Below are 56,066 nucleotides of genomic sequence, written 5' to 3'. Positions count from 1 at the left end.
ATTGACAGCTATTTTAAAAGAAATATTTACCTTGACTTATAAATCACTAAAAATGAACCCTTCTAAACTCAAATCCATGCAGGTAATCCATACTGCATTTTGTACTGCGATAGCTGGCTTTGCTATTGTAGCCCTGATCATGCGCAAAGACCGTATACATTTTACCGTCTCTATAGATGCTAGTGATCCTTATTTTCCTTTGTTTCCCATCCTGGCTTTAATATCTTTAGCGGTAGGATTCTATATGTTCAACAAAAGCATCAGCTCCATAGATCATGTGAGCAGCGGCGGCGAGAAAATTACCGCTTATCAATCCGCGTTCATAGTCCGTTGTGCATTTATAGAAGCTCCCGCCTTATTAAATATAATTGCTTTTTTAATGTCAGGAAATGCGGTATATCTTGTCATAGCAACCATTATATTAATCGTATTTATCATGACCAGGCCAACTAAACAAAAGGTTATTGATGCGTTAAATCTCCAATTCCCCGATACTGAAAAATTATAATCGGATGATATTTTTCTGTGTACCTTTGCCGCTGAATGGAATATAATGTTCACACCTTGCCAAACGGCATTCGCTTACTTCATGTGCCTTCGGCATCCGCAATATCTCATGCATGTATCATCATCAACAGCGGGTCCAGAGATGAAAAAGAAGAAAAGCCAGGAATGGCCCACTTTATTGAGCACCTGATCTTTAAGCGCACGGAAAAAAGAAATACGAATCAGATTCTGAACAGGCTGGAAAGCGTTGGAGCAGATCTTAATGCTTATACTACAAAAGAATATACCTGTATTCATGCTTCTTTTCTGAATCCTTATCTCGACAGGACATTAGAGCTTTTTAATGACATTGTTTTTCATTCTACTTTTCCAGTGGATGAAATGGAAAAAGAAAAGAGTGTAATACTGGATGAAATTGCGTCTTATCTGGATCAACCAGAGGAAGCTATTTATGATGATTTTGAAGATTTAGTATGGGCCGGCCATTCATTGGGGCAGAATATCCTGGGGACAACAGAAAGTGTTTCTAAAATCACTCAAAAAGATATCTATCAGTTTATCAGCGAAAACTACCATACTGACAGAATTGTAGTGGCTGTATTAGGTAATTATTCTTTAAATAAATTCCTGAAAATTAGCACCAGATACTATGCCGAAATAAAGGAAAATTTACACACCTCCTCCCGAAAAGCACCGGAGAAATCACCTGTAGTCTCAAAAATACTCAATAAGCCTATCCAACAAGCTCATGCTGTACTGGGCACCCAGGCATATTCACTTCATCATCCTTACAAAACAGGATTACTGCTGCTCAACAACCATTTTGGAGGAACAGGAATGAGCTCTGTTCTCAATCTCCAAATCAGGGAGAAACATGGAATTGCCTATACCATTGAAACATCCTTTAGTCCGCTCACAGACACCGGCATTTTTACTTTATATTTTGGTACTGATAAAGAAAAAGTGGACAGGGCGCTTCAGCTTATTTTTAAAGAATTTAAAAAACTGAGAGAAAACCCCCTGACGGAAGTACAGCTTCAAAAGGCCAAAAACAAATTTATCGGACAAATTGCACTTGGCGAAGAAAACCGCATTGGGTTGGTAATTTCCATGGCAAAAAACCTGATGGACTATGACAGGATAGACAGTTTAGAAACCATTTTTAATAAAATACAAGCCGTTACTAAAGCCGAAATAGCAGATATTTCCAACGAAATATTAAACGAAGGCAATCTTAGTTCGCTTACTTTTTATCCTTTAGGGTAATATTTGTATTTTTGTACCATAACAATCATTAATAGATTTAGATGAAATTACCCATCGTTGCATACGGAGATCCGGTTTTGAAAAAAGTGTGCGCTCCAATTGAAGAGACATACCCGAACTTACACCTGTTGATCAGCAATATGTTTGAGACCATGTACAATGCCAGTGGTGTTGGACTTGCTGCTCCCCAGATTGGATTGCCCATCAGGCTTTTCATTGTTGATACAGGTGGTGATGATGAGAAAGACCGTTTTAAAAAGGTGTTTATCAATGCGGAGATCCTGGAAGAAACAGGAGAACCCTGGGCATTTAATGAGGGCTGCCTTAGTATTCCTGATATTCGCGAAGATGTGATGCGTAAACCAAATGTCCGAATTAAATACTATGATGAAAACTGGGAACTGCATGAAGAGGAGGTGACAGGAATGCCTGCCAGAGTGATACAGCATGAATACGACCACATACAAGGAACGCTATTTACTGATAAACTGGGCTTGTTGCGCAAAAGAATGCTTAAAAGTAAACTCGACGCAATTTCCAAAGGATATATCAAGGCTGACTATAAGATGCGTTTCCCGAATCAGAGCAGGCGACGCTAATTATCGCTGCTCCTACTCTTATCTCCTTTAAAGATAGACTGCATAAGCTTACCCCATGCAAAAGGGTTCAGTAACGGATTGGTCTGTACCATATTTTTATTTAAGGCCCTGTCATGGTTTAACCTATAATTGGTACTCTGAATTTCGCCCCCATCTCTTGGAAGTGTGAGTATCATCCCGCTAATGCTTTCTCTTGAAAGATTTTTTAAGGCGATTGCGTAATCGTCATCGGCAACCTTCATAGACATAAAATCCCTGGTAAAATCTTCTACTGTGGCCCATGGGTATACCCGCACCATCGGAAGGTTAATAATCTCCGACTTGAGTTTGATCATGGCGGTAAACTTTGTATCACTGATCTCTGCTGGTATAATATACAGTTGCTCTCTGTATCCTACTGCCGAATAGGAGACCGTATCACCAGTATAAGCCGTAAATGAAAAAAAACCTTTATAATTGGCGGCGTATCGCTGCCCTTTGTTCGTCAGGTTGGTAACAGTTACATAGGGCACAACAGTATTGCTGTCCACATCGGTAATGATTCCCGAAAATTGGATCAATTTCTTTTCCGGGTTAATTTGTTGTCCAAATGCCAGGGAAGTAAAAAGAAGCAATAATATACTGAGCGAATACTTCATATTACAAAAATAGCGCTATCTAAGGTAACGGCTTGTTAAATTGTGTTAAATCATTTATACCGGTTCTGCTAAATTAACGGCAACTACAGCAGTAATCTCGGGTACAGCCTTCATTATTGCCTGCTCAATTCCTGCTTTCATCGTCATAAAGCTCATTTTGCAGGAACCACAATTACCCAACAATTTTAATTTAACTACATTCTCCGGCGTAATCTCTTCTACGGCAACATCTCCACCATCGGCTATTAAATATGGTCTGATGGATTCTAATGCTTGCTCAACTTGTTCTGTTAAATTCATCGGTTAATATTTTTTAAAGTATAAAAATAGTAAAAATTTACTAAATAGCAGTTTGTGCGTTATTAATAGCAATTTGCTGGGCTACTTTTCTCGCTAGCGTAGCAAAGGAAACCGAAAGCAGGCTCTCCTTATTCAGCGCAATCGGTGTCCCATTATCACCTGCCTCTGTGATGCTCTGTACAATGGGTATCTCTCCTAAAAAAGGTACCTCAAATGATTCGGCGAGCAATTTACCTCCGTCTTTACCAAAAATATAGTATTTGTTCTCCGGTAGTTCGTCCGGTGTAAAATAAGCCATATTCTCAATCACGCCCAGCACCGGAATATTGATACCGGGCATCCGGAACATGGCCAGTCCTTTGCGCGTATCTGCCAGGGCCACTTGCTGTGGTGTGGTGACGATTACAGCCCCTGCTATAGGAAAACTTTGTGTTATGGTAATGTGGATATCTCCCGTACCCGGAGGAAGATCTACGATAAGGTAGTCCAGTTCACCCCAGTCCGCATCGTTAAATAATTGTTTAACAGCATTTGAAGCCATTGGGCCCCTCCAGGGCACAGGCTGGTCAGGATCTGCAAAAAAACCAAGTGAAAGCAGCTTTATCCCATATTTCTCTATTGGAAGGATCAGCGTTTTCCCTTCTTCTGTTTCTCTTGCGCCGGGCTTTGCACCAACTAGGTCAAACATGGTTGGAACAGATGGACCATAAATATCGGCATCTATTAAGCCTACTTTTGCTCCATCGGCCGATAAAGCGATGGCCAGGTTACTGGCTACCGTAGACTTACCTACCCCCCCTTTACCGGAAGAAACAAGCACAATGTTTCTGATCGCCTTCAACTGGGTAGTATCCATTGGTCTGGTTACCCTTGAGGTTACATTGATTGTCACTTCTGCCTGCTGGTCAACAAAGTGCTTAACGGCATTGTTGCACGCATTTTTAAGCATATCTTTCATTGGACAGGCGGGCGTGGTCAGCTCCAGGGTAAAGCTGACATTATTTCCATCTATTTTAAGATCCTTGATCATATTTAAAGTCACCAGGTCTTTTTTAAGATCCGGATCCTCTACATTCCTCAAAGCAGCAAGAACTTGTTCTGGATAAATTGTCATCGTTACAAATTTAGATAAAACTAACGCACATTAATTGAGATTAAGCTTTTTAAGTGTAATTTTAACACGAAATAAACATTTGAATTAAACGTTAGCTAAATTAGCTGTTATACGGTATGCATCTTCCAAAAATTAACATTCCTAAAAAATATCTAAAGATTGGCGCATGGGTTATAGGAACAATACTGTTACTTTTTACCATCCTTGCCACTATCGCATACAACAAGAGAGAGAGCTTACTAAAGAAAATGATCGCAAAGGTCATAGACAAGGCTGATAAAAGCTACGGACTGGAATTAAAGATTGGAGAGGCCGGGTTCAGCGGATTAAGCACGGTCAACATGAAAAATATTTCTGTTGTACCCAAAGACAGAGACACACTTTCTACCATTAATGACATCACCGTCGGGGTAAAATTGTTTCCCCTGATTTTTGGTGATGTTAAACTTTCCCAGGTAATTCTGAATACCGGAAGAATAAACATTGTTTTTAAAGACTCATTAAGCAATCTGGATTTTATACTCAAGCGTAAAAAGAAAGACAGCACTACCACCAAATCAAAGGTAGATCTGGGAGAACTCGCCCACAACCTCCTTAACCAGTTTCTATACAAGATTCCTGATAATATGGAGATCAAGGAGCTGATGCTGAAGATAAATGACAATGATACCGCCAAACTTAGCTTCCTGACAACTACCGCCACGATTGATGGAGGTGATTTAAATTCTACCATCCTGGTTAATGAAACAGCCGCTGTATGGCATTTAAACGGGCATGTAAACCCAGGAAAAAAGCAACTGGATGTAAAACTATTTGCTGAGGGTAAACAAGTTGAGCTTCCTTATCTGAACAATAAACTTCGTGCAAAATTTAGCTTTGATACAGTACGTACAGAAATGAAGAGTGCGGAGTACCAGGGTGACGACTTCATGATTGCCGGCTCATGGTCGGTTAGCAACCTGCTCATCAACCACCCCAAGATTGCATCAAATGACATCGTGGTACCGGAGGCTATGATAGACGCGAATATGCTGATCGGCTCCAATTACATTGCACTGGACAGCTCCTCAACTGTCTTGCTGAAAAATGCCTTTATACACCCCTATTTAAAATACACCCTTTCTCCCAATAAAATATATGAAGTAAAGCTGCATGCCCCCGAACAAAATGCACAGGATATGCTCAGCTCTTTTCCACAAGGATTATTTGAGTCACTTGAGGGCTTAAAGGTGAGCGGAAAGGTGACATATGACCTGTCCTTTCACCTGGATACATCTATTCCGGACAGTGTCAAATTCAACTCTGCCCTTACTCCAAATAACTTCAAGATTCTGAAATGGGGCAAAACCAACCTTCAGAAAATAAATAAGGATTTTATATACACACCTTATGAGCGCGGAAAACCTATGCGGGATATTGTCATTGGCCCTTCAAATCCCAATTTCACACCGCTGTCAGAAGTTTCCAGCAATTTCAAAAATGCCATATTAACCTCCGAAGACCCCTCCTTTTTTACACATAAGGGCTTTGTACAGGAGTCAATCCGAAAATCATTTGCGGTGAACTTCAAAGAAAGCAAGTTTGTAAGAGGCGGCAGTACCATCTCCATGCAGTTGGTGAAAAATGTTTTTTTAAGCCGGCAAAAGACCCTTGCCCGTAAAGCAGAAGAAATCCTGATTGTCTGGTTAATAGAAAACAACAACCTGATTACCAAAAACAGGATGCTGGAAGTTTATTTTAATATCATTGAAATGGGGCAGAACGTGTATGGTATTGGCGAAGCAACCAGGCACTACTTTGGGAAAAGCCCGGCAGAACTCAACATCGGTGAAGGGATATTTTTGGCGAATATCGTTCCCCGTCCTAAAATAGCACTCTATAAATTCAGAGGGGATGGTGGATTAAAGGATTACCTGTATCCATATTTTAAGTATATTGGAAATATCATGGCAAAAAGAGGCCTTACTTCACCCGATACCAGTGGATACGGCTTTTATAATGTGCATTTACGTGAAGGATTAAGACAGTACCTTTTACCTGATTCTACCACAATAGATACCAATGCATTTGACAATGACGACCCGCTGCCTGTAATAGAAACACAGGATGAATCGAAAACACTATTTGACCGCTTATTTGGAGGCCAGAAAAAAGACACCCTCGTCAAGCCTCAGCTGAAGATGGATACCCTGCCAAAAACCAGAAAAGAAATCAGGCAGCAACAGCGGGAAGAACGCAGAAAACAAAAGGAACAGGAAAAGAACCAGGAAAAGCAATAATCAAAGAAGAAAGAAACCAATTTATTTTGCAGACTTTCTTATAAACGAGCAATCATGAATAAAATTCAGATCGAAGACAGAGAATTTGAAATCCTGATCGAAAACGACAATATCTGCAAGCGGACCCGTTTAATCGGCATCCAGATCAATCTTGATTATGAGAACCGTTGTCCTCTTTTTATTGGTGTTTTAAACGGAAGTTTCATGTTTATGGGAGACCTTCTTAAAGAAATCACTGTCTCCTGCGAAGTTGCTTTCATACAGGTCTCTTCTTATTCAGGGGCTAAAAGCAGCGGCAAGGTTAAGGAAATTTTAGGCCTGCCGGATGACATTCACAACCGGGACATCATTATTGTTGAAGATATTGTTGATACAGGACTTACGCTAAGCCATATCCTAAAAGAGCTCTACAAACAGAAACCCGCTTCAGTCAAAGTTTGTTCATTACTCCTGAAACCCGCAGCACTAAAAGAGCCTCTTGAAGAATTGGAATATGTGGGGTTTGAGCTGGCCAATGACTTTGTAGTTGGGTACGGACTGGACTATAATGGCCTTGGAAGAAACCTGAATGATATCTACAGGACCAAAACAGTTGTTCCATCTGCCTCTTAATCCGATTATTTTTACCAATTTTGCAAAAAAATTAAGCAATGACCATACATAAAGAAGGATACACCACTATCGCACTATCAATACTCTTCATTTTTATCTTAAATGCAATCATAGATTATAATTTTGAAAATTTAGCGTGGTTAAGGTGGCTCACCTATATTGTTTCCCTGGCCCTTTTCCTTATAGTACTTCAGTTTTTCAGAAATCCCAAACGTTCATTTACCGCAGGAGAGCAGCTGATAATTTGCCCGGCTGACGGTAAAGTTGTGGTAATTGAGGAAACTGAAGAGGGAGAATACTTTAAAGACAGAAGACTCCAGGTATCTATTTTTATGTCGCCTGTAAATGTACATATCAACAGAAACCCCATATCAGGTATGGTTAAGTTTTTTAAATATCATCCCGGCAAATACCTTGCTGCATGGAACCCCAAGTCATCCACAGAAAATGAACGCACTACAGTGGTCGTAGAACACAAAAACGGCACACCTGTCCTGTTCAGGCAAATTGCCGGCGCGCTTGCCAGACGTATCGTTTGGTATGTTAAGGAAGGCGATTTAGTGGAGCAGGGCAAAGAGTTTGGATTTATAAAGTTTGGTTCAAGGGTCGACATCTTTTTACCCCTGGGCACAAAAGTGAATCTTCAACTGAACCAGGTAGTAAAAGGCGGAATTACAGTGCTGGCGGAACTTGCTTAATTGCAAAATCCGCTCCATTTTGATGAACAATTTCCATTATTTTAAAATTGACTTCTTCTTTTATCTCTGCAACGGGAACATCGCTTTCATTCGGAACAAGGTAGACCACCTGTATCCTTAATGAGGTTTCACCAAAGGCTTCCAGCCTTGCTGAACCATCCTGTATCTGCGTGTCGTCCTGAAGAAGCTTTGTAATTTCATTGATAATTTCTCTGGCTTTCGCTGAATCAGTCGCGTAACTCAGCCCAAACATGAAAATGATCCTTTGATAATTGCGCCTGGTTATATTTTCCAGTACCCCGTCTATCATCGACCTGTTTGGTATAATTATCGTTGTTTTATCAGGGCTTACAATGCGTGTACTCCTAAAGCCTACCTTTTCAATAGTACCCTCTATTCCATCGACTTTTACTACATCACCAACAGTAAATGGTTTATCTAAAAAAATTGTGAATGACCCTATCAGATTTTCAAGACTTTCCTTGGCTGCGAGCGCTACAGCAATACCTCCAATGCCCAGTCCCGTGATCAGGGTAAGCACGTTTATTTCAAAAACATAGCCAAGCAGGACAAAAAAACCTATAAAACAAATAATGGTCTTGGTTAATTCTTTAAGAAAAGGAACTAATTGGTCATCTGCCCTGTTTTCTGTTATGGATGCCTTATGCTTTAATACATGTGCGATAAAATCAATAATGCGAAGGATGATCCAGAATACCGACAGAATAATTAAAAAGAGAAATATTTTGTCAACAATGTGCCCCAGATTGACATCTATTGACACTTTTGTTTTGTCAACCAATCTGTTGTAGCTGAAAACACTGACATCAAGCGGATGTTTCAATTGGTTGACAGCCAAGTAATACGACCAGAGCGCAATAAAAAATGCAATTGGCTGCAACAACAGGGAGACAAATTTATCATCATTGATCTCTGCTGCAAATTTTCTGAACAGCCGGAACAACAATAAACTTAATAACCTTGATATAACCCGTTTAAAAATAATTCCAAGCAATATGATACCCAGGAAGAGCGCATATTCCTTAAATGTATTCCCCCAGAATACCTGTTCAAAAAAATTAATTTTCATGCTAAAAATGTTTTATGTCGCTTCAGCAAACTTAGATAAACTGATCAAACATCTATGTCAGTAATTGACAAAATCGGAAACAAAAAAACCTCCCCGATATAATCGGGAAGGTCAATATTCTTTCAAAAATTAATTAGACCCTTTTAGATTTTATACGGGCAGCTTTACCGGTCAATTCACGTAGATAGAATAATTTCGATCTGCGAACCTTACCGTGGCTGTTCACTTCAATTTTAGCGATGTTTGGCGAGTTGATTGGAAATATACGTTCTACACCAACACCATTAGACATTTTACGAACGGTAAACGTTTCATTCGCACCAACACTATTACGCTGTAATACTACACCCTGGTAAATTTGAATACGTTCTTTATTACCTTCGCGAATTTTATAGTGAACACTCACTGTATCTCCTGATTTGAATGCAGGAAACTCATTTTTTGCGATTACCTGCTCTTCAACAAATTTTACTAAATCCATGATTTTAAGCTATTAAACCGATTTTTTGTTGTTTAAAATCGGACTGCAATATTAGGAATTTTATTTTATAAAAAAAAGTGATTTTTATTTTTTTCCACATTCTTTATTATTTCCACAAAATCCGGTTGCCGTGCAGGAAATCTTAAACCCGGATTTGGACCTTGAAAACGCGTTACATATCCCCCTTGTATTCTTCCTGGTCATTTTGTCCCTTAATTTCTGCCAGCACCATTTCTTTCAAACTTTTACAATCTATTGTATAGTTAGCCAGCTCGCCTTCTTTCAATCCAAAGAAAACTTCCAGCTTCCTAACCATTCCATATGGAATATCCGCCTTGGCGTCTATTGCCATTTTTCTGTAGTTGTGAAACGTATTAAAGGCTATATCCAAAAGCTCAGGAATATACTTCAGCGCCCTTTTATACATCGTAAGGTTTAACTTACTCATTTCTTCTTCTATCTTATATTTCTTTTGTTTCTTCATCGGTTTTAATTGAATCTTCTTTACGCGGCTTATTTATCTTTCGGTCATACAGCTCCAGCTTTAATAATTCATTCAGAGGTCGCATCCTGATCTGCTTATTGAGCAGGTCACCATACTCCAAACCAAATAGCTGTTCCAACATGACCACAATCTCATGAGGAATATCCTGAGAGTCATTTAGCAGGATATTCCTGTAGTTGTGAAAAGTATTGAGTGATATTCCCAGCAATTTAGGGATGATTCTGACAGCGAGTCTGTGTTCGCCAATGGGTCTTTTTAATAAACATTCATTGATCTTGTACTTTCTCAATTCGTTGTCTTTAATTCTTCGTTTCTTCATACTCTTATAATTGATTAGTTTCAAATTTTATGTATTTTTATCAAATTAGTGTATAAAAACACATAAAATTTTAGTGCAATAATACTAATTTTTTTAAGTATCAACAACTTTACAACTAAATTTTTTATGCTCTTAAAAAGCGTAGTGGATGAGCTTCTTAAAGAAAAGAACAGGCCGATGAGTTGGCTTGCTGAGGAGATGGGCAAAACTTTTGATGGGCTAAAACTAAGTCTAACGCGCGAATCCATTAAATATAATGATATAATTGCGATGGCAAAAATACTGGAGGTATCCGTAAATGTGTTATTTCCGGAAGAACCCCACAAATATTCCGACAAAAAAAACCCTAATTTTTTAGGGGAACCAAAAGCAGAATATTCCTCAGCTAAAAATGAACTAAAGAATTGCAGAGAAATGCTTGCAGCACTTAAAGACCAGATAAAGGACAAAGATAAAATTATATCCCTGCTTAGTAAGGGGGACTAATCCTCTAGCAGGTCCGGACGACGTGCCTGTGTCCTCGCCAGGGCCTGTTCATGCCTCCAGTCATTGATCTTTGCCTCATGACCGCTAAGGAGTACATCAGGCACCTTATGGCCGTTCCAGTCTGCAGGCCGTGTATATATCGGAGCATCCAGTAATTCTCCCTGAAAACTGTCTGACAATGCGGAGGTTTCATCATTCAATACTCCTGGTATTAACCTCACTATTGCGTCAACCAGCACTGCGGCCGGAAGTTCCCCTCCTGAAAGCACATAGTCACCTATAGATAGTTCCCGTGTCACAAAAAGATCTCTTATCCGCTGGTCTATCCCTTTGTAATGACCGCATAAGATCATGATATTTCCCAATCCAGACAATTCATTTGCGATACTCTGATTGAGGGTCTGTCCATCCGGACTCATAAATATGACCTCATCATATTCCCGTTCATTCTTCAAGGCGGTTATACACCTGGCAAAGGGCTCAATGGACATTACCATGCCGCTGCCCCCGCCATATGGGTAGTCATCCACACTCTTTTGCTTATTTGTTGCATAATCTCTTAGACTATGCACTACAATCTCAGCTATTCCTTTATTCTGGGCCCGTTGTAAAATGGAATGTGCAAAAGGACTTTCTAAAAGACCGGGCAACACAGTGATGATATCGAAACGCATGGTCTTTTAATTAAGAATTTAGGTAAATATCCAGCAGCCCCTCAGGCAGGTCCACCAGGATTGTAGCTTCCTCCTCATCGATCTCTAAGATCATATCCTCATTTAAAGGGAACAGGATCTCGATATCTTTATAGGAAACAGTGGCAACAAATTGCTGCGGATATTCATTCACCTCCAGGATTTCACCCAGCTCTCCATGAGTTTCATCAAAAACCAAAAACCCTTTCAGGTCATTGTAATGAAAATCTTCTTCCGAACGGTCTGGCATTTTGCTTAATGGCTGATAAACCTTCTTTTTAACCAGTACCTGTGCCTTGTCAATATGGTCTATGTCGTCAAAATAAAAATACCCGGTGCCATTGCTTTGCAGTTTATAAGACGACACAAAAAAAGGCACCATCTTCCCATTAATGTCAGCAAAAACAATGTCTAACTCCAGTAGTTCCGGATTATCGTATTCAAAGAAAAGCTGCACTTCTCCCTTTAAACCTTTTGTTTTTGTAATATACCCTATGTAAAATGCTTCTTCTAATTTCACGGTTGAAACGTTTAGTTATTTTAAATTAAGCACGCCAATAAACAAAAATAGCGAAGAATATTCATTTGAATGATTTCTTCGCTATTTTAATTAAGAATGATAGAATAAACTATGCTTCTTCTTTACCTTTTTCTGGTGCCTCTTCAGCAGCAGGAGCAACCTCAGCAGCCGGAGCTTCTTCTGTCACCGCTTCTGCTTCAGGAGCTGCTTCAGCAACAACTTCTGCTTCAACTTCCGCCTCAGGAGCAGCCTCAGCTACAACTTCTGCTTCAACTACAGCTTCTTCCTCAACTACAGCTTCTTCTTCAACAACCTCTTCTACTGGTGCATTTTTAATTGCAAGGGCAGCAGCACGGTCAGCATTTTTCTTAGCTTCAGCAGTTAAAGCTGCTTTTCTAACTTCATCTTTAGATTTAGTCAGGCTATCTTTTTTGCCTTCAATTTTGCCATCCTTAGCACTTAACCACTCAGCAAATTTAGTTGCTGCCTGATCTTCAGTTAATGCTCCTTTTTTAACACCACCTTCTAAGTGTTTTTTGTACAAAACACCTTTATAAGAAAGAATTGCGCGACAAGTATCCGTAGGTTCAGCACCTTTGTTTACCCAGTCTAAAGTTTTATCGAAATTAAGGTCGATGGTAGCAGGATTGGTATTTGGGTTATAAGAACCTAAACGCTCAATAAATTTACCATCTCTTGGTGAACGGGAATCCGCTACCACTACGTGGAAAAAAGGCTTACCTTTTTTACCGAATCTTTGCAATCTGATTTTAGTTGCCATTTCTTTTAATTTATGTATTCAACATAGTTCCCGGAGCTCCATGCTTGCGGGGTTGCAAAAGTAAGTAAAATACTAATCATTAACAAGATGCAATAATTTTAAATTCAGTTAACACAACTCTATCGCTATTTCCGGATATTTGTGCTAAAATAAGCGAACATGAGAATAGCGATAGACATGGATGAAGTATTAGCCGATCCTTTACACAAATTCATACAACTTTATAATAGGGACTACGGGGTTCCGCTCGACCTGATCCTTGACCCTGGTAATGAGATTTACCACCATGTTCCTGAACACATCAACAATAAATGGTTTGAATACATCAATGAAAAAGGCTTTTTCAGGGATCTTCCCTTAATTGAGGGCAGCGTTGAGGCAGTAAAAAAATTACAGGAAAACCATGAGGTTTATATCGTCTCTGCCGCTACCGAATTCAGAAACTCACTGGAAGACAAATGGGACTGGCTGGCAGAGCACTTCCCCTTTATTAGCTGGAGAAACATCATGTTTTGCGGAGATAAGATTGTAAATACAGACGTGATGATCGACGACAGGGCCAAGAACTTCGTTGGCTTTAACGGACGTAAACTACTCTTCACCTCACCCCACAATCTTTTACTCACTGACTACGAAAGGGTAGACAACTGGCAGCAGGTATTGGATAAGTTATTATAACACCATAATAAAAAAGAGCCCTACCGGGCTCTTCTAAATTAAATCCTTATAAAGATAGTATCTCCACCAGCCTAAGCCATACTGAGCTTATTTCTTTAGCATCTATGTGCTTTATCGCATGATCAAACGGTGTAAACACAAATTCCTGATTTTTCAAGCCAACCATTTCCCCTGATTGTCCGTTCAGCAGGCCTTCTACTGCAGCTACACCCAGCCTGCTTGCCAGTACCCTATCCATACAACTTGGTTTACCACCCCGCTGAATGTGTCCAAGCACAGAAACCCTGATGTCATACGCAGGAAACTTCTCCTTCAAAACTTCTCCCACATTAAAAGCGCCGCCTACTTCATCTCCTTCCGCTACAATGATTATTTTAGATGCCTTGTCCTTACGGCCGTTTTCCAGTCGTGTCACCAGGCCATCCACACCCATATTCGCTTCAGGGATCATGATGGCTTCCGCGCCTACGCCAATTCCGCTTCTTAAAGCAATAAGCCCTGAATCGCGGCCCATCACCTCCACAATGAACAGCCTGTCGTGAGATTCCGCAGTATCCCTGATTTTATCTACTGCATTGATCACGGTATTTATAGCGGTGTCGTATCCGATGGTAAAATCCGTCCCTTCCAGGTCATTATCAATCGTGCCGGGCAATCCTACTACAGGAAAATCAAATTCCTGTGTAAACAAGTTTGCTCCAGTAAAAGTACCATCTCCACCAATTACAATCAACGCATCAACATTACGTGCTTTTAATTGCTCGTATGCTTTTTGTCTGCCTTCTTTAGTACGGAATTCATCACTTCTGGCGGTCTTCAAAATCGTTCCGCCACGCTGGATAATATTGGCCACAGACTTCCTGTCCATTTCAATAAAATCCCCGCTAATTAAGCCTTCGTAACCTCTTAAAATACCCGTAACTTGTAAATCGTAATAAATTGATGCCCTGACAACCGCCCTGATGGCAGCATTCATGCCGGGAGCATCACCTCCAGATGTTAATACACCTATGTTCTTAATTTTGCTCATTTGGTTTGTTCAGCTGTTTTAAATTTATCTAAACCACTTTGTAAATAGGCCGCATATTCTTTTACATTAAAAATAGCCCCTTGTGGTTTAACGAGTGGGTTCAGGTCATATCCTGCCAATACATATAATGGCTGGGCATTTGATCCATATTTTGTAGCCTGAAAATCAAGGTTCCAATACCCCAGATCGTCTGTATTTCTTTTCAATATTTTAGAATGATGTATTTTCTCTGCAGGCATTTTTATATTGCGGTCATCCGCATATAGCTGGATCAGCACGTATTCCTCTTTGATCAGTCTACCTACTTCCTTATCTACCCACACCAGGTCCTCCATTCTTCTGCAGTTTACACAGGTATGGCCGGTAAAATCAAGCAGGACTGGCTTACCCACTTTCTTCGCATATTCCAGCCCCTCTTCTAAATCAAAGAATGCCTGAAAACCTACCGGCGGTTTCAAAGATTCACTATGCTTCACTTTAGCAGGGAAGCCTGCCGGCACATTAGTTGAGGCCGGGCCATTACTATTCAGAATAAAATCCTGGGTATTCATTGGCGGAGCAAGTCCGCTTAATACACTTACCGGTGCCCCAAACAAGCCAGGGACCATATAAAGCGCAAATGAAAACGACAGGATCGCAAAGAATAGCCTTGGAACTGAGACATAGGGTACATCGCTGTCATGCGAGAATTTCATCTTGCCCAGCAGGTATATCCCCATCAGCACAAAGATCACGATCCACAATACCAGAAAGATCTCACGGTCAAACCATTGCCAGTGCCATGCCAGATCAGCAGACGAAAGAAACTTCAATGCTAGCGCAAGCTCCAGGAAACCTAAACATACTTTCACACTGTTCAGCCATCCCCCGGATTTTGGCATACTGCTTAAAAAACCAGGAAATATAGCCGACAAAGTAAAAGGTAAAGCCAGCGCCAGTGCAAAACCAAACATTCCGATGGCAGGGGCCAACAGTTCCCCTTTCGAACTTGCCTGTACCAGTAGTGTGCCTATAATAGGTCCTGTACATGAAAAGGAAACCAAAGCCAGTGAGGCTGCCATAAAGAATATCCCCCCAAGGCCCTTACTGTTATCTGCTTTACTATCAATTTTATTTACAAAAGAGCTGGGCAATGTAATTTCAAAAGCCCCGAAAAATGAGATGGCAAAAATCACCAGCAACAGGAAAAACAGGAAGTTGAACAATCCGCTTGCACTCAATGCATTCAATCCGGCAGAGCCGAAAAGCACCGTAATCAGCAATCCGAAAGCCACATATATTACGATTATCGAAAGTCCGTAGATTAACGCTTGTCCTATCCCTTTTTCACGGCTGCCGGCACGCTTTGTAAAATAACTGATCGTGAGGGGTACCATTGGAAAAATGCAAGGCATAATAAAAGCCAGAAATCCCCCTACCAATCCCGCAATAAAAGTCTCCCACAGTGATTTATTTTCTTCCGCAGTGCTATTATAAGTCTCCTTGCCCGCTCCGCTTACCGCAGCGCTTTTTACCGTATCAGCAGGCAGGGCATTCTTTATACTGTCACCTAACGCTCCGCTTTTAACACTGTCTGTTTGCTCAGTATCTTCGCCAGCCGGCTCTATTTCAGTAAATATTAAATCATCTGTCGCTATTGTATCCTGGATTGTGGTCATTGCAAAGCCTGTATTTGACCAGGCCAAAAAGCCGAGCAACAATAACATCAAAAATCGCTTCTTCATCATTTTTACAATAAGGCCGTGAAATTACTTATAATTTTTTTATTACGGCCTGCATTTAGCCCTTTGGCCATTAATTTTACCATCAGATAGTAAATCATTGACTACCCCTCCAAATGCAGATCACTTAAAAACTCGACCTCTTTAAAATTGTATGCTCTGTTAACTCCGTTTACATCGATTACCATCAGTCCCTGTGCTGTGACATCCACGATCTTGCCTTCAAAAGTTTCGCCATTCTGTCTGTAAAGTGCCGGTCGGCCGAACTTATACAGGCTGGTAATGTAATCCTCATGTAAACTAACATCATTATTTGACTTCAGTTTCAGATACTGGGCCTCAATATGTCCGCAGATTTCACTCAATAATGATAACAGATTAACATCCTCCTGTAAAATTTCTGACAAGGAGACCGCGGTCTTTACCTGAAAAGGATCGAATCTTTTCTGGTTAACATTCAGTCCAATACCGACAATGCTTGACTTAATAACACTACCGGAAATACTATTTTCTATTAAAACCCCTCCAATTTTCCGATCGTAATGGTAGAGATCATTGGGCCATTTTACTGTTATTCCAGTCTCCACCAGTGCCTTTAGTGCCTTACCTATTCCGTTGCTAACGGCTATATTTAGCATAAATTGCCTGTTTATGGACAAGAATGAGGGCTTTAGTAAAATACTTATGGTGAGGTTCAGTCCGGGCTCGGCATGCCAGGTGTTTTCTTGCTGCCCCCTGCCTGCGTATTGGTTATCTGCCATAATAACAGTTCCTTCCGGTAATGGCTCGGATTTTGACAACATCATCTTTAAAAAGTTATTGGTAGAATCGACCGCTGATAATTTGATAAGATTTTGACCAACAAATAATGTTGAAAAAGTGTTATTTTGCAAGTGTTGATTGTATATTTGTTTATCAAAATTAAAACATTTTAATGGTAAAAAAGAAAATTGTAAACCTTTCTACATACCTCTCAGAAATAGCCGTACATGGCATACAGGAAAAAAAAGGAAATGACATTGTCCGCCTTGACCTGCGGGAGCTCAACAGTTCCGTCTCTGATTATTTTATTATATGCAGTGCGAATTCAACTACACAGGTTAAGGCAATTGCCGATAGCGTAGAGGAAGAAATCTATAAAAACACCAAAACCAATCCTTGGCGCAAAGAAGGACAAGACTCTGCAGAGTGGATAATTCTAGATTATTTTGACATTGTTGTCCATATTTTTAAAACTGAAAAGCGAGACTTTTATGGAATTGAAGACCTTTGGGGCGATGCCCAGGCTACATCCTATAAAAGCGCATAACATTCACATCCACATTTTTTGATTTAACGATGAAAGAGAATCCAAATACAAAACCCAAACTAATAAAACGAATTCCCAACATTCCTAAAAAGCCGCAAAAAGGATCAAAATTCAATATTTTCTGGGTTTATGCAGCAATCATATTAGGTATCATAGTATTACAGTTCCTGTTCAACACAGACAGCAGTAAACTTATTTCTTACAGGACTTTTGAAACAACAATGCTTCAGTCGGGAGATGTCCAAAAACTGGTAGCCTATAAACATGAAGACCTGGTAAATGTGGAGGTCTACATCAAGCCAGACAGGCTAAAAGACGCCAAGTATAAAGAATATCAGAACAAAAGCAACTTCAGCCAGGGGAAGGGCCCTGTCGCCTATTTTACCGCAGGTTCAATGGACGCAGTTGATACGCAGTTAAAGGAGTCTCAAAAAAATATCCCGGCAGAACAACAAATCCTGGCCGAAAAAGAAACCAGACAAAGCTCTTTCAATTCCTGGTTCTTTACTGTAATTATACCCGTACTCCTTTTCATAGGTTTCTGGATCTTTATCATGCGCCGTATGGGCGGTGGTGCAGGCGGTGGCGGTGGTCAGATCTTCAATATCGGAAAATCAAAGGCTACGCTTTTTGACAAAGAAAGTCAGGTTAACGTGACTTTCAATGATGTTGCAGGTCTTGAAGAAGCCAAACAGGAAGTAATGGAGATCGTTGATTTCCTTAAAAATCCAAAAAAATATACCAACCTGGGTGGTAAAATACCTAAAGGAGCTTTGTTAGTCGGCTCTCCGGGTACAGGTAAAACCCTATTGGCCAAAGCTGTTGCCGGTGAAGCGCAGGTACCTTTCTTCTCCCTTTCCGGATCAGATTTCGTAGAGATGTTTGTAGGTGTGGGTGCATCACGTGTCCGGGATCTATTCAAACAAGCCAAAGACAAAGCGCCTTGTATCATCTTTATTGACGAGGTAGACGCCATTGGCCGTGCCCGTGGTAAAAACAGCATGATGGGAGGAAACGATGAGCGTGAAAACACCCTCAACCAGTTACTGGTAGAAATGGATGGATTTGGAACTGATTCAGGCATCATCATTCTTGCTGCTACCAACCGTCCGGATGTACTGGATACTGCTTTGCTAAGACCAGGAAGGTTCGACAGGCAGATCTCCATAGATAAACCCGATTTGGTTGGCCGTGAGCAGATCTTCAAAGTTCACCTTAAGCCAATCAAAACGTCTTCAGAAGTTGACGCAAAAAAACTGTCTGCACAGACCCCGGGTTTTGCCGGTGCTGAAATCGCCAACGTGTGTAATGAGGCCGCTTTGATCGCTGCCCGCCGCAACAAGGAATCCGTAGACATGCAGGACTTTCAGGATGCAATTGACCGCGTGATCGGTGGATTAGAAAAGAAAAACAAAATCATCTCTCCTGAAGAGAAAAGAATAGTAGCTTATCATGAAGCAGGTCATGCCATTGCAGGATGGTACCTTGAGCATGCAGACCCACTTGTAAAGGTCTCTATCGTGCCTCGTGGGGTAGCTGCTTTAGGCTATGCACAATACCTTCCTAAGGAGCAGTTCCTGTATACCACCGAGCAGCTTACCGATGGTATGTGTATGACTATGGGTGGAAGGGTAGCTGAGGACATCGTCTTTGGCAAAATTTCTACCGGTGCCCAGAATGACCTGGAACGCATTACCAAGTTGTCTTATGCAATGGTTACCATATATGGTATGAACAGTACCATTGGAAATATTTCCTTCCATGATCCGCAAAATGAATACAACTTCAATAAGCCCTATTCAGAGAAAACTTCTGAAATGATCGATGTTGAAGTTCGTAAGCTGATCTCAGAAGTGTATGACAGAACAAAAAACCTGCTTACTGAAAAGAGGGACGGCCTTGAAAAACTGGCTCAAAAACTAATAGAGAAAGAAATCCTGTTCCAGGCAGATCTGGAGGAAATCCTGGGCAAACGTCCGTTTGATAACCGTACTACTTATGACGAATTCGTAAATGGTACCGGCGATCAGAAACCTGCTGCCGAAGGACTACTGCATGACGGCGTAGGCGAGACTTCAGATCCCGCAACAGCAATCACGCCTGCCAAAACAGACGCTTAATTATCACATTTATGGGGCTGTCATTCCTCTTCAGGAATGACAGCAAATCCATTCATTATGCAAGAAAACATTTCCTCAAAAGAGCTCATACTAAAGAAGATCAGGAAAGCCCTTCTTGAAAAAAGAGACAACCCTTATCCTAATTTAGAAGACACCCCTCTTTATCGCAAAGACGAGGAATTTCCAGAAGTAATGTTTGCAGAGCAGCTTACTGCCGTTTCGGGTAATTTTATCTATTGTGAAAATGGCATCGAGTTCATTGAAAACATCCTCCAGCTTGCAGAAAAATTCAACTGGAGAAAGATCTACTGCTGGGAACAGGAGCTCCAAAACATCCTTTCAGAATATGAATTCCCCTTTTATAAAACAGATAAAGACTTTGAACTGGCTGAAGTAGGCATAACCCTATGTGAAGCATTGATTGCGCGCAATGGTTCTGTAATGGTCTCCAATCAGAATGCAGCCGGCCGCAGACTGAGCATCTTCCCGCATCACCATATTGTAGTGGCCAGAACAGGTCAGATGGTAATGGATCTTAAGGATGCATTCAAGCTGATCAAAGACAAATACGGCAACCAGATCCCTTCCATGATCAGTACCATTACCGGTCCAAGCCGAACCGCCGATATTGAAAAAACTTTGGTACTCGGCGCACACGGGCCTAAAGAATTATTCGTATTTTTAATTGAAGATTTCTCTTAAAATTTTTATTTCTAATAAAATAACCCTAGGTTTATACTGTAGACTAAAACAGTCTGCGGTTCAGAATGGGCTATAAAACAAACATACACTCGGTTATTACTGGTACAGGGAGTTGCATTCCTGAAAATATCATTTCCCGTAACGCTTTCTTAAACTCCAAATTTTATGAAAATGGCGTACTGATAGAGAAGGATATTTCAGAGATCATAGATAAGTTTACAGAGATCACAGAAATCAATGAACGTCGTTATGTTGACGATGAAATCGTGAACAGCCAGATTGCAGCCATTGCCGCTCAGCGTGCCATAGACTCAGCTGGAATTGACAAAGAAAGTCTTGACCATATCATCTTTTGTCACAATTTCGGCGATGTCAGACTTGGCAGCAACAGAATGGACATTCTTCCTGCCCTTGGTGCCAAGATCAAACAAATATTGAATATTGAAAATCCTGATTGCGTAGCGTACGACCTTATATTCGGATGCCCGGGATGGGTACAGGGTGCCATACAGGCTAATTATCTCATCCAGAGCGGAGATGCAAAGCGCGTCATGGTGATCGGTGCTGAAACCTTGTCGCGGATAACTGATCCGCACGACCGTGACAGCATGATCTTTTCTGATGGTGCAGGGGCAACAATTTTTGAGGCCAGGGAATCTGATGAACCGATCGGCATCATTGCGCACAAAACGCAAACTTATGCCGTAAACTATGCTTCCTTGCTGGTGATGGGAAAAAGCAACAATCCTGAGCACCCTGCAGAAAATGCCTACCTTAAAATGAACGGGCGTAAACTCTACGAATTTGCTGTAACCACGGTACCACAAGTAGTAAAAAAAGCCATAGATAAAGCCGGGATTAGTATTGAAGATATCAAAACTGTGTTTATACACCAGGCAAACGGCAAGATGGACCATGCCATTTTAAAACGGCTGTTTAAATTGTACCAGATCGATACTGTACCACATGGCCTTGTACCGATGACGATTGGCTGGCTGGGCAACAGCTCGGTGGCTACCATCCCAACATTGCTTGACCTGGTACGCAACAACCTGGTAGAAGGCTATAAAATTACTCCTGGTGAATATGCTGTATTTACTTCAGTGGGTGCAGGTATGCACATCAATGCTTTTGTATACCGGTTCTAATTTGTCCCGCCTTCCAGTCTTTTGATGCCGGCTTTTGCCTGTGTTTCAATGCTGCTTTCGTAGTCATGGTTCTTCATCTGTACTGCTATATTAAAAAATGCAGTGGCCTTTGAAGGGTTTTTCCGCGCTTCAAAGATCTTTCCAATCTGTAAAGCCGAATTGGCCGCATAATAATAGCGAAGATTTTTCCCAAGGCTTATGGCATTCTGATAAGCCGAAAGGGCGTCATCCTCCTTGCCCAGTCCAGCATTTATCCGGCCAAGGCGATAATAATATTCTGTCTTGTCCCTACCGGCATCAAAGTCTGCTCCCTTATGGTCGGCCAACACCCCAAGCGCCTTTTGGTAATAACCGCCGTCAAACAACAACCTTGCTTTCAGCAGCGCTTTATCAGGCGCAGGTGCGGCGGCCTCATTCTGTGCCTGCTTATCTTTTTCCTGGTAAATATAACCTTGCGACTTAACCTTTGTTATTTGGGCAGAATAAGCAGCTGTGCCGTCTTTTAGCAGAGCGATCCAGGCAAGGTGCAGGTGTGCGTCTTTGATGTAATTTACTCCCTTGTTTTCCTGCAGGAACCTATTGAAATCGGCCGAAGAGGAATAATCCAGTTTGTTCAGCTTTGTCAGGCCCGACAAAAAACTCAGATACGGAAAAGCCTGGTATGCGGGCCCTTCTGGTCTGTTTGCCAGAATAGCAATGGCTTCCTCGTTGTGCGCATTCTTTGAGCAGACCAGCGCCTGCAAATAGGTCTTCAGCAAACTGCTATCTGAAATCCGCTCGGTATATTTCATCGTCTTGGCATAGGCTTGCGGACTATGTGCAATATCGTTCAGCACAAATACATAGTAGAAGACTACCTCATCATAAAAAGCGGCGTATTTTGACTGCGGCAGGTTGGCCGACAGCTTGTCCAGCATCGCTACCCCTGCCTGCAAATTTCCCTTAATACCAAAAGTGGCAAGCGTACTTTTCAAGATCCCGTCCGGGAGGTTCCCTAAAAATGCATTGATCAGTCCAAGTCCTTTAGCATTGAGATGAAAGCCCGGAAATTTCTCGGTGTTTTCCTGCAACTGTACTTTCGCTTTTCGGATCTCCCGGGCTGCAGTCATATATTCCCCATACCTGCCCCTTATTAAGGCCCATTGCAAATTGATCTCTGCCTGCGCATACAAGAAATAGGGCGAGCTTTTGTCACCGGCAGCAATCAGGTCCAGTCTTCTGGATTTATTTTGCTGCAGCCGGTCAAATTCAGACTTGCTGTCGGAAGTCAGTAAATAAAAATAATCGATATAGTTTTCCAGCATCAACACAATGCCATTGTCCGGATTTATCTTCTTTTCCGCCTGGAGCAGCTGCCGCGCATTGCTGAGCTTCAGCTCAAAGATCTGCTGATATGCTTTTAAGCAGTTCGCATTAAAGTCAAAATTGGCATATAGCGCCTGCGGAAACAGAAAAAACACGGCCAAAGCAACAATCCTGAGCATCCTGTTCCGATATTTCCTAACGATTAACCTCTTTACTGACATCTCAGATTTCTTTACAAAAAAAGGCCAGAAGCTATTCTGACCTTTCTATGCTATTTTAAAATATGCGTTTTTATACTGTTGCTATTTCCAGCGTCAGGGCCTCATCCACAAGGATTCTTCCGCAATGCTCGCAAACAATGATTTTTTTACGCTGACGGATATCCAATTGGCGCTGTGGCGGAATCTGGTTGAAACAACCTGAACATGAATCACGGTCGATCGTAACTACAGCAAGACCATTATTGGCATTTCCCCTCAATCTCTTGTAAGCGATCAACAGCCTGTCTTCAATTTGCGTTTCAGCCTTCTCAGATTTTTTAGTCAATGACTGCTCTTCTTTTTCAGTTTCAGCAGTAATGGTTTGCAACTCGCCATTCTTTATATCAAGATCTTTTCTTCTTGATTCCAGATCAGCCAGTGCTTTTTCGTAAACTTCAGTTTTAGCTGAAATATCAAAACCAAACTCTCTTATTTTTTTCTCAGAAACCTGAATATCTAAGGTTTGGATCTCAACTTCTTTAGTTAAAGCATCATATTCACGATTATTTTTAACATCTTTTAGCTGAGTCTCGTATTTTTTGATCAGGTTTTGAGCATCCTTGATCATATTCTTACGTGTTACAATGGCATCTTCAGTATCATCCAATTCGCCTTTGAATTTTTGTATACGTGTCTCCAGCCCCGCTACCTCATCTTCCAGATCGGCAACTTCCATTGGCAGTTCACCGCGTATCTGACGTATTTTATCGATCTTAGTATGCAGGGTTTGTAATTCGTATAAAGCTTTAAGCTTTTGCTCTACAGTTTGTTCCATTAAATGAAATAATTTATTGGGTTTGTGTTATGCTCCGTTAAACGGATTGCAAAGTTAGGAAATTTTTCTTGAATAATATCTATCAACAAATCAGATGTAAATTGTTCACTTTCAAAATGTCCGATATCTGCAATCATTATTTTCCCATCTGCGTCAAAAAACTCGTGGTATTTAAAATCGGCAGTCACTAACGCGTCTGCTCCGGCTGCAATTGCTTCTTGCAATAGAAAGCTGCCCGAGCCTCCGCAAACGGCTACTTTCCTGATCCGTTTAGGCAGTATATCAGTATGTCTGATCACCACCGCATCCATCCGCTCTTTCACAAAAGACAGAAAAGCACGGCCTTCCATTTCTTCCGGCAGCCAGCCGATCATACCCGCTCCCGCCGTATCCAGTTTATTTTCCAGCGGATAAATATCATATGCCACCTCTTCATAAGGGTGGTGCTCAAACAAGGCAATCAATATTTTACGCTCATTCTGCGCCAGAAACACCGTTTCTATCCGCTCCTCCGGCTCCTCATGCTGCAGTCCTATTTCTCCCACATAAGGATCAGTTCCCAGCCCTGCCTTAAACGTCCCGGTCCCTGTTGCATTAAAACTGCATTCACTATAATCTCCTATATGCCCTGCACCGGCCGCGAACAGTGCTGCCCGTACTTCGGGCGCAGCGTCAACCGGACAAAATGTCACCAGTTTTTTTAACAGCGACCTCTTCGGGCTCAGGATCTTTGCGTTCTTCAAGCCAAGCCGCTCCGCGATCACCCCGCTTACCCCATGCTTTACATGGTCCAGGTTGGTATGAATGGCATACAGCGCAATGTTGTGCCTGATGGCCTTCAGCACTACCCTTTCCACATAGTTCTTGCCCGTGATCTTCTTAAGGCCCTTAAAAACGATGGGGTGATGGGTAATGATCAGGTTGCAGCCAAGCGCGATGGCCTCATCCACTACTTTTTCAATGCAGTCCAACGCCACAAGCGCGGCATGCACCTCCTGCTCAGGGTCACCAATCAAGAGCCCTGAATTATCATAATCTTCCTGGTAATTCAGTGGCGCGAACGCTTCCAGATGCTTTATTAAAACAGACAGCTTCATTCCGTAAATTTACACAATTTACGTTTACTGAACGCCTCCCATTTTTACCATTTGCAGACTTTCAAAAACCATACGCTGGTTGTACTCAAAAGCCAGGGTCTTGTGGTTCACCAAATCGATGATCGTCCCGATAAAACACAGTCCGATGGTGAAGAAATACAACACACCCATTCCAATCTGGTTCACCAAAAACCTTGGCAATCCCGGAACGAAAAACCCTAATATACAGTACAATACCATATCATCCGGATTTCTTCTCTTGCTGCCATAAATCATCAAAAAACCCCTCAGCTGCTGCTCACTAAATCCGGTAGTTGCGCTCTGCAAGTACGAATATTCCTGGGGTGTGATACCCGGCAATGTCATAAACGGTGAATCAAACATATCTCTTTCTCTTTAATTTAAATATTTTATTGTCTATCCTCAATCTTATCAACTCAACAATCCTCCACACAATGATCCCCAATGCAGGTATCCCAAACCAGTGATGCCCTACACTTGCGCCCACATTCCCATGAAACAACTGTGTGATCGACCGCCCTATCCCGCATCCTGGGCACCAGTCAACCCCCATATTGGCCAGCGGACACAAGGTAAAATGATGCACATGGCCAGGCTCAACAGGTGTTGCCGTTGCCAGCATTACCAAAGCCAGCACCCAAAAACAAAGTTCTAAAGGTATGTGGCTTAGCGTTTTCATGTTGTTTTTATATTTTTTAGATGTATTAATAGATATTTTGTTACACCTAAAGCTAATCATAAATCTTACATTTGCTGTGTGAATATCCGCGACCTGATTAACAGATACAAAACAGATGAGCGAATTGTAGCGTTGGCAAAGGCCCTCAATGCGGGCAAAGGTAACAAACTTCAACTAAAAGGTTTAGTTGGCTCTGCCGATGCAACAATCGCCGTGGCTTCCTATTTTTTACTGCACAAGCCGATACTTTTTGTCCTGCCCGACCGGGAAGAGGCAGCTTATTTTCTGGCCGATCTGGAAAGTATCCTCGACAAAGAGGTGCTGCTCTTTCCTTCTTCCTTTCGCAAAGCATTTGAATTCACGCAGGTAGACACCGCCAATGTACTGGCCAGGGCGGAGGTGCTCAATGAGCTCAACCACCAGTCGGAATACGGCCAGATAGTGGTTTCCTATCCCGAAGCCCTCGCCGAGAAAGTGATCAACCGCAGCATGCTCGAGAAGAATACGCTCGAGATCAGCATAGGCGCAAAACTGGGCATAGAGTTCATCAACGAATTCCTGATCGACTATGACTTCACACGGACAGATTTCGTATACGAACCGGGGCAGTTTTCCATTCGCGGCGGCATCGTAGACATATTTTCGTTCTCCCACGACCTGCCTTACCGCATCGAGTTTTTTGGCGACGATGTAGAGCGCATCCGCACCTTCGAAATAGAAAGCCAGCTTTCTGTAGAGGATGTAAAAGCGCTTACCGTCATCCCCAATGTACAGTCCAAATACCTTACAGAAAACAACATCAGTCTCCTCGATTACATCGAAAAGGACACCCAGCTCTGGTTTAAAGACGTTGAATTTACCCTCGACATTGTAAAGACCGGCTATAGAAAAGCTTCAGAACTCTGGAAAGCCCTGCCGGCAAAGGAAAAACAGGAAAACCAGGACTGGATAGATCCAAAATTTGCCTTTACCGACGAGAAGATGATGGCCGATATGCTGCAGGACTTTGTGATCGTAGAATTTGGCAAACAGTTCTTTTACAAGACTGAACAGGTATTTCAGTTTGACACCAAACCGCAGCCTTCTTTCAATAAAGACTTCAACCTGCTGATCCACAACCTCAAGGAAAACGAAAAAGCAGGCATACATAATTTTATTTTCAGCTCCTCTACCAAGCAAACGGAGCGTCTGTACGCCATTCTCGACGACATAGACAAAACCGCCAGGTTTACCCCGGTAAACATTCCTTTGAGGGAGGGTTTTCTGGATCCAACGTTGCAAATGGCGTTTTACACCGATCACCAGATTTTCGACCGGTTCTATAAATACAAACTCAAAAGAGGCTACCAGCGCAGTCAGGCCATTACCTTAAAGGAGCTGAGAGACCTCAAACCAGGCGATTTTGTGACCCATATAGACCACGGAATAGGCAAATATGCCGGACTGGAAAAGGTAGAAGTAAACGGTAAAACACAGGAAATGATCAGGCTGGTCTATGCCGATAATGACCTGCTCTATGTGAACATCAACTCCCTTAACCGCATTGCCAAATACAGCGGCAAGGATGGCACAGCCCCCAGGATGAACAAACTGGGTACTGAGGCATGGGATAAGCTCAAGAAAACTACAAAAAAAAAAGTTAAAGACATCGCCCGCGACCTCATCAAGCTTTACGCACTGAGAAAATCGCAGGTAGGCACCGCCTTTGACCCCGACGGGTACCTGGAGACGGAACTGGAAGCCTCTTTCATCTATGAGGATACCCCCGACCAGGAAAAAGCCACCAACGACGTTAAAAGAGACATGGAAGCGCCACATCCCATGGACAGGCTCGTATGCGGCGATGTAGGCTTCGGCAAAACAGAAATTGCCATCAGGGCAGCCTTCAAAGCGGTGGCGAACGGCAAACAGGCGGCCATTCTGGTGCCAACCACTATTCTGGCATTACAGCATTTTAAAACGTTCTCAGGCCGACTGAAAGAATTCCCTTGTACGGTGGACTACATCAACCGCTTCAAGACCAATAAGCAGATCAAAGACACACTGGCTGCCGTAGCTGATGGAAAAGTCGACATCATCATCGGCACGCACAGGCTGCTCAGCAAAGACGTAAAGTTCAAAGACCTGGGCATCATGATCATAGATGAGGAGCAGAAATTTGGGGTGACATCCAAAGAAAAGCTCCGTGCATTGAGGGTAAACGTAGATACGCTCACCCTTACCGCTACACCGATCCCGCGTACCCTGCATTTCTCACTAATGGGCGCCAGGGATTTGTCCATCATGAGTACCCCGCCGCCAAACAGGCAGGCAGTAAATACCGAACTCCACGTTTTTAATGATAAACTGATCCAGGAATCTATACAGTTTGAGCTGGATCGTGGTGGTCAGGTATTCTTTATCCACAACCGTGTGAATGACCTTCCGCAATTGGGCGGACTGATCCAGACACTGGTGCCAAAGGCGCGCATAGGCATCGCCCACGGCCAACTGGACGGCGATCAGCTGGAAGATGTCATGCTTGACTTCATCAACGGAGAAAAAGATGTCCTGGTAGCCACTACCATCATTGAGGCAGGACTGGACATCCCCAATGCCAATACCATCATCATCAACCATGCCCATATGTTTGGCCTGAGCGACCTGCACCAGATGCGCGGCAGGGTAGGCCGATCTAATAAAAAAGCTTTTTGTTACCTGCTGAGCCCGCCATTATCCACCCTTACCTCCGAAGCACGCAAACGCCTTAGTGCCATAGAAGAGTTTTCAGACCTGGGAAGTGGCTTTAACATAGCCATGAGGGATTTGGACATCCGCGGCAGCGGAAACCTCTTAGGCGCAGAGCAAAGTGGCTTTATCGCTGAAATAGGTTTTGAGATGTATCACAAAATACTGGATGAAGCCATACAGGAATTGAAATCAGATGAGTTTAAAGACCTGTTTAAAGACGAACCCCTGCGTCCTTTCGTCTCCTTCACGCAGATAGACACAGATCTGGAATTGTACATCCCGGATGATTACGTAACCAACATTACAGAGCGGTATAACCTCTATACCGAACTTTCAAAGATAGAGAACGAGACCCAGTTGCAGGTTTTTGAGCATGCTTTAACAGACCGCTTTGGCCCTGTTCCAAAACCTGTAAAGACCATGCTCAATGTGCTGCGCCTGCAATGGGTGGCCAAAAAGCTGGCTTTTGAAAAAATCACCTTCAAAAAAGGCACACTAAGGGGTTATTTTATCACAGACAAGCAATCAGCTTTCTTTGATTCGGTGATGTTCAATAAAATATTGCACTTTGCACAAATACACCCCCGCTTATGCAACCTTAAGGAGGTTAAAGATAGCCTCAGAATTGCCTTTGACAACCTCAACACAGTTGACGAGGCGGTAGAGATGCTGGAAATGGTAGTGAACTAACAAACAAAGATGAACCCGCAAATACTTAAAGACCTGGTGACGATGCAAATGCCATTCGGCAAATATAAAGGCCGCATTCTTTGCGATTTACCAGAATCTTATTTAGTTTGGTTTCATCAGGAAGGCTTCCCTCCGGGTAAACTTGGCGAGATGATTGCCACACTGTACGAAATAAAGCTAAACGGGCTGGAGTATTTGTTGAAGCCTTTAAGAAAATAACCCCTTTTCATTTAGTCGTATATATTTTCGAATTACATTCGTCCTGTCAAAATTGTGAATCCAACTTGAGTCCAAGTTTAGTCCAAGTCTAGTCCAACTATTTCCATATAAAAGTTGGACTCACTATGGGATAAACATTGGGACAAAATGGACTTAGTGCGAACCCATACAAAAGGCATATCTTACCCCTGCAAAGCGGATGTTAATCAGTAATAAATTTAAATGAAAGAAACTAGTTGATGATCAGGTACAAATAAGTATACACCACAGGCGCGGCGATCAGTAAGCCGTCAAACCGGTCTAAAATACCTCCATGGCCGGGCAAGAATGAACCTGAATCTTTTACATCCAGGCTTCGCTTCAACATAGACTCTACCAAGTCACCCAATGTGCCAAAAATCACTATCAGCGCCGCCATTCCTGCCCATACAGAAAAACTGATCTCTATGAAATAAATGGAGATCAGATAGGCCGCCAGTACACTGGTAAACATTCCTCCAAAAAAACCTTCCCATGATTTTTTTGGCGAATGACGTTCAAACAGCCGCGTCTTGCCAAATTTAACACCAAAAAGATAAGCCCCTGTATCGCTGGCCCACAACATTAGCAGGAAGGCGAGGGGCAGGTGAAAACTGTATTCGTAAGTATCGGCCAGAAAGCCTAAAGAATAGAAAAAGCAAAAGGGTACCGTCACGTAAACAAAGCCCACGAAGGTATAGGAGATGTTAGCAAAAGGAATCTTGTTCTTTTTGTACAACTCGCTGATGAATACAGAAAAAAGCAGCGGCACAATGAGCAACATATATTTGGTCTCAAACTGCAGGTAATGATAACCTGCAGTCATCAAAAAGATCAGTGTAGCTACCACTACCGCAATATTTCTATGCGGACGGATCCCTGAGATCTTTACCAATTTGAAAAACTCAAAGAGTGCGATGATACTTAAAATCAGGTAAAAACCAGTAAATGTATAGCCCCCTAAAAATATGGAGCCCAGCATCACTATGGTAAAAAAGAATGCAGTTATCGCCCTGGTTTTCATTTAATGTCATTGTCTGAAAGGTATTGTACGGCCCTTTCAGCATCTGCATCAGGCACCAATACGGTAATTACCCCAAACATTTTATGCGGGGAATCCTGTTTATTCATTGTCACTGCTATAATATCGCTTTCAATAAGCCCTTGTTTCAGTATCTCTGCTTCAATCGCATCTTCCGTTGTAAAAATTTTAGTCCATCCTTCGTTCATGAGGCTGCTGTGTTATGTTTTTAAAATAAATAAATACCGCTATGGTCAATATAAAACTGATCACATACCCGTACCAGGCAATATTAATGGTGCTGTCTGTTGACGACAAAGGTATGTTGTTTTTTTGCATATACCATGCTGCGCATACGGCATAGGCATTATTGAGGAAATGCCCAAGCACCGCATACCAGAGGTTGCCGCTGAAATAGTAAATATAGCCAAATCCTGCACCCAGGAGCAGCCTTGGCACGAAACCATAAAACTGCAAATGAATGGCGCTGAAGATAAAGGCAGCTGTCCAGATGGCTACATGCGGATTATTAAAGATCCGGTTGAAGGTTCGCTGCACACCGCCCCTGAACATCAGTTCCTCTGCTACCGCAGGCAGCAGGGCGATCATAAAGAGGTTTAAAAGCAGCTCTTTTATGCTGTTCATTTTAAGCAGCAACAAGGTGGTCTGCATGGCCTCATCTTCTTTTGCTTTCATCCACTGCTCCAATGGCTTTAGTGCTTCAGGAAGCGTCATTTTCTGATTCAGGGCAGCCGTCCATTCCATGATGGGCATGGAGACCAGCATAATTAGGAAAACAATGCCTAAGAGCTTTATATCAGGTTGTTTAAGACCATAGAAAACTGATGGCTTTTTTTGTTCGGTAATGGCTAAAAGTATGGGAGGGGCAAGAAAAAATCCCAGGGAACTCGCTATTAAAATCACCTGAAGGGCTCCGCGGTTGGCCGTTCCGCCGCTGCTCATCGTCATCATGCTGCTCAGGGCATCGGCACCAAAAAGCGCGTATATAACCACAAGGGCAAGGATCGTAAACACGATCACACCCAATAGAGCATAGGCTAAGAGCATGAGCAACTGCAGGTAAGGGCTGTTCTCTGCTTTTACATAAATACTGTTTTCCAGCTGATCTTTTTCTATGAGATTCATTATTCGTACCTTTGTACTTTAAAATTTGGCTTGAAGATAGGAAAATGTCTGTAAAGATTGGAAATATAGATTTGGGAGCGTTCCCTTTATTGCTCGCGCCGATGGAGGATGTGAGTGATCCGCCCTTCCGTTTTGTGTGCAAGCAAGCCGGGGTGGACATGATGTATACGGAGTTTATTTCCTCTGAGGGACTGATCAGGGATGCCGCCAAAAGCAGGGCAAAACTGGATATTTTTGAATACGAACGGCCGATAGGCATCCAGATCTTTGGCAGTGAAATAGACCACATGCGGGAAGCGACAGAAATCGCCACGCTGGCAGGTCCTGACCTGATGGACATCAATTATGGCTGTCCGGTTAAACAGGTGGCCTGCAGGGGAGCTGGGTCTGCCTTGCTGCAGGATATTGACAAAATGGTAAAGATGACTGAGGCGGTGGTGAAGGCTACGCATTTGCCCGTTACCGTCAAAACACGCCTGGGATGGGATGATACTACTAAAAACATAGAAGAAGTGGCTGAAAGGCTGCAGGATATAGGCATACAAGCACTGACCATACATGGAAGGACCAGGGCGCAACTGTATAAAGGGGCGGCCGACTGGACCCTGATCAGGGAAATTAAAAGAAATCCGAGGATTAAAATTCCCATTTTTGGCAATGGAGATGTAGACAGCATAAAGAAAGCGGCCGACTGGAGGCTGGAATATGAAGTAGACGGCATCATGATTGGCAGGGCGGCGATCGGATATCCATGGATATTCAGGGAGATCAGGCACTTTTTTAATACCGGTGAGTACCTGGCAGGGCCTTCGGTAGAAGAGCGTGTATCGGTCTGCAGAACGCACCTGGAGAAGTCAATAGCCTGGAAAGGACCGAAAGTAGGGGTATTTGAAATGAGGAGGCACTATGCCAATTATTTTAAAGGATTGCCTGATTTTAAACCATATAGGATGCTGCTTGTCAAAGAAGATGACATAGATACGATACACAGTATACTTGACGAGGTGGCAGACAAGTATCACAACATTCAGCCTATAGGTGAAATGGCGTGATTTTTGAAAAGATTTACTCAAAATAATAAACAATGGTTACGGCTATAACACAAGGAGTTAAAATATCAGTTGAAACGGACTATCAGGATGAGTATTCCAATCCTGCTAATGAGCACTTTATGTTCTCCTATCAGATAAATATTGAGAACCTGTCTGATTATGCGGTACAGCTTAAAAGGCGTCAATGGTTTATTTTTGATTCAAACGGGTCGCAGAGAGAGGTAGAAGGAGAGGGTGTAGTTGGCCTGCAGCCCATCATAGAGCCTGGTAAAAGCCATTCTTACATATCGGGTTGTCATCTGTCGACTGATATGGGCAGCATGAGTGGAAATTACCTGATGCAACGCCTGGCCGATGACACGGAATTTATTGTGGATATTCCTGAATTTAACCTGATTGTTCCTTACAGGCTAAACTAAACATCATGTCATTAGCCCGTTGAGCAAATTAATCTTTAGTTCTTCCGAATAATATAGAAATATAATAGATCAGATTGGTCATTGCGCCCAATGCTGCTACCACATAGGTCATTGCTGCCCACCATAGGGCATCTCTGACCTGTACATGTTCCTCGGGACTATAAAGCACTTCCTTATTGTTTTTAAGCCACATGAGTGCCCTTTTGCTGGCATCAAATTCTACCGGGAGCGTAATCATGGTAAAAATAGTAATGAGGGTAAGTCCGAATACCCCAATAGCCAGTACAATAGGGTTAAAGGTAAATGCAATGAGCAAAACACCTATGATCAGCACCCATTGCAACAAATTGGAGGTGATGCTTACTACAGGTACCATATTGGTCCTTAATTCGAGCCAGCCGTATGATTTAGCCTGCTGTATAGCGTGCCCGCATTCATGCGCAGCAACCGCGGCAGCAGCTATACTTCGGCCGTAATAAACGTCGGTACTTAAATTAATTGTTTTTTCTGATGGATTGTAATGATCAGATAATTGCACATCTGTACTCATCACTTTAACATCATAGATCCCATTGTCGCGCAGCATTTTCTCTGCCACTTCCTTGCCCGAAAATCCCGAATTCAACTGCATCTCCGCGTATTGTGAAAATTTACTTCTAAATCGCCATTGCACAAACATGCTTAATATTAAAACCGGGATTATTAAAAAAAAATAAAGTCCCATTTTCGTAGTGTATGTTTTTCAAGTACTTCAAATCAAAAAGTGTTCCCTTTTTACCTGAAAATGAAAAATTAACATAAATTTATAAGATGACAGCGGCCATCTCTTACTGGGAAAAACTACATTTTTTTAATTTTGATGTGCTCATTATTGGTAGCGGGATTGTAGGTTTAAGTGCGGCCATCGCACTTAAAGAAAAAGAACCTTCATTGAATGTAGCGGTATTGGAACGCGGTTTAATCCCCTCAGGGGCCAGTACCAAAAATGCCGGATTTGCCTGTTTCGGAAGTATATCTGAATTGATAGAACAGGAAAAGAGCTGTGGTACGGATGGTCTGCACCGACTGATTGAAAGCCGCTGGAAAGGTTTGTTAAAGCTCAGAAAATTACTTGGAGATGAAGCAATTACTTATCGCAACTACGGAGGCTATGAATTATTCAGGCCTGCTGAAAAAACCATTTCATCTCTGTGTGTATCCAAAATCAGCCACTTTAATGAGCTGATAAAAGATATTGTAAATCAATCTGATACATTCAAACCAGCCGATGATAAAATTGCTGATTTTGGATTTAATGAGGTGGAGACACTGATTGTGAATGAACTGGAAGCCCAGATAGACAGTGGTAAAATGATGCGGGCAATGCTGAAAAAAGCAGGGGCTGCTGGGGTACTGATCTTTAATAATTGTAAAGTAAATTCGTTTGAACAAAGTGGATCAGGATATATAGTGCGTACCGCAGATGGTAATTTTAGCTGTGGAAAACTGCTGGTATGCACCAATGCTTTTGTAAAAGACTTAATCCCTGACCTTGATATTATACCTGGAAGGGGACAGGTCATTATTACCAGTCCAATCCCTGATTTAAAAATAAAAGGTACTTTTCATTATGACAAAGGCTACTATTATTTTAGAAATATTGGCAACAGGGTATTGCTGGGAGGTGGAAGGAACCTTGATTTTCTGACCGAGCAGACTACGGAATTTGGAAGCACGGAACTCGTGCAGCATGCTTTACATAAATTATTAACTGAAGTAATTTTACCGGGTATTGATTTTGAAATTGAACAAAGCTGGAGTGGCATCATGGCCTTTGGATCTGCCATCACACCAATAGTGAAAGAATTGGAAAATGGTGTATTCTGTGCGGTGCGATGTAACGGAATGGGGATTGCCATTGGCAACCAGACAGGCTGTGATGTTGCTGAACTGATCTTAACTAAGCTGTAATTTTACTATTTATTTTTGCTTTTATGCTTTAAATTATCCATTTTTGATAATATTATTAGCATGGAAATTATAGGAATAGCACTTTTTATATTTAGCTTACTCGTGGCGTTTATGATCTATAAATCATGGGCAATGCTGAAGGAGGAAAAAGTAAAATTGCAGGATGAGCTGAACGACCTGCGCATCAGTTATATGAACGAACGCGATAAGGTAGTAAAAGCAGAAGAAAATCTCATCGCACAGCGGGAAAAACAAATAGCGCAGGAACAATACATTGCTGAATTGCAGCAGCGCTTTAAACTGGAATTTGAAAATATAGCCAGCAAGCTGTTGGAAGAAAAATCTGCTAAATTCACTGAACAGAACAGGGCAAGCATGGACATCATCCTCAACCCGTTTAAAGAACACATCAAATCATTTGAAGAAAAAGTAGAGAAGGTATATAAATCTGAATCTGATGAACGAAATGTACTAAAAGGGGTTATCTCCCAATTGATGGACCAGACAAAGCAGATACAGGAAGATGCCAATAACCTGACAAGGGCATTGAAGGGCGACAGTAAAAAACAGGGAAACTGGGGCGAGGTAATACTGGAACGTGTATTGGAACGCTCAGGCCTGGTGAAAGACAGGGAATACCGCATACAAACCAGTTTAAATACTGAACAAGGCAGTAGGGTACAACCTGATGTGATCATAGATCTGCCCGATGATAAGCACATTGTAATTGATGCTAAAGTATCTTTAATTGCCTATGAAAGATTGGTCACTGCAGAAAATGAAGTGGACAGGGATTTATATATAAAACAGCACCTTATTTCTGTTAAGACACATATACAGGGATTGTCCGGTAAAAATTATCATGGGCTGAACCAGTTAAACTCTCCTGATTTTGTATTGCTGTTTATGCCAATAGAATCCTCTTTTGGCATTGCGGTACAGCAGGATGCGGAACTGTTTAACTATGCATGGGACCGGAAGGTAGTGATCGTTAGCCCTTCTACTTTACTGGCAACATTACGTACCATAGCCAGTATCTGGAAACAGGAGCGCCAGAATAGAAATGTACTGGAAATAGCCCGTTTAAGCGGTACGATGTATGATAAATTTGTAGGTTTTCTGACTGATATGGAAAGCATAGGGCGCAACATTAAGCAAAGCCAGGATGCTTATGATAAGGCGTTAAATAAACTATCTTCGGGGGCAGGAAATCTTTCCAATACTTCAGAAAAGATTAAGAAATTAGGTGCCAAAGCTACCAGGCAGATTGACACCAAGTTTCTAGACCAGCAAGGGATATAATACGTTAACTGTATTTCGTCATTTGTAAATACACCTCGTCTGCTCTCTGCATTAGAGCGGACGAGGTGTATCATGACACGACGGTGTCTACTGATAACGATTGTCTTACCTGTCAATCGACCCCATTACTTTTTGTCCGAATGCATTTAATGCATCTTTCTCCAAAACGCCCGATTGAACACTTGCATGCACTTCAAGCGCACCGCAAATATTGGTGATCAGTTCGCCTGCTACGTCAACCTCTGCTTCGCTTACGCCCCTGAATTCACAGAAAGCTTCAAGAACCTCCAGGGTAGTTTCCAGCTGCTCCGGGGTATTGTTTTGGAAGAACTGTCTGATTACTGGTATCTTCATTATTTTATTTTTTCAAATAATTCATTCAACACTTCTGCTTTGTTGGTCTGCACCTGATCTACCAAAGCGCCGCCTTCAAAAGCGGCAAAAGTTGGTAAATTATCAACATTTGCAAGTTTACGTGAACCTGGAAGCTTTTCAGCATCCACAATTAAGAATGCCACGTCCTCGTTCTCAGCCGCCAGTTTCTTGAACTTTGGCTTCATGATCCTGCAGTTTCCACACCAGGATGCTGCGTACTGAACCATTACTTTGTTGTTTTCAGCAACATATTGTTGAAGATTATCTTCTGTTAATTCTAAAAACATACTTTGGATGATTAGTTGGCGCTTAGATATTCTGCAACGCCGGTCCTGTTAGCATTCATTGCTTCTTTTCCTTCTTCCCAGTTTGCCGGACAAACTTCGCCATGCTTTTGAACATGCGCATAAGCATCAATTAAGCGAAGGTATTCTTTCACATTTCTGCCTACCGGCATATCGTTCACACTTTCATGAAAAACTTTACCAGTTTCATCAATCAGGTAAGTAGCCCTGAAGGTTACATTCGAACCTGAGAATACTTCTTCACCTGCTTCGTTATATTCCACGTCCTGCTCTACAATACCTAAAATATTAGACAGGTGTCTGTGCGTATCTGCCAAAATCGGATAGGTCACGCCTTCAATACCGCCATTGTCTTTTGGTGTATTTAACCAGGCAAAATGAACTTCATTGGTATCGCATGATGCGCCGATTACGATGGTATTTCTTTTTTCAAAATCCGGCAATGCTGCCTGAAATGCATGTAATTCAGTAGGGCAAACAAAAGTAAAATCTTTTGGATACCAGAATAACAATACTTTGCTTTGTTTGCTTACTGCCTCTTCAAATACATTGATCTTCAAATCGTCACCCATTTCTGACATTGCATCAATGCTTACACTTGGGAATTTTTTACCTACTATTGCCATAATTATACGTCGTGCTTATTTTTTATTCTGCCGCAAAGGTACGGCGATCAGCACTCAAAAGCAACGGATTTCCAATAATAGCAAATACTTAATATTGATAGCCATATAGACAAATACTATAGGAAGGTGCCAGGTCAGTAGTTTTTATCTATTTTACCTCATCACCCTTCCGGTCTTATCAATGGTGACATTAAAGGGTTGTAAATAATCACTTACAAGCACAGCAAATTCCCTGCGGCTGATCGACTTAGCAGGATCAAAATCATCTTTAAACCCATACACCTTTTTCCATTTCTTCTTAACTTCCTCTGTAGTATTTTCAAGCGACTTTCCCTTTACATAGCAGATAAGTGCCAGGGTAGATCCCGTTGTCATGTCTGGCTGCTTATAATCGTCAAACCAGATCTGTGCTTTATAATAATATTCTTTGATGGGTTCCTTTACTTCATCGGTTGTCACTGTTTTTTCTGGATTAAAATTCAATGATCCGTTGGAGAGTGCACCTTTTAAAACACCCGACAAACCAATAAACTGGATCGACTTCCAGTTGCTGTCCAGCTCGCTGATATCGGCAAATGGCACCAGCGAAAGCTTGTACTTGATCAGCTCGCCCTGCAGCTCCTTAAGGTTTGTCTCTGAAGTTTTCTTTTTAAAGAACGCTGCATAGCCCGCAGTTGCGCCTGCCGCCTGTCCGGCCAACAGACTTTCTTGCTGAGGATTTAGCATGACCAGGTTCTCCTGTTCAGGTACAAGCAAGGCGTCTGTATAAATGACATTGGCGGTAACGTTATTCAAAGGCAATCCGGCGCCTATACTTGTTCTGTAAGCAGTTTGCTCATACCCAAAAGGAACCCATTGGTTTTTTTTGGCTTCCAGCATCAGCACGGTGCTGACTCTCCCTGTACGGTCGGCATTGACCAGTACCCTGGCTTTGATCTTTCTTCCATCGTTCAACTCCAGACTCCAGCCACTGCCGGAACGCTTTAGCTTTGACCAGTAAGCGCTTCTGATTACGGTGAGCTTGTCTGTACTGTCCGTCCAGTTCTTTAACAAAAGCTCCTGCCCTGCCTGCTTGCCTGCCGTTTTCTTAAGGTATTCTGCCTCCAGTCCGGAGTGCAGGCTTGCGCCTGGTTGAGCCAGTTCAAAGCCTGCCTCCTGCATCAGTATAGTGGTTTTCACCCCAGATACCGCAGCCTGCATTCCCGCGCCCAACGCGTTGCTGCCATTGCCGATCACCAGTATATCTGTTTTAATTGTCTGGCCATTTACCGCCAGTGCAAACAATGCAGAAACCAAAAGAATAAAAAATCCTCTTTTCATTTTGTATATATTTATAGATGCAATATCCTCTAATTACTGCTATTTACGATATAAAAGCAGTTAAGGATAAGCAATTTAACTTATTTTAACAAAACAAGATTCTCGATCACAGCATATGCAACACATTGATTCCGTTTTTGAAGCTCAGCAAGCATATAAATATACGCTTAGAACGAGTAATGCAGCCCAAAGAATTAATAAATTAAAAGCTTTGAAAGCCTGCATCGAGGAAAATGAAAGCATGATCTATCAGGCATTGCAGCAAGATCTGCGAAAAAGTGTGTTTGAAGCTGCTGCAACTGAAGTAATCTTCATCTATGCAGAAATCGGCTTTGCCATAAAAAACCTTTCTGCCTGGATGAAACCTGTGAGTGTGAGGAGCTCAATGAGCAATCTAATGGCCAAAAACAGGATATATCTGGAGCCTAAAGGTGTTTGCCTCATCATAGCACCCTGGAATTATCCCTTTCAGCTGCTGATGAGCCCACTGGTATCTGCCATTGCAGCTGGAAATTGTGCTATGCTAAAGCCATCGGAACTCAGCCCTTCGGTAAGTGCCGTCATCACTAAGCTGATCTCCTCCTGTTTTGAAGAAAAGGAGATCTGCTGTATTGAAGGAGATGCCACCCTTGCTAAGGAATTGCTGAAGCTACCTTTTGACCATATCTTTTTTACGGGCAGCACCGCAATTGGGAAAATAGTAATGGAGGCTGCGGCCAAAAACCTGAGTTCGGTAACACTGGAACTGGGCGGAAAATCACCGGTGGTAATAGACACTACGGCCGACCTGAAGAAAGCCGCCAAAAAGATCGCCTGGGGCAAACTGATCAATGCAGGGCAGACGTGTATAGCGCCAGACTATATCTTACTTCCTAAAGCGTCTGAAGCCGCTTTTATCGATTATTATAAAGCAGAAGTGGAGCTGCTGTTTTTTAAAGACAAAGCCCCCGACCCCGCTGTATATGTTAAAATAATCAACGCGCATCATTTCAACCGCATCGGCAACTTAATGGACGATGCCATACGGAAAGGTGCCGTCCTGTCATTTGGCGGAGAAACTGACCCGCAGACAATGACCGTCAATCCTGCTGTCCTTGCCAATGTACCGGACGATGCCGCGGTGATGCAGGAGGAGATCTTTGGCCCGGTCCTGCCAATCATCACCTACCTTGATATAACGGATGCCATCCAAAAAATCAATCAAAAAGAAAAGCCTCTGGCACTGTATATTTTCAGCAATGACAATGGCAATATCCATCAGATCATTAAAAACACCAGTTCAGGAGGAGCCTGCGTCAATGATGTGCTGATCCATATTGCCAATCCAAGACTACCCTTTGGAGGAACGAATGCAAGCGGAATGGGCAGTTGCCACGGACAATTCGGCTTTAAAGCCTTCTCTCATGAACGCACCGTGCTTTTCCAGTCAAAGCTGGACTTTACCAGCCTGATCTATCCACCATACAAAGAAAAGAGCTGGATGCTGAAATGGCTAAAAAAATTATTGTAACATTAACCGACCTTCACAGAGGTCATGGTGAGTGAGCCGCCTAGCGCCTTGTCATTAAACAATGATACAGGCTCATTGTCATTCTTCAGTCCCAGCGTATACATCAGCGGCAGGTAATGCTCTGGTGTAGGGATCGCCAGCATGGCTTCTTTGCCTAGGCTTTGAAAATCTATCAGTGGCCGGTGTTCATTATTGAGGATCAGGCTCTTGAACTGATCATTCATTTGCAGGGCCCAGTCATAGCCACCGCCATCCATCATTCTCCAGTCCACCATCCTTAAATTGTGCACCATATTTCCACTGCCCAAGATGAGTACGCCTTTACGGCGCAATAGCGAGAGTTCGCCAGCGAGGTCATAATGATAACGGGCATCTTTGGTGTAATCTATGCTAAGCTGCAAAACGGGGATGCTGGCATCGGGATACATATGCCTCACTACTGTCCAGGCACCATGGTCCAGGCCCCAGTCGTGATCCAGTCCCACATTGGCGCTGGTGAGCAGTCCTGCTGTTTCTGCGGCAAGGTCAGCGCTGCCCGGAGCAGGATATACTACTTCAAAAAGCTCCTGAGGAAAGCCGCCAAAGTCATGAATAGTTTGAGGAAAATCCATCGCAGTAATGTGCGTACCTTTAGTAAACCAGTGCGCAGATACCACCAATACCGCTGCGGGCTGCGGAATGTCTTTCGCGATGGCCGTCCAGGTAGCGCTAAACTCATTGTCTTCAATTCCGTTCATGGGCGAACCATGTCCGACAAACAGCACGGGCATCGTATAGTCGCGCAATGGTAACGCGCTGCTAAATGATTTGAAAGAAGATAAACCAGTCATGAGAATAGGATTGAATAGGGGTTTTCCTCACACGACACACACCTGATTCACACTTTATTCACAAAAAGGTACCCAAATGTGGGTTTGGTGTGAACAAGGTGTGAACTAGGTGTGATTCAGCATTAAGGGCAATTGCACTTTTACCTTACTTATTTAGCTTGAGTAAACTCCAGGTTTAGTGTGATTTTCACATCTTTACCAATACCGGCACCGGTTGGATCATACTTGATGTTGTAATCTAACCTGTTGATGGTTGTTGTAGCAGAAAATCCAGCCTTGGTAGCTCCTTGTGCAGTTGCAGTTCCTCCATATACTACATTAAATTTTACATCTTTTGTGACATCACGGATGGTCAGTTTTCCGCTAAGCTCATAATTGTTCTGATCCAGTTTTTTGAAGCCTGTACTCGCAAAAGTCATTGCCGGATAAGTTTCAGCATTGAAAAAGTCGTCCGATTTAAGGTGCTTGTCTCTTTGCGCTACAGTAGTGCTGATGCTGTTTACATCTACTGTAAAGTTGATTTTTGCATCTGTCAGGTCAGCTTTGGCTGCGGTAACTGTACCGTCAAACTTCTGGAAGATCCCGTCTACAAAGGAAATCCCCATGTGTCTGACAGAGAAGTTTACGAATGAATGTGCCGGATCTACCGTCCACTTTGTTTGTGCAAATGATGCAGCGCTGATGGAAACAGCTACCAGAAATAAGAATACTCTTTTCATAATTATTAATTTTTAGTGTAAGTGCATATTTATTAAAATACAAAGTTACAGTGACATCCGCAGATGTACATTGATGTATGATAAGAAAGGTACGCTATTTCAATACATTAAAAAAATTAAACTCTACCCTGGCCAGGTACATGTTTTTAAAGTATCTGTTTTCCATGTTGCCGCTTAGTTCAAACCTGTAGCCCAGATCAAGCCTTGTTCTGCTGTTCAGCACTACCTGTACGGCAGGGGCAAGGTCTATGTAATTGTGTCCGCTGGCAGGATTTGTTTTGCCCAGCACCTCTACATAGAAATTAAGGTTGGGCTGGTTATAGTCTTTGTACTTAAATGGCAGCAGCAGGTAGCCTGAAGAAAGGCTATAGCCCAGCATCTGGTCTGACTGAAACCCATGATTTCCATCTCTTTCAGGCAGCACTTTAGCATAGCTAAATGTGGCGGAAAGCGCCAGTTTATGAATCAGTTGCGTGAAGATCAATCCGCCCTGTAGGCCGCTATTGTCGCCCTCCAGGTTTACATCTTCAGTATGTGCCGCCCTGTTGCTCTTGCTATACCTGGCAAAAGCCGCAGCACGGAAATGGCTTTTGACATCATCTATCGATAAAAACCGGTATTTGGCATAGACACTGCCCCCCTCAAACTGGTACCGCCCGTCCATATCTGAGAAGAAGCCCTGCACATGTGCCATCAGGTTTTTATTGATGCCAAACATGACTTCAGGCATTGTCCTGCTGTTAAAATCAGGGCTAAACTGTCCTTCGTTGGTCAACCTCAGGCCGATAGACTTGGCCGGCATATTACTGGCCGGTTCTGTAAAGACGTAAAGCTCCTGGGAGTTGACCGTACCAGCAAACAATACCAGTACAGTCAATATGTTAAAGAAGTTCATTCTGGGCTAGATAGACACGTGATATACCCTGGTCCTTTTGCCATTGATAAGCTCATAGCCGGAGGTATAGCTGTCTGCAGCTACCTGAGCAGCTTTTTTCTTAAATGCCGGGCCGGAAATAAAGTTCTTGTCTACCACACTTACCTTAACATTGCCATTCAGCACCTTGCTTTTTGCGTTGAGGAACTTATAAGCATTCGGGCCGGCTACAGCAAGGCCATCTTCATTTACGTTGGTGTTATTAAAGTTAATCACGGCTACTAAGTTGCCAATTGAAAAACCTGCGTCCTGAACTTTCTTTTTGATCAGGTCCATATTGACCGGCTTTTGGTCTTTAAATTCGATCATAAAAGTATTCTTATTGAGATCAGGTTTAATGGACTCAATAAAGTCGAGTGTTTTGAGGGATTTCTCGGTAGCCTGAGAACACATAGAGCAGGTCAGGCCTGTCACCTGTAGTTCTGCGGATGAAATTTGCTGCGCCGAAACAGTGCCGGCAATAAAAAGAAGGGTGGCTATACTAAAGATTTTAATCGTTTTCATGTGAATTTTTTTACTAATAAATTTTAAACCAATACAGTCCATCAAAATGGCCTGTTGAGTGCTAATTAATCTATTAACGGTCTAATTCCTGAAAACGCAGTGGAGAATATGAAGGGAGATAATGGATGATAGCGGTGGTGCCTTGTTGACATTACCTCCAGTGGTATTTGGTAAAATGACCTTGAAAAGTTCAGAAACCACAGGGCCGAAAAACAGCTCAATGCTAAAATCCTGGGGCAGGCTAACTTTGGTTTCGCCTTTATGGTTGTCCTTAATTTTGGCTTTTACAGCGGTGTCCTGGCAGCATTTTTTGCTTTTAGCATATTTGCTTTCGCTGTTGCACGCACCGCAGCCCGCGGTTTTTTTGAAACTTACTTCGGCAAGTTTGCCGCTGCAAAAATGCATGTTCATAGCCACCCCGATCACGCTGATCAGGTAAAAGGCACATAGGGCCATTGCTATTTTCTGCTGCAGTTTCATTTTATATTACCTTAACGCCGGAAGCTCCATTATAGGGTGCCTCCCAATTAATTATACAAAAGTATAAAATAAAAGCCGCAATGCAGCTTCCGCCTGTATGGGTAAAGTAAAAAAATTGCTCCGGGCTTCATTCTTATAATCCGGATTGCATTAACTTAGCACAAGATTTATTTGAAATGAAGAAAATACTTGCCTTTATACTTTGTCTGTGGGCTTTCACTGCGACTGCAGCCAAACCTAGGCATCAATATGTAAAGCTGGAGACAGGCATGGGTACCTGCATCATCAAACTGTATAATGAAACCCCGCTGCACAGGGACAACTTCATCAAGCTTGTGAAAAAACATGTCTTTGATGGCACGTTGTTTCACCGGGTAATCAGCAATTTTATGATCCAGGGAGGAGATCCTGATTCTAAAAATGCCATGCCGGGCGCAATGCTTGGCGAAGGGGACCTGGGATATACGGTACCCGCCGAGTTCAGGGACAGCCTGTTTCATAAAAAAGGTGTGCTGGCTGCGGCCCGCGACGACAATCCTGAAAAAGCATCCAGCGCAAGCCAGTTTTACCTGGTACAGGGTAAAAAGTTTACCGACGAGCAGCTAAACTCGGTTGAGACCAACCGCCTGAAAGCTAAGATCCCTGACTGGCAACGAGCGATCTATAAGTCCATCGGCGGAACGCCACACCTGGACAGAACTTATACCGTATATGGAGAAGTGGTAAAGGGCCTGGAGATGGTAGACAGCATAGCCGTCACACCTATTGGCGCAAATGACCGGCCTGTTACGGATATAAAAATGACCGTTACCGTATTGAAACGGAGGGAAGCAAGGCGACTGGAAAAAGAACTGAAAAAATTAAGCTTAATCACAAAATTATAACCCGATGAAAATCATCTCATACAATGTAAACGGTATCCGCTCTGCGTCTACAAAGAACTTTTTTGGCTGGCTGCAGGCTACAGATGCAGATATGGTATGCCTGCAGGAGGTAAAAGCATTGCCCTCACAGATTCCGGAGATCATTGCTTTAATTGAACAGCTCGGGTATCACCATTATTGGTTTCCTGCTGAAAAAAAAGGGTATAGCGGAGTGGCTATCCTGACCAGGGTAAAGCCAAACCATGTGGAATATGGATGCGGGGAAGAATGGATAGATCAAGAAGGAAGGATTCTGAGGGCAGACTTTGACACCTTTTCTTTGATGAGCCTGTATATGCCTTCCGGATCAAGCGGCGATGAAAGACAGGTTAAAAAGTATGAATTCATGCGTTTCTTTGACGGCTATATTGGCGGCCTTCGCAAGGAAATCCCCAACCTGATCATTTCAGGCGATTACAACATCTGCCATACGGCCATAGACATACACAATCCTAAGTCCAATGCCAATTCATCAGGCTTTCTGCCGGAAGAAAGGGAATGGATGGAATTGTTTTTAAGCAATGGTTTTATTGATACCTTCAGACATTTCAATAAAGATCCGCACCATTATACCTGGTGGAGCTTCAGGGCCAATTCGAGGGCCAAGAACCTGGGCTGGCGCATCGACTACCACCTGGCTACAGCGCCTATGCTGGACAGGCTGAAAAAAGTGACGATCTTGCCGGATGCGATCCATTCAGATCATTGCCCGGTGCTGTTAGAATTAAACGTGTAATGATGTCTGAACTGCTGATCACTCACATAGGCACTTTAACTGGCCTGCATCCTACAGGCACTACTGTGCTCAGGGGCTTGTCGATGGCCAGTTTACCACAGATGGAAAATGCCTGGTTGCTATGCAGGGATGGAGTGATTTCAGCGTATGGTAGCATGGAGGATTTGCCCGGGGGCCATGCTGCTTTCCCGGTTTTATCTGCCAAAGGGGGCTTTGTTTTCCCTTGCTGGTGTGATTCTCACACGCACCTTGTTTTTGCGGCCTCAAGGGAAGAGGAATTTGTGATGAAGATTCAGGGCAAAAGCTACGAAGACATTGCCGCAGCGGGAGGAGGTATTCTGAATTCTGCTGCAAAACTTCAGGATACTTCAGAAGAAGCGCTTTATGAAAGTGCTTCGGCCCGGCTTCAGGACATGATCAGACAGGGAACAGGGGCTGTGGAAATAAAAAGCGGCTACGGTCTGACCCCTGACAGTGAATTAAAGATGCTGCGGGTGATCCGGAGGATTAAAGAAACATTTCCCATCCCTGTCAAGGCTACACTGCTTGCCGCGCATGCTTATCCGCTTGCATTCCGGAATAACCATGAAGGCTATATCAGGCAGATCATTGATGAAATACTGCCTGCGGTGGCGGGCGAGGGGCTGGCAGATTACATAGATGCATTTTGTGAACAGGGCTTCTTTTCTGTCGGGGAAACTGACAGGATTTTGTCGGCTGGAGCAAAACATGGGCTAAGGCCAAAAATACATGTCAATCAGCTTTCTATTTCAGGAGGGGTTCAGGCAGGTGTAAAACACAAGGCGTTATCTGTGGACCACCTGGAGCTGACCGACCTGGAGGCCATCAACTCATTAAGCAATAGCAGTACCATTGCCACATTGCTCCCTTCCTGCTCGTTATACCTGGATATACCCTACGCCAATGCCAGGGGACTGATGCAGGCTGATGTACCGGTGGCGATCGCTACAGATTACAATCCTGGCTCCACACCGTCGGGCAATATGAACCTGGTGGTATCACTGGCTTGTATAAAACTTAAAATGCTGCCTGAAGAAGCCATCAATGCCGCGACATTAAACGGTGCCGCCGCGATGGGTTTAAGTGAGGAACTGGGCAGCATTGGCGTCGGTAAACGGGCCAATTTATTGATCACCAGGCCCATGCCTTCTCTGGCCTATCTACCTTATAGCTTCGGGCAGTCTCAGGTCAGCACAGTCATCATCAACGGAAAAGTATTTTGATGGAAGGCTTAAAGATTTATAGTGAAGCCGGTATTTTAGCCTTAACCAAAGTCAGGGAGGGAGAAATTAAACTCGGGCAAAAGGTGCGGTTTGTTGAAAGCCTGGAGGACCTGCTTGCTTCAACGGCAAAATTTGTGCTGCTGGGGATTCCAGAGGATATTGGCGTAAGGGCAAACCAAGGCATGGGAGGGGCGGCAACCACCTGGGAGCCTGCACTTAAAGCCTTGCTCAACATTCAAAGCACTCCTTTTTTAGACGGCGAAGAACTGCTTGTCCTGGGGCATTTTGAATTTGCCGATCTGGCTGATTGTCATGATCCCAGGGCAGAGACAGGGAGCGTACAACTTCAACAGAAGGTTTCTGAAATCGATGACATGGTCTTTCCTGTTATCCAAAAGATCGTCGGGGCCGGCAAGGTCCCCATCCTTATAGGCGGTGGCCATAACAACGCTTATCCAATTATAAAGGGCTGTTCAATCGGGTTAAATACCGCTATTGATGTGATTAATATCGACGCCCATGCTGATCTGCGGCCCAGCAATGGTAGGCATAGTGGCAATGGCTTTAGCTATGCCATACAAGATGGCTTCTTAAATCATTATGGTATCTTCGGCCTGCAGCAAAATTATAACAACGAAGCAATTCTGCATACTATTCATTCAAGCGAATACATACACGCCGTGTTCTTTGACGATCTGCTGAAATCCGGTCAGCCGGTGCTTTCAGCATGGACGGGCCTGCTGCAAAAGTTCGATGGCGTAACTGGCCTGGAGCTTGATCTTGATAGCATCGCCAATGTACTGTCAAGCGCCTCCGGCCCTTCAGGCTTTAGTTTAAATGAAATCAGAACACTGATCCTTGCTGCAGAGAAGAAATTCGCCTACCTGCATGTTTGCGAAGGCGCTGTGAACTTAAGCGATGGCAGACAAGATCAAACTACCGCAAAAACGATTGCGTATCTCATTAGTGATTTTATCAAGTCGCAGCAATAAAGACATTTTTTGCCGTCGCTTTGAGCGGGCCAAGCACCCCATCATCCCGGGGGAAGCAACGCGAAGAGGGTCTTTCGAATAAATTCAAAAGACCCATCTCTTACACAGCCTGTGCTGAACTTGTTTCAGTACTTTAACACTTTGATTTCTGTCCTTCTGTTTACCTGATGTGCCTCTTCACTGCAGGCCACCCCATTTTCACAGTTGTTCAATAACTTTGTTTCGCCATATCCTTTTGCTTCCAGCCTGGTGCGGGCTATTCCTTTGCCAACAAGGTAATTTACCGCAGCCTCTGCGCGTTTTTGAGACAATTGCATGTTATACCCATCTTTTCCGCGGCTGTCTGTATGAGAAGAAAGCTCTATGTTTAAGGTCGGGTTTTGGATCATTACATTGAGCACATTGTCGAGAATGCGTGCTGCATCCGATCTGATATTGGACTTATCAAAGTCATAATAGATGTTTTTAAGCACGATCACTGTACCGGCATTCAGGTTGTTGATTCCAAGCTTTAGAGAAACATATAGTGTTTTGCTTCTGTTAAGTCCTTTTGTGGTCACTTCCTCTGTCTGCGAGAATTTTCCTGCCTGATTGGCCACTATGGTATAGGTCGACTGCTGCTCGAGCTGGTATACAAATTTGGCTTCAGTATCAGAGATCTGGCTCATGTTACTGTTGCTGGTCGTATTGGTCAATACAGTACTGATGCCCGGCAATTTTACATTGTCTGATGCACTTACCGTTTCCCCAATCAGGGTAAACCTTGGGTCGTCATGAAAGATCTCCTTATAAATAACCTTTCCGGATTTCTCAAACTCTGCTTCACTGATCAGCACAGGTGCGGCAGCAATCCCATTTTTCACAGCGGTAACCTGATATTGACCCCGCTCTGCCGCAACCAATCTTTCCGCCTCACCATTTGAATTGCTGATAGATACATTGTCGCCACCATTCCTGCTGATGGTCACCGTTACTCCGCTCAATGCCTGGCCTGTTTGTTTATCTTTTACCACTACCAGGATGTCCTTAGGCTGGGCTTGTACTACCGGCGACATGATGTCTTTTGGTTTAGCTACCACCACTTTAGACTTGCCAAAAGTAAATTTAACTCCTACTGCCACGTTAACTGCCTGTACATACGTTTTTTGCACGACCGGCTTTTCCTCAAAATAATCATTAAGATTGGTGATACGGTCGCCCTTTACGGTAAACACATCGGCTGGTGTTAGTGATTTTTTCAAATTATACCCGGTAAGATGAAATTCACTTGAATCACTTCCAAAGCTTTTACCAAAGGACCTCAGATAGTCCCCTTGCACAAATACGCCCCAGTTCCTGTTTATTTTATAAGACATTCTCAGGCCACCTAGCCCCATCCAGGCTTTAGTGATCCGCTTAGGATTGTTGGTATAATAGCTGTCAAACATGCTAACCGGAGGCCCTACAGCCTGATTGATAAATACCGACTGCTTGTACTGGGGAAAGCCCTGAAACATTACCCCTCCACGAAGAAATGCTTCCAGCTCGATCTTACCGAAATCCGACTTATAAGTCGGCCCGATGCTAACAGCAATGTGCTGAAATGAAGGGTGGTTGATGTAGTCGGTCGCGATATAACCGTTGTCAAAAAAAACACTGTCAAACTTTCTGATGTCATGGTTCAGGAAACGTCCGTCTACTCCAATTCCCCATTTATTGCCTTTAAAGTACTGGTCGACGGCCAATCCTCCTACATAGCCATTTTTCGCCCTTCCAGGTATGCCTTTGTAATTTCCCTGAGGCATGCTCAATCCTCCGAATGCTGCGATCTGCAGTTGTCCTTTTTGTACTGGCTTCGGGTTATTTGAAGCAACTTGTGCCCAGCTAAGGCCCGCTATAAGAACCATCGCCAATGTAAATATTAACCTTTTCATAATTTTCTCCTTTCGTTATTTAAAACTCTTTGGAGAGATATCAACAAAGCCTAATATTTGTTACCCCTTTACCTGTTGCTAGTTTATGCGCCTTCGGTTATTACCCATGTTGCTACTTAAAAGTATAGATATTTTCAGGTATAATGCACATGTCCAGTTTAATGTCACTTTCCTGCACATCATCAATGCATTCTGCAGGGGCAAAAAAGGAAAGGCCTATTTTCCTGGTCTTAACACCTTCAAGAAAGCGGTCGTAAAACCCCTTTCCATATCCCACACGGTATCCCTTAAGGTCGAAGGCAAGTAAAGGCACAAGCACCAGATCTATATCTCCGGTGTGAATTACTTCCTTTGCAGGTTCCAGAATGTTATACAGGTTTTTTACCAGGCTATCTTTGCCGGTATATACATGGTGAGTCATCAAAGCGGTATCAAAATCTGCCTTAGGCACAATGATCTTAATATCTGGATGATGGACATTCAGCCAATCGATAAACAGAAAAGTATCCGGTTCCTTCTTATCTTCAATAGGCAAAAACAAATGTACGGTCTTCACATCTGCCAGATCAATTAAAGAAAACTGCCGCAGCAATTCCCTGCTATAAGCGGCTACGTCTGCATCAGACAACATCTTCCTCTGCTCCATTGCAATCTTTCTTAATTCTTTCTTTGTCATCAAAACAAAGATAAACATAACACCCCAATTCCCGAACCAGCCTGCTTTTATGCGCTTTACTTTTGCGCTCAGAGAAAAATCAATGTTGCGCAGAAGAGGCATAGGAAGTTTTGTCCTTCTTCAGGGCAAAAAATTCCAGCCTCAGAAGCGCACATTGATTTTTCCCAACCAGAAAAAAGCTTATAAAAAAAGATGGCTTCGGGAACCACTCCGAAGCCACAATCAACCTAAACCTAAAACTAAACTATGAAAACTCTTACTTTACTCTTTCTACGTATTCGCCGGTACGGGTATCAATCTTAACTTTATCGCCCTGATTGATAAACATCGGCACTTTAATTTCTACTCCTGTCTCTACTGTTGCATATTTCAGTGCATTGGTAGAGGTGTCGCCTTTAACCGCAGGCTCGGAGTAAGTTATTTCTAACTCAACATGTGAAGGTGTCTGTGCCATAATCGGCTCATCGCTTTCAAAAGCAACGATCACATTCATTCCCTCTTTCAAAAACCTGACAGTTTTACCAAACAATAATTTCGGTATGTTAAACTGTTCGTAAGTAGCGTTGTCCATTACTACAAGTGCATCACCATCTTCATACAAATACTGGTAATCACTGGTTTCAACACGGCAAATCTCCACCTCTTCATCTACACGAAACCTGTATTCCACCAGTTTTCCGCTTTTCACGTTCCGCATTCTTGCCTGATAAAAGGCCCGTAAATTTCCTGGTGTACGGTGTAGAAAATCCTCTACTTGTACCAATTCCCCGTTAAAACGAAGGATATTACCACTTTTTACTTCAGATGCTTTTGCCATTTTACTTAGAAATTGTGTCTAAACTATCGACCCTTTTTCGTGCCGCAAAGGTAAAGACTATTTTTTAATTACACAACAGTTATTTTAAAATAATTTTATTTGATCATTACAGCCTATAATAGGCTACTTTTTACTATTGTCAAATATAATTTTTACTTTTTAAAATCTGTGATTTGCACGAAATGGTTACAAAAGGAATACTCAGTTTCCTGATTAGAACCAATGATCACCAGCCGTTCCCTAGTAAAATTTTCCATCATCCCGTGGTACCAGCTGATGCCCTGCTTATCCAGGTTTGAAGTTGGCTCATCTAATATCAATACCGGTGTAGCAGTGCAGCAGGCCAGTGCCAGTTTAGTCCTTTGCTTCATTCCTGAAGAGAAATACTTTAAAGGTTTATCCTGTGATTTGGCTAACCCAAGCAGCTCCATCACCCTTTCCGCGCTATATCCTTCGTAAAGGGCTTTGAATTTATAATGAAAACCGATTGTTTCCTGCAGCGTGAACTCTTCTATCAGGTCCAGGTATGGGGCTGCAAAGCTCATGTATTGATAGATGGCCTCGACGTCGACCTTCTTCTTTTCAAAGTCATACTCAATAGTACCGGCTGATGGCGAAAGCGCACCTAGTATCAGGTTCAGCAAAGTTGATTTTCCCGAACCATTGGGCCCTAGTATGGCGTACTTATTTCCCGGCAGGAACCGGTAATCTATGTTTTTAAATATCCACTCCTGATTAAATCTTCTGCCAATTTTGTCTAAGGTAATCTTCATGAAACTAAAAACTAGCTGCCAGAGCCGAAGCCCTTCATGACACCTCTGTTGGAGTTTCTGATAAAGTCAACGATCTCGTCGCGGATTTCTGTCGGCTTAAATTCAGCTTCGATCATGTCCAGCGCTTTGGTTACATTGTTGTGCTTCACAAAAAGCACCCTGTAAATTTCTTGTATCTCATTGATTTTCTCGGAAGAAAACCCTCTTCTTCTCAATCCCACAGAATTTATTCCTGCGTAAGAAAGCGGCTCACGCGCTGCTTTTACATATGGTGGAACGTCCTTTCTAACCAATGAACCACCTGTTACAAAGGCATGCGCACCTACTTTCACAAACTGATGTATCGCGACTAGTCCTGCCAGCACTACATAATTGCCGATGGTAATGTGGCCCGCCAGTGTGGTACTGTTGGAGAAAATGCAGTAATCGCCTACCTCGCAGTCGTGCGCAATGTGAGAATATGCCTGTATCAGGCAGTTACTTCCGATCACAGTTTTCCATTTATCTTTAGTACCCCTGTTGATCGTCACGCATTCCCTTATTGTGGTATTGTCTCCTATTTCTGCGGTGGTTACTTCGCCCGCAAACTTAAGGTCCTGAGGAACCCCTGATATTACAGAGCCTGGAAATACCCGGCAGTTCTTACCGATCCGGGCACCATCCATAATCACAACATTTGACCCAATCCAGGTTCCTTCCCCAATTTCTACATCTTTATGGATTACTGCAAACGGTTCTATTACTACATTGTCAGCAATTTTTGCCTGTGGATGTATATATGCTAAGGGTTGTATCATGCTGTAGGTTCGCTATCTTTTACTTTTACAATTTGTGCCATCATTTCTGCTTCAACCACCACTTTCCCACCAACCATGCCAACGCCTTTCATTTGCGCTATGCCCCTTCTTATTGGTTCCATCAGGTCACATCTGAAAACGATGGTATCGCCCGGCGATACCTGGGCCCTGAAACGCACGTTGTCTATCTTTAAAAATAAGGTCAGGTAGTTTCTGGGATCTGGAACGGTGCTCAGTACCAGGATTCCTCCGGTCTGGGCCATGGCCTCTATCTGTATTACACCAGGGAAAACCGGTGCCCCGGGAAAATGCCCTTTAAAGAACTCTTCGTTCATTGTCACATTTTTTACCCCCACCACATGCGTTTTAGAAAGTTCCAAGATCTTGTCGATAAACAGGAAGGGTTGCCTGTGCGGCAAAATCTCCATGATCTGTACCACATCGTAAAGCGGCTTTACCGATGGGTCATACACATGCTGTACTTTTTTATTTTTTTCTTTCTTAATGGCTGCTTTAATCTTTTTAGCGAATGCAACGTTCGCTGCATGGCCAGGTCTGGCCGCCATAATATGGCCTTTTAAATGTACACCAACCAATGCAAGGTCACCGATCATGTCCAAAAGTTTATGTCTGGCAGGTTCATTCTGGTACCTCAGTTCCATATTGTTCAGTATACCCTGAGGCGCTACTTCCATTGCCGACCGGTTAAAGATCGTTGCCAGGTGGTCAAGTTCTTCTTTGGTGACTTCTTTATCTACAATCACAATGGCATTGTTCAGATCTCCCCCTTTTATCAGGTTATTCTGTAATTGATATTCGAGCTCATGCAAAAAGCAAAAGGTCCTGCATGAGGCAATTTCCTTTTTAAATTCAGCAATGCTTGATATTCCGGCATGCTGACTGCCCAGCACCGGCGAATTATAATCGATCATGCAGGTAAACCTGTAATCATCAAGCGGCATAGCGACGATCTCCACTTTTCTATCAGGCTCCGTATAGGTGATATTGTGTGGTATCTGAAAATACTCCCTATCTATTTCCTGTTGTTGTACCCCCACGTATTCCAGGGCTTCCAAAAACAAGATGGCACTTCCGTCCATAATCGGGGTTTCCGGACCATCCAGCTTCATCAGCACATTGTCCAGGTCCATGCCTACCAGCGAGGCCATTACATGCTCAACAGTACTTACACTTGCTCCATTTTGAGAAATTGTGGTACCGCGGGCAGTATCTGTAACGTTATCACAGTCTGCATCCACAATAGGGCTTCCCGGCAAATCTGTTCTTTGGAATTTAAACCCATGATTTTCCGGTGCGGGACAAAATGTTAAAGTAACATTTGCTCCGGTATGGAGCCCAACCCCCGTCACAGAAACCTCTGCTTTTATGGTTTTTTGCTTAACGTTCATTATTATTTGGTAATGTTTTGTTCAATTTCTGCCTTATTTTTCACCTGTGTGGCTTCCAATGCTGTTATTCTCTTTTCAATAGAAGGCAGTTGCTTAAATAATACGGAGGCCCTCATCCAGTCTCTCAAAGGCTGGGCAGGGCTACCGTGCCATTGTTTGTTTTCCTCTGTTGTATTAAAATTGATTCCGGCCTGCGCACCTATCTGCGTACCCTTTGCCAACGAAAGGTGACCTGCAATACCGACCTGTCCGCCTACTGTCGATTTCTCTCCCAACTTGGTGCTTCCCGAAATGCCTGTCTGCGCGGCCACAACACTATGTTCACCTACGTCCACATTATGTGCTATCTGGATCAGGTTGTCCAGCTTCACTCCTTTTCTGATAAAAGTAGAGCCCATAGTAGCCCTGTCAATCGAAGTATTAGACCCTATTTCCACGTCATCCTCTATTACGACGTTTCCTATCTGCGCGATTTTTGAATAAGTCCCGTCTTTCTGAGGTGCAAATCCAAATCCGTCACTACCAATTACCGTATTGGCATGGATGATTACACGACTGCCTATCACGGACTTGTTATAGATCTTCACCCCTGGGAATAAGGTAGTATTGTCTCCTATTTTTGTATCTGCGCCAATATATACCTGGGCCATGACCTTACAGTTATTTCCTATTTCTACATTCTCCGAGATATAGGAAAATGCCGCAATAAAAACATTATCACCAATTTTTGCCGAAGGATGGATAAAGCTTGGTTGTTCTATTCCTGTCTGTACATTGGCCAGGTTGACTGCCTCATTATACCTTTCGAGCAATATGGAAAATGCACTATACGGGTCCGTAACGCGGATCAGGGTGCTGCCAATGGGTTGTGAGGGTATGAAATCCTGGCTCACAATTACCACAGAAGCATTTGTGGTATATAAATAGTTTTCATACTTCGGATTAGACAAAAAGCACAAAGATCCGGGCTTCCCGTTCTCTATTTTGGAAAGCTCTCCAACTTGTACGCTTGCGTCTCCCTCAATGGCTCCATTTATAAACTCGCTTATCTGCTTGGCAGTAAATTGCATTTTACAAAGTTATATGTTAAATTGATATGAACAAAAAAACCTACCTAGGTTATCAAATTCGTTCTTAGATTAAGAAATCTAAAAACGTGATTATAAATTAAATATTTTGTTAAATAATGCTAAATAATTCTCAGATAACACAGTATGTGCTTCTTCACTGTTTTGTCTAAAGATTCTAAGTTAGATAAATCTGAGGCTTTTGCAATATCCACGATCATATTGTTTTTCAAAAGGATATTTATATTACTGTTTCCGGCGTTATAAGCTCTGTTGCTGATCACGTCCGTAAATACAAAGTAGGATACTTCTTCTTCTGTCAGCCCCAATACTTTAGCTGTATTTTGTTTTAACATGGCTACACGTCCGGCATCCGGAACGGTATTACTGATCTCTACTTTATATAAATTTCTATCTGTCAGCATCTGACAAAGCAGCGACAGTATTCTGTCACCGTGATTTCTCCATACCTTTACAGAGGCGAATATATCCTGATCATCCAGCTCAGAGAAACGCTGCAGATGCTGGTCATCTGAAAAGAAAACATCCTCTGTAACGTCATTTTTAAGAAAATAATCAAGTGCCGGAGTCGCAAACAGTGTTTCTCCACGCACAGCAAGGTATTTCGCCCGTTTTAAGATCTTCACCAATACCTGCTCTCCAGCTACCACTGTTTTGTGCAGATAAACCTGCCAGTACATCAGCCTTCTCGCTATCAGAAACTTCTCGATCGAATAGATCCCTTTCTCTTCGATTACCAAGTTGTCATCCAGCACATTAAACATCTTAATGATCCTGTCAAAACTGATCACACCCTCACTTACACCGGTAAAAAAG

At 42.8% G+C, this 56,066-nt stretch carries 61 protein-coding genes and 1 pseudogene (1 of these 62 only partly in view); 23 read left to right on the top strand and 39 right to left on the bottom strand.

Annotation, left to right across the window (positions count from 1 at the left end; all coding sequences use genetic code 11):
• Positions 1–52: 52 nt before the first annotated feature.
• Genes EZ437_RS03745 through def form a run of 3 tightly spaced genes read left to right on the top strand, consistent with a single transcriptional unit; the run spans position 53 to position 2,372 of the window.
• Positions 53–508, top strand: a complete 456-nt coding sequence (locus EZ437_RS03745) for a hypothetical protein (protein WP_131593383.1) — start codon at positions 53–55, stop codon at positions 506–508.
• A 35-nt stretch (positions 509–543) separates the two neighbouring features.
• Positions 544–1,773, top strand: a complete 1,230-nt coding sequence (locus tag EZ437_RS03740; RefSeq protein ID WP_131593381.1) for a M16 family metallopeptidase — start codon at positions 544–546, stop codon at positions 1,771–1,773.
• A gap of 41 nt (positions 1,774–1,814) precedes the next feature.
• The gene (gene def / locus EZ437_RS03735) at positions 1,815–2,372 is read left to right on the top strand and encodes a peptide deformylase (RefSeq protein ID WP_131593380.1); all 558 of its coding nucleotides are present in this window, start codon (positions 1,815–1,817) and stop codon (positions 2,370–2,372) included.
• On the opposite strand, the gene EZ437_RS03730 is transcribed toward def, so the two are convergent.
• Genes EZ437_RS03730 through EZ437_RS03720 form a run of 3 tightly spaced genes read right to left on the bottom strand, consistent with a single transcriptional unit; the run spans position 2,369 to position 4,424 of the window.
• On the bottom strand, positions 2,369–3,010 hold the full coding sequence (locus EZ437_RS03730) for a hypothetical protein (RefSeq protein WP_131593379.1): 642 nt from the start codon (positions 3,008–3,010) through the stop codon (positions 2,369–2,371). The genes def and EZ437_RS03730 overlap by 4 nt on opposite strands.
• Positions 3,011–3,064: 54 nt before the next feature.
• A complete protein-coding gene (locus EZ437_RS03725) occupies positions 3,065–3,310 on the bottom strand; it encodes a NifU family protein (RefSeq protein ID WP_131593378.1) in 246 nt (81 codons plus the stop codon).
• Positions 3,311–3,350: 40 nt separating this feature from the next.
• Positions 3,351–4,424: an Mrp/NBP35 family ATP-binding protein gene (locus EZ437_RS03720; RefSeq protein WP_131593376.1), complete on the bottom strand. Its 1,074-nt coding sequence runs from the start codon at positions 4,422–4,424 to the stop codon at positions 3,351–3,353.
• A gap of 116 nt (positions 4,425–4,540) precedes the next feature.
• On the opposite strand from EZ437_RS03720, the gene EZ437_RS03715 reads away from it, so the two are divergent.
• From EZ437_RS03715 to EZ437_RS03705, 3 genes are read left to right on the top strand one after another with little or no spacing between them, the layout of a single operon-like run.
• Entirely contained in the window at positions 4,541–6,703 is a 2,163-nt protein-coding gene (locus EZ437_RS03715; protein WP_131593374.1) for a transglycosylase domain-containing protein, read from the top strand.
• A 54-nt stretch (positions 6,704–6,757) separates the two neighbouring features.
• Entirely contained in the window at positions 6,758–7,315 is a 558-nt protein-coding gene (hpt, locus tag EZ437_RS03710; RefSeq protein ID WP_131593372.1) for a hypoxanthine phosphoribosyltransferase, read from the top strand.
• Positions 7,316–7,353: 38 nt separating this feature from the next.
• A complete protein-coding gene (locus EZ437_RS03705; RefSeq protein WP_131593370.1) occupies positions 7,354–8,013 on the top strand; it encodes a phosphatidylserine decarboxylase family protein in 660 nt (219 codons plus the stop codon).
• On the opposite strand, the gene EZ437_RS03700 is transcribed toward EZ437_RS03705, so the two are convergent.
• The 4 genes from EZ437_RS03700 to EZ437_RS03685 all read right to left on the bottom strand — a co-directional run bounded on the left by EZ437_RS03700 (position 7,988) and on the right by EZ437_RS03685 (position 10,408).
• Positions 7,988–9,103 (bottom strand): mechanosensitive ion channel family protein, encoded by a 1,116-nt coding sequence (locus EZ437_RS03700; protein WP_131593365.1) that lies wholly within the window; start codon positions 9,101–9,103, stop codon positions 7,988–7,990. The genes EZ437_RS03705 and EZ437_RS03700 overlap by 26 nt on opposite strands.
• Before the next feature lie 133 nt (positions 9,104–9,236).
• Entirely contained in the window at positions 9,237–9,584 is a 348-nt protein-coding gene (gene rplS, locus EZ437_RS03695; RefSeq protein ID WP_131593363.1) for a 50S ribosomal protein L19, read from the bottom strand.
• A 172-nt stretch (positions 9,585–9,756) separates the two neighbouring features.
• Complete coding sequence (locus EZ437_RS03690; protein WP_131593361.1) at positions 9,757–10,068, bottom strand: hypothetical protein; 312 nt, start codon at positions 10,066–10,068, stop codon at positions 9,757–9,759.
• The gene (locus EZ437_RS03685) at positions 10,046–10,408 is read right to left on the bottom strand and encodes a hypothetical protein (RefSeq protein WP_205942634.1); all 363 of its coding nucleotides are present in this window, start codon (positions 10,406–10,408) and stop codon (positions 10,046–10,048) included. Before EZ437_RS03685 ends, EZ437_RS03690 begins: the two co-directional genes overlap by 23 nt.
• Positions 10,409–10,534: 126 nt before the next feature.
• Between EZ437_RS03685 and EZ437_RS03680 the strand changes: the two genes are divergently transcribed.
• Positions 10,535–10,894 carry a hypothetical protein gene (locus EZ437_RS03680; protein ID WP_131593359.1) on the top strand — a complete coding sequence of 120 codons (360 nt, stop codon included), beginning with the start codon at positions 10,535–10,537 and terminating at the stop codon, positions 10,892–10,894.
• Here EZ437_RS03680 and trmD read toward each other — a convergent pair.
• The 3 genes and pseudogenes from trmD to EZ437_RS03665 all read right to left on the bottom strand — a co-directional run.
• Positions 10,891–11,568 carry a tRNA (guanosine(37)-N1)-methyltransferase TrmD gene (gene trmD / locus EZ437_RS03675; RefSeq protein ID WP_131593357.1) on the bottom strand — a complete coding sequence of 226 codons (678 nt, stop codon included), beginning with the start codon at positions 11,566–11,568 and terminating at the stop codon, positions 10,891–10,893. The genes EZ437_RS03680 and trmD overlap by 4 nt on opposite strands.
• A gap of 10 nt (positions 11,569–11,578) precedes the next feature.
• Entirely contained in the window at positions 11,579–12,106 is a 528-nt protein-coding gene (gene rimM / locus EZ437_RS03670) for a ribosome maturation factor RimM (protein ID WP_131593355.1), read from the bottom strand.
• 238 nt (positions 12,107–12,344) lie between these two features.
• Positions 12,345–12,887, bottom strand: a pseudogene (locus EZ437_RS03665) (30S ribosomal protein S16); the annotation flags it as partial.
• 159 nt (positions 12,888–13,046) lie between these two features.
• Here EZ437_RS03665 and EZ437_RS03660 point away from each other — a divergent pair.
• Positions 13,047–13,565, top strand: coding sequence for a 5' nucleotidase, NT5C type (locus EZ437_RS03660; RefSeq protein ID WP_131593351.1), 519 nt, complete (start codon positions 13,047–13,049; stop codon positions 13,563–13,565).
• 46 nt (positions 13,566–13,611) lie between these two features.
• On the opposite strand, the gene pfkA is transcribed toward EZ437_RS03660, so the two are convergent.
• The 3 genes from pfkA to EZ437_RS03645 form a co-directional block, all read right to left on the bottom strand.
• Positions 13,612–14,595, bottom strand: coding sequence for a 6-phosphofructokinase (gene pfkA / locus EZ437_RS03655; RefSeq protein WP_131593349.1), 984 nt, complete (start codon positions 14,593–14,595; stop codon positions 13,612–13,614).
• The gene (locus EZ437_RS03650; RefSeq protein WP_131595138.1) at positions 14,592–16,319 is read right to left on the bottom strand and encodes a protein-disulfide reductase DsbD family protein; all 1,728 of its coding nucleotides are present in this window, start codon (positions 16,317–16,319) and stop codon (positions 14,592–14,594) included. Before EZ437_RS03650 ends, pfkA begins: the two co-directional genes overlap by 4 nt.
• Positions 16,320–16,420: 101 nt before the next feature.
• On the bottom strand, positions 16,421–17,209 hold the full coding sequence (locus EZ437_RS03645; RefSeq protein WP_131593347.1) for a biotin--[acetyl-CoA-carboxylase] ligase: 789 nt from the start codon (positions 17,207–17,209) through the stop codon (positions 16,421–16,423).
• Between the two features lie 41 nt (positions 17,210–17,250).
• On the opposite strand from EZ437_RS03645, the gene rsfS reads away from it, so the two are divergent.
• From rsfS to EZ437_RS03625, 4 genes are all read left to right on the top strand, one after another.
• Positions 17,251–17,625 (top strand): ribosome silencing factor, encoded by a 375-nt coding sequence (gene rsfS / locus EZ437_RS03640; protein WP_131593345.1) that lies wholly within the window; start codon positions 17,251–17,253, stop codon positions 17,623–17,625.
• Positions 17,626–17,654: 29 nt separating this feature from the next.
• A complete protein-coding gene (ftsH, locus tag EZ437_RS03635) occupies positions 17,655–19,745 on the top strand; it encodes an ATP-dependent zinc metalloprotease FtsH (protein ID WP_131593343.1) in 2,091 nt (696 codons plus the stop codon).
• Positions 19,746–19,802: 57 nt separating this feature from the next.
• Entirely contained in the window at positions 19,803–20,447 is a 645-nt protein-coding gene (locus tag EZ437_RS03630) for a LutC/YkgG family protein (RefSeq protein ID WP_131593341.1), read from the top strand.
• A gap of 65 nt (positions 20,448–20,512) precedes the next feature.
• Positions 20,513–21,595: a 3-oxoacyl-ACP synthase III family protein gene (locus tag EZ437_RS03625; protein WP_131593339.1), complete on the top strand. Its 1,083-nt coding sequence runs from the start codon at positions 20,513–20,515 to the stop codon at positions 21,593–21,595.
• On the opposite strand, the gene EZ437_RS03620 is transcribed toward EZ437_RS03625, so the two are convergent.
• From EZ437_RS03620 to EZ437_RS03600, 5 genes are all read right to left on the bottom strand, one after another.
• Entirely contained in the window at positions 21,592–23,121 is a 1,530-nt protein-coding gene (locus EZ437_RS03620) for a tetratricopeptide repeat protein (protein WP_225869483.1), read from the bottom strand. The two genes, EZ437_RS03625 and EZ437_RS03620, sit on opposite strands and share 4 nt — an antisense overlap.
• 70 nt (positions 23,122–23,191) lie before the next feature.
• Positions 23,192–23,935 (bottom strand): zinc ribbon domain-containing protein, encoded by a 744-nt coding sequence (locus EZ437_RS03615; protein WP_131593337.1) that lies wholly within the window; start codon positions 23,933–23,935, stop codon positions 23,192–23,194.
• Positions 23,935–25,032: a Nif3-like dinuclear metal center hexameric protein gene (locus EZ437_RS03610; RefSeq protein ID WP_131593335.1), complete on the bottom strand. Its 1,098-nt coding sequence runs from the start codon at positions 25,030–25,032 to the stop codon at positions 23,935–23,937. Before EZ437_RS03610 ends, EZ437_RS03615 begins: the two co-directional genes overlap by 1 nt.
• A 24-nt stretch (positions 25,033–25,056) precedes the next feature.
• Positions 25,057–25,416, bottom strand: a complete 360-nt coding sequence (locus EZ437_RS03605) for a TM2 domain-containing protein (protein WP_131593333.1) — start codon at positions 25,414–25,416, stop codon at positions 25,057–25,059.
• A complete protein-coding gene (locus EZ437_RS03600; RefSeq protein ID WP_131593331.1) occupies positions 25,409–25,732 on the bottom strand; it encodes a DUF2752 domain-containing protein in 324 nt (107 codons plus the stop codon). Before EZ437_RS03600 ends, EZ437_RS03605 begins: the two co-directional genes overlap by 8 nt.
• A 78-nt stretch (positions 25,733–25,810) precedes the next feature.
• On the opposite strand from EZ437_RS03600, the gene mfd reads away from it, so the two are divergent.
• Both mfd and EZ437_RS03590 read left to right on the top strand, forming a co-directional pair.
• Positions 25,811–29,152 (top strand): transcription-repair coupling factor, encoded by a 3,342-nt coding sequence (gene mfd / locus EZ437_RS03595; RefSeq protein ID WP_131593329.1) that lies wholly within the window; start codon positions 25,811–25,813, stop codon positions 29,150–29,152.
• A 9-nt stretch (positions 29,153–29,161) separates the two neighbouring features.
• On the top strand, positions 29,162–29,371 hold the full coding sequence (locus tag EZ437_RS03590; protein ID WP_131593327.1) for a DUF3820 family protein: 210 nt from the start codon (positions 29,162–29,164) through the stop codon (positions 29,369–29,371).
• Between the two features lie 232 nt (positions 29,372–29,603).
• Here the strand turns inward: EZ437_RS03590 and EZ437_RS03585 are convergent, their stop codons facing one another.
• From EZ437_RS03585 to EZ437_RS03575, 3 genes are read right to left on the bottom strand one after another with little or no spacing between them, the layout of a single operon-like run.
• Complete coding sequence (locus EZ437_RS03585; RefSeq protein ID WP_131593325.1) at positions 29,604–30,413, bottom strand: phosphatidate cytidylyltransferase; 810 nt, start codon at positions 30,411–30,413, stop codon at positions 29,604–29,606.
• Positions 30,410–30,619 carry a putative signal transducing protein gene (locus EZ437_RS03580; protein ID WP_131593323.1) on the bottom strand — a complete coding sequence of 70 codons (210 nt, stop codon included), beginning with the start codon at positions 30,617–30,619 and terminating at the stop codon, positions 30,410–30,412. Before EZ437_RS03580 ends, EZ437_RS03585 begins: the two co-directional genes overlap by 4 nt.
• Positions 30,600–31,556 carry a CPBP family intramembrane glutamic endopeptidase gene (locus EZ437_RS03575; RefSeq protein WP_131593321.1) on the bottom strand — a complete coding sequence of 319 codons (957 nt, stop codon included), beginning with the start codon at positions 31,554–31,556 and terminating at the stop codon, positions 30,600–30,602. The genes EZ437_RS03580 and EZ437_RS03575 overlap by 20 nt, the downstream gene beginning before the upstream one ends.
• Before the next feature lie 44 nt (positions 31,557–31,600).
• Between EZ437_RS03575 and dusB the strand changes: the two genes are divergently transcribed.
• Together dusB and apaG are read left to right on the top strand one after the other, a co-directional pair.
• On the top strand, positions 31,601–32,608 hold the full coding sequence (gene dusB / locus EZ437_RS03570; protein WP_131593319.1) for a tRNA dihydrouridine synthase DusB: 1,008 nt from the start codon (positions 31,601–31,603) through the stop codon (positions 32,606–32,608).
• A gap of 32 nt (positions 32,609–32,640) precedes the next feature.
• Complete coding sequence (apaG, locus tag EZ437_RS03565) at positions 32,641–33,027, top strand: Co2+/Mg2+ efflux protein ApaG (RefSeq protein WP_131593317.1); 387 nt, start codon at positions 32,641–32,643, stop codon at positions 33,025–33,027.
• 28 nt (positions 33,028–33,055) lie between these two features.
• Here the strand turns inward: apaG and EZ437_RS03560 are convergent, their stop codons facing one another.
• Positions 33,056–33,751, bottom strand: a complete 696-nt coding sequence (locus EZ437_RS03560; protein WP_131593315.1) for a zinc metallopeptidase — start codon at positions 33,749–33,751, stop codon at positions 33,056–33,058.
• 86 nt (positions 33,752–33,837) lie between these two features.
• Here EZ437_RS03560 and EZ437_RS03555 point away from each other — a divergent pair, with 86 nt between their 5' ends.
• Positions 33,838–34,977, top strand: a complete 1,140-nt coding sequence (locus tag EZ437_RS03555; RefSeq protein WP_131593313.1) for an NAD(P)/FAD-dependent oxidoreductase — start codon at positions 33,838–33,840, stop codon at positions 34,975–34,977.
• A gap of 60 nt (positions 34,978–35,037) precedes the next feature.
• Positions 35,038–36,279 carry a DNA recombination protein RmuC gene (locus tag EZ437_RS03550; protein ID WP_131593311.1) on the top strand — a complete coding sequence of 414 codons (1,242 nt, stop codon included), beginning with the start codon at positions 35,038–35,040 and terminating at the stop codon, positions 36,277–36,279.
• A gap of 105 nt (positions 36,280–36,384) precedes the next feature.
• Here the strand turns inward: EZ437_RS03550 and EZ437_RS03545 are convergent, their stop codons facing one another.
• The 4 genes from EZ437_RS03545 to EZ437_RS03530 all read right to left on the bottom strand — a co-directional run bounded on the left by EZ437_RS03545 (position 36,385) and on the right by EZ437_RS03530 (position 38,905).
• Positions 36,385–36,633, bottom strand: coding sequence for a DUF6952 family protein (locus tag EZ437_RS03545; RefSeq protein ID WP_131593309.1), 249 nt, complete (start codon positions 36,631–36,633; stop codon positions 36,385–36,387).
• The gene (locus EZ437_RS03540) at positions 36,633–36,941 is read right to left on the bottom strand and encodes a thioredoxin family protein (protein WP_131593307.1); all 309 of its coding nucleotides are present in this window, start codon (positions 36,939–36,941) and stop codon (positions 36,633–36,635) included. Before EZ437_RS03540 ends, EZ437_RS03545 begins: the two co-directional genes overlap by 1 nt.
• Before the next feature lie 11 nt (positions 36,942–36,952).
• The gene (locus EZ437_RS03535; protein ID WP_131593305.1) at positions 36,953–37,585 is read right to left on the bottom strand and encodes a peroxiredoxin; all 633 of its coding nucleotides are present in this window, start codon (positions 37,583–37,585) and stop codon (positions 36,953–36,955) included.
• A 153-nt stretch (positions 37,586–37,738) separates the two neighbouring features.
• Positions 37,739–38,905, bottom strand: coding sequence for a hypothetical protein (locus tag EZ437_RS03530; RefSeq protein ID WP_131593303.1), 1,167 nt, complete (start codon positions 38,903–38,905; stop codon positions 37,739–37,741).
• Between the two features lie 115 nt (positions 38,906–39,020).
• Here EZ437_RS03530 and EZ437_RS03525 point away from each other — a divergent pair, with 115 nt between their 5' ends.
• Positions 39,021–40,415 carry an aldehyde dehydrogenase family protein gene (locus EZ437_RS03525; RefSeq protein WP_131593301.1) on the top strand — a complete coding sequence of 465 codons (1,395 nt, stop codon included), beginning with the start codon at positions 39,021–39,023 and terminating at the stop codon, positions 40,413–40,415.
• Positions 40,416–40,417: 2 nt separating this feature from the next.
• On the opposite strand, the gene ygiD is transcribed toward EZ437_RS03525, so the two are convergent.
• The 5 genes from ygiD to EZ437_RS03500 form a co-directional block, all read right to left on the bottom strand.
• On the bottom strand, positions 40,418–41,245 hold the full coding sequence (gene ygiD, locus EZ437_RS03520) for a 4,5-DOPA-extradiol-dioxygenase (RefSeq protein WP_131593299.1): 828 nt from the start codon (positions 41,243–41,245) through the stop codon (positions 40,418–40,420).
• A gap of 149 nt (positions 41,246–41,394) precedes the next feature.
• A complete protein-coding gene (locus tag EZ437_RS03515) occupies positions 41,395–41,964 on the bottom strand; it encodes a YceI family protein (RefSeq protein ID WP_131593297.1) in 570 nt (189 codons plus the stop codon).
• 94 nt (positions 41,965–42,058) lie between these two features.
• Positions 42,059–42,859, bottom strand: a complete 801-nt coding sequence (locus EZ437_RS03510) for a hypothetical protein (RefSeq protein ID WP_131593295.1) — start codon at positions 42,857–42,859, stop codon at positions 42,059–42,061.
• A gap of 6 nt (positions 42,860–42,865) precedes the next feature.
• Positions 42,866–43,402: a heavy-metal-associated domain-containing protein gene (locus EZ437_RS03505; protein WP_165500331.1), complete on the bottom strand. Its 537-nt coding sequence runs from the start codon at positions 43,400–43,402 to the stop codon at positions 42,866–42,868.
• Positions 43,403–43,483: 81 nt separating this feature from the next.
• Positions 43,484–43,882: an HYC_CC_PP family protein gene (locus EZ437_RS03500; protein ID WP_131593291.1), complete on the bottom strand. Its 399-nt coding sequence runs from the start codon at positions 43,880–43,882 to the stop codon at positions 43,484–43,486.
• Between the two features lie 176 nt (positions 43,883–44,058).
• Here EZ437_RS03500 and EZ437_RS03495 point away from each other — a divergent pair, with 176 nt between their 5' ends.
• The 4 genes from EZ437_RS03495 to EZ437_RS03480 are packed head-to-tail and all read left to right on the top strand — an operon-like array spanning position 44,059 to position 47,777.
• Positions 44,059–44,766: a peptidylprolyl isomerase gene (locus tag EZ437_RS03495; protein WP_131593289.1), complete on the top strand. Its 708-nt coding sequence runs from the start codon at positions 44,059–44,061 to the stop codon at positions 44,764–44,766.
• A gap of 4 nt (positions 44,767–44,770) precedes the next feature.
• On the top strand, positions 44,771–45,541 hold the full coding sequence (locus EZ437_RS03490; RefSeq protein ID WP_131593287.1) for an exodeoxyribonuclease III: 771 nt from the start codon (positions 44,771–44,773) through the stop codon (positions 45,539–45,541).
• On the top strand, positions 45,541–46,785 hold the full coding sequence (gene hutI / locus EZ437_RS03485; RefSeq protein ID WP_225869482.1) for an imidazolonepropionase: 1,245 nt from the start codon (positions 45,541–45,543) through the stop codon (positions 46,783–46,785). The genes EZ437_RS03490 and hutI overlap by 1 nt, the downstream gene beginning before the upstream one ends.
• On the top strand, positions 46,785–47,777 hold the full coding sequence (locus EZ437_RS03480) for a formimidoylglutamase (protein ID WP_131593285.1): 993 nt from the start codon (positions 46,785–46,787) through the stop codon (positions 47,775–47,777). Before hutI ends, EZ437_RS03480 begins: the two co-directional genes overlap by 1 nt.
• A gap of 125 nt (positions 47,778–47,902) precedes the next feature.
• Here EZ437_RS03480 and EZ437_RS03475 read toward each other — a convergent pair whose 3' ends face one another.
• The 8 genes from EZ437_RS03475 to EZ437_RS03440 form a co-directional block, all read right to left on the bottom strand.
• Positions 47,903–49,690, bottom strand: coding sequence for an OmpA family protein (locus EZ437_RS03475; RefSeq protein WP_131593283.1), 1,788 nt, complete (start codon positions 49,688–49,690; stop codon positions 47,903–47,905).
• 112 nt (positions 49,691–49,802) lie between these two features.
• Positions 49,803–50,366: a 5-formyltetrahydrofolate cyclo-ligase gene (locus EZ437_RS03470; RefSeq protein WP_131593281.1), complete on the bottom strand. Its 564-nt coding sequence runs from the start codon at positions 50,364–50,366 to the stop codon at positions 49,803–49,805.
• A gap of 256 nt (positions 50,367–50,622) precedes the next feature.
• A complete protein-coding gene (efp, locus tag EZ437_RS03465) occupies positions 50,623–51,183 on the bottom strand; it encodes an elongation factor P (RefSeq protein ID WP_131593279.1) in 561 nt (186 codons plus the stop codon).
• Between the two features lie 152 nt (positions 51,184–51,335).
• Positions 51,336–51,956 carry an ABC transporter ATP-binding protein gene (locus EZ437_RS03460; protein WP_131593277.1) on the bottom strand — a complete coding sequence of 207 codons (621 nt, stop codon included), beginning with the start codon at positions 51,954–51,956 and terminating at the stop codon, positions 51,336–51,338.
• An 11-nt stretch (positions 51,957–51,967) separates the two neighbouring features.
• Positions 51,968–52,753: an acyl-ACP--UDP-N-acetylglucosamine O-acyltransferase gene (gene lpxA / locus EZ437_RS03455; RefSeq protein ID WP_048908154.1), complete on the bottom strand. Its 786-nt coding sequence runs from the start codon at positions 52,751–52,753 to the stop codon at positions 51,968–51,970.
• The gene (locus tag EZ437_RS03450) at positions 52,750–54,162 is read right to left on the bottom strand and encodes a bifunctional UDP-3-O-[3-hydroxymyristoyl] N-acetylglucosamine deacetylase/3-hydroxyacyl-ACP dehydratase (RefSeq protein ID WP_131593275.1); all 1,413 of its coding nucleotides are present in this window, start codon (positions 54,160–54,162) and stop codon (positions 52,750–52,752) included. The genes lpxA and EZ437_RS03450 overlap by 4 nt, the downstream gene beginning before the upstream one ends.
• A 2-nt stretch (positions 54,163–54,164) precedes the next feature.
• Complete coding sequence (gene lpxD, locus EZ437_RS03445; protein WP_131593272.1) at positions 54,165–55,232, bottom strand: UDP-3-O-(3-hydroxymyristoyl)glucosamine N-acyltransferase; 1,068 nt, start codon at positions 55,230–55,232, stop codon at positions 54,165–54,167.
• 119 nt (positions 55,233–55,351) lie between these two features.
• A protein-coding gene (locus EZ437_RS03440) for an HD domain-containing protein (protein WP_131593270.1) crosses the window boundary here: on the bottom strand, positions 55,352–56,066 show its 3' portion. 509 nt of this gene lie beyond the right edge of the window; 715 of the gene's 1,224 nt are visible here — the last part of the coding sequence; its start codon lies off the right edge, out of view; its stop codon occupies positions 55,352–55,354.

This window comes from Pedobacter psychroterrae (genome assembly GCF_004331695.1).
GTDB classification, from domain to species: Bacteria; Bacteroidota; Bacteroidia; order Sphingobacteriales; family Sphingobacteriaceae; genus Pedobacter; species Pedobacter psychroterrae.
Note: the sequence above shows the minus strand (reverse complement) of the source record. Positions and strands in the feature narration are given on the sequence as shown.

What these genes read in the sequence shown, in the direction of transcription:
- EZ437_RS03510 (WP_131593295.1), bottom strand. Translation starts at nt 42,859, where the DNA reads ATGAACTTCTTTAACATATTGACTGTACTGGTATTGTTTGCTGGTACG.
- EZ437_RS03555 (WP_131593313.1), top strand. Translation starts at nt 33,838, where the DNA reads ATGACAGCGGCCATCTCTTACTGGGAAAAACTACATTTTTTTAATTTT.
- hpt (WP_131593372.1), top strand. Translation starts at nt 6,758, where the DNA reads ATGAATAAAATTCAGATCGAAGACAGAGAATTTGAAATCCTGATCGAA.
- EZ437_RS03590 (WP_131593327.1), top strand. Translation starts at nt 29,162, where the DNA reads ATGAACCCGCAAATACTTAAAGACCTGGTGACGATGCAAATGCCATTC.
- EZ437_RS03625 (WP_131593339.1), top strand. Translation starts at nt 20,513, where the DNA reads ATGGGCTATAAAACAAACATACACTCGGTTATTACTGGTACAGGGAGT.
- apaG (WP_131593317.1), top strand. Translation starts at nt 32,641, where the DNA reads ATGGTTACGGCTATAACACAAGGAGTTAAAATATCAGTTGAAACGGAC.
- EZ437_RS03450 (WP_131593275.1), bottom strand. Translation starts at nt 54,162, where the DNA reads ATGAACGTTAAGCAAAAAACCATAAAAGCAGAGGTTTCTGTGACGGGG.
- pfkA (WP_131593349.1), bottom strand. Translation starts at nt 14,595, where the DNA reads ATGAGCAAAATTAAGAACATAGGTGTATTAACATCTGGAGGTGATGCT.
- EZ437_RS03585 (WP_131593325.1), bottom strand. Translation starts at nt 30,413, where the DNA reads ATGAAAACCAGGGCGATAACTGCATTCTTTTTTACCATAGTGATGCTG.
- EZ437_RS03690 (WP_131593361.1), bottom strand. Translation starts at nt 10,068, where the DNA reads ATGAAGAAACAAAAGAAATATAAGATAGAAGAAGAAATGAGTAAGTTA.
- EZ437_RS03605 (WP_131593333.1), bottom strand. Translation starts at nt 25,416, where the DNA reads ATGTTTGATTCACCGTTTATGACATTGCCGGGTATCACACCCCAGGAA.
- EZ437_RS03620 (WP_225869483.1), bottom strand. Translation starts at nt 23,121, where the DNA reads ATGTCAGTAAAGAGGTTAATCGTTAGGAAATATCGGAACAGGATGCTC.
- EZ437_RS03545 (WP_131593309.1), bottom strand. Translation starts at nt 36,633, where the DNA reads ATGAAGATACCAGTAATCAGACAGTTCTTCCAAAACAATACCCCGGAG.
- def (WP_131593380.1), top strand. Translation starts at nt 1,815, where the DNA reads ATGAAATTACCCATCGTTGCATACGGAGATCCGGTTTTGAAAAAAGTG.
- EZ437_RS03525 (WP_131593301.1), top strand. Translation starts at nt 39,021, where the DNA reads ATGCAACACATTGATTCCGTTTTTGAAGCTCAGCAAGCATATAAATAT.
- EZ437_RS03475 (WP_131593283.1), bottom strand. Translation starts at nt 49,690, where the DNA reads ATGAAAAGGTTAATATTTACATTGGCGATGGTTCTTATAGCGGGCCTT.
- EZ437_RS03550 (WP_131593311.1), top strand. Translation starts at nt 35,038, where the DNA reads ATGGAAATTATAGGAATAGCACTTTTTATATTTAGCTTACTCGTGGCG.
- dusB (WP_131593319.1), top strand. Translation starts at nt 31,601, where the DNA reads ATGTCTGTAAAGATTGGAAATATAGATTTGGGAGCGTTCCCTTTATTG.
- EZ437_RS03680 (WP_131593359.1), top strand. Translation starts at nt 10,535, where the DNA reads ATGCTCTTAAAAAGCGTAGTGGATGAGCTTCTTAAAGAAAAGAACAGG.
- EZ437_RS03480 (WP_131593285.1), top strand. Translation starts at nt 46,785, where the DNA reads ATGGAAGGCTTAAAGATTTATAGTGAAGCCGGTATTTTAGCCTTAACC.
- EZ437_RS03730 (WP_131593379.1), bottom strand. Translation starts at nt 3,010, where the DNA reads ATGAAGTATTCGCTCAGTATATTATTGCTTCTTTTTACTTCCCTGGCA.
- EZ437_RS03745 (WP_131593383.1), top strand. Translation starts at nt 53, where the DNA reads ATGAACCCTTCTAAACTCAAATCCATGCAGGTAATCCATACTGCATTT.
- EZ437_RS03505 (WP_165500331.1), bottom strand. Translation starts at nt 43,402, where the DNA reads ATGAAAACGATTAAAATCTTTAGTATAGCCACCCTTCTTTTTATTGCC.
- ygiD (WP_131593299.1), bottom strand. Translation starts at nt 41,245, where the DNA reads ATGACTGGTTTATCTTCTTTCAAATCATTTAGCAGCGCGTTACCATTG.
- trmD (WP_131593357.1), bottom strand. Translation starts at nt 11,568, where the DNA reads ATGCGTTTCGATATCATCACTGTGTTGCCCGGTCTTTTAGAAAGTCCT.
- EZ437_RS03560 (WP_131593315.1), bottom strand. Translation starts at nt 33,751, where the DNA reads ATGGGACTTTATTTTTTTTTAATAATCCCGGTTTTAATATTAAGCATG.
- EZ437_RS03490 (WP_131593287.1), top strand. Translation starts at nt 44,771, where the DNA reads ATGAAAATCATCTCATACAATGTAAACGGTATCCGCTCTGCGTCTACA.
- EZ437_RS03660 (WP_131593351.1), top strand. Translation starts at nt 13,047, where the DNA reads ATGAGAATAGCGATAGACATGGATGAAGTATTAGCCGATCCTTTACAC.
- EZ437_RS03580 (WP_131593323.1), bottom strand. Translation starts at nt 30,619, where the DNA reads ATGAACGAAGGATGGACTAAAATTTTTACAACGGAAGATGCGATTGAA.
- rplS (WP_131593363.1), bottom strand. Translation starts at nt 9,584, where the DNA reads ATGGATTTAGTAAAATTTGTTGAAGAGCAGGTAATCGCAAAAAATGAG.
- EZ437_RS03500 (WP_131593291.1), bottom strand. Translation starts at nt 43,882, where the DNA reads ATGAAACTGCAGCAGAAAATAGCAATGGCCCTATGTGCCTTTTACCTG.
- EZ437_RS03715 (WP_131593374.1), top strand. Translation starts at nt 4,541, where the DNA reads ATGCATCTTCCAAAAATTAACATTCCTAAAAAATATCTAAAGATTGGC.
- EZ437_RS03470 (WP_131593281.1), bottom strand. Translation starts at nt 50,366, where the DNA reads ATGACAAAGAAAGAATTAAGAAAGATTGCAATGGAGCAGAGGAAGATG.
- EZ437_RS03650 (WP_131595138.1), bottom strand. Translation starts at nt 16,319, where the DNA reads ATGAAGAAGCGATTTTTGATGTTATTGTTGCTCGGCTTTTTGGCCTGG.
- EZ437_RS03700 (WP_131593365.1), bottom strand. Translation starts at nt 9,103, where the DNA reads ATGAAAATTAATTTTTTTGAACAGGTATTCTGGGGGAATACATTTAAG.
- EZ437_RS03615 (WP_131593337.1), bottom strand. Translation starts at nt 23,935, where the DNA reads ATGGAACAAACTGTAGAGCAAAAGCTTAAAGCTTTATACGAATTACAA.
- EZ437_RS03705 (WP_131593370.1), top strand. Translation starts at nt 7,354, where the DNA reads ATGACCATACATAAAGAAGGATACACCACTATCGCACTATCAATACTC.
- efp (WP_131593279.1), bottom strand. Translation starts at nt 51,183, where the DNA reads ATGGCAAAAGCATCTGAAGTAAAAAGTGGTAATATCCTTCGTTTTAAC.
- lpxD (WP_131593272.1), bottom strand. Translation starts at nt 55,232, where the DNA reads ATGCAATTTACTGCCAAGCAGATAAGCGAGTTTATAAATGGAGCCATT.
- EZ437_RS03530 (WP_131593303.1), bottom strand. Translation starts at nt 38,905, where the DNA reads ATGAAAAGAGGATTTTTTATTCTTTTGGTTTCTGCATTGTTTGCACTG.
- EZ437_RS03725 (WP_131593378.1), bottom strand. Translation starts at nt 3,310, where the DNA reads ATGAATTTAACAGAACAAGTTGAGCAAGCATTAGAATCCATCAGACCA.
- EZ437_RS03740 (WP_131593381.1), top strand. Translation starts at nt 544, where the DNA reads ATGGAATATAATGTTCACACCTTGCCAAACGGCATTCGCTTACTTCAT.
- rsfS (WP_131593345.1), top strand. Translation starts at nt 17,251, where the DNA reads ATGGTAAAAAAGAAAATTGTAAACCTTTCTACATACCTCTCAGAAATA.
- EZ437_RS03460 (WP_131593277.1), bottom strand. Translation starts at nt 51,956, where the DNA reads ATGAAGATTACCTTAGACAAAATTGGCAGAAGATTTAATCAGGAGTGG.
- EZ437_RS03600 (WP_131593331.1), bottom strand. Translation starts at nt 25,732, where the DNA reads ATGAAAACGCTAAGCCACATACCTTTAGAACTTTGTTTTTGGGTGCTG.
- ftsH (WP_131593343.1), top strand. Translation starts at nt 17,655, where the DNA reads ATGAAAGAGAATCCAAATACAAAACCCAAACTAATAAAACGAATTCCC.
- EZ437_RS03610 (WP_131593335.1), bottom strand. Translation starts at nt 25,032, where the DNA reads ATGAAGCTGTCTGTTTTAATAAAGCATCTGGAAGCGTTCGCGCCACTG.
- EZ437_RS03495 (WP_131593289.1), top strand. Translation starts at nt 44,059, where the DNA reads ATGAAGAAAATACTTGCCTTTATACTTTGTCTGTGGGCTTTCACTGCG.
- hutI (WP_225869482.1), top strand. Translation starts at nt 45,541, where the DNA reads ATGATGTCTGAACTGCTGATCACTCACATAGGCACTTTAACTGGCCTG.
- EZ437_RS03535 (WP_131593305.1), bottom strand. Translation starts at nt 37,585, where the DNA reads ATGGCAATAGTAGGTAAAAAATTCCCAAGTGTAAGCATTGATGCAATG.
- EZ437_RS03630 (WP_131593341.1), top strand. Translation starts at nt 19,803, where the DNA reads ATGCAAGAAAACATTTCCTCAAAAGAGCTCATACTAAAGAAGATCAGG.
- EZ437_RS03540 (WP_131593307.1), bottom strand. Translation starts at nt 36,941, where the DNA reads ATGTTTTTAGAATTAACAGAAGATAATCTTCAACAATATGTTGCTGAA.
- EZ437_RS03720 (WP_131593376.1), bottom strand. Translation starts at nt 4,424, where the DNA reads ATGACAATTTATCCAGAACAAGTTCTTGCTGCTTTGAGGAATGTAGAG.
- lpxA (WP_048908154.1), bottom strand. Translation starts at nt 52,753, where the DNA reads ATGATACAACCCTTAGCATATATACATCCACAGGCAAAAATTGCTGAC.
- EZ437_RS03575 (WP_131593321.1), bottom strand. Translation starts at nt 31,556, where the DNA reads ATGAATCTCATAGAAAAAGATCAGCTGGAAAACAGTATTTATGTAAAA.
- EZ437_RS03685 (WP_205942634.1), bottom strand. Translation starts at nt 10,408, where the DNA reads ATGAAGAAACGAAGAATTAAAGACAACGAATTGAGAAAGTACAAGATC.
- EZ437_RS03515 (WP_131593297.1), bottom strand. Translation starts at nt 41,964, where the DNA reads ATGAAAAGAGTATTCTTATTTCTGGTAGCTGTTTCCATCAGCGCTGCA.